This is a genomic window from Psychromonas aquimarina ATCC BAA-1526 (genome assembly GCF_000428725.1).
GTDB classification, from domain to species: domain Bacteria; phylum Pseudomonadota; class Gammaproteobacteria; order Enterobacterales; family Psychromonadaceae; genus Psychromonas; species Psychromonas aquimarina.
This window is the reverse complement of record NZ_AUAM01000022.1, coordinates 1-57,671: the sequence shown is the minus strand read 5'-3', so window position 1 is coordinate 57,671 and position 57,671 is coordinate 1. Positions and strand designations below refer to the sequence as shown.

Sequence of the window (57,671 nt, the reverse complement as noted above, 5' to 3'; positions counted from 1 at the left end):
CCGCCGTTTTTAACTGCTTCTGAACTGTCTTCGTTGATGAAGTGCAGAGGAACAGTTGTGTGAAGTTTTTGAGATGCATCAACACGTAAAAGGTCTAAATGCTGGATACGCTCTTTGAATGCGTGACGCTGGATATCTTTAAGCAGTACCTGCTCTGCAACACCATCGATTTCAAGATCTAAAATTGAAGAGTAAAATGCTTCTACACTTTCAACTTTAAGTAGTTCTTTATGTTCAAAAGTAACTGATACAGGCTCTTTAGCTGCACCGTAAACGATTGCTGGTACTAGATCTGCGTGACGAAGGCGGCGGCTCGCACCTTTCCCTAGGTCTGTACGAGATGTTGCGATTAATTTAATAGACATGGTGTAACTCCAATAACGAGGATACTTTTAAAAGTTCCTCAAATTTAAAATAGATTTTATCTTGCGACCAGATAAAACCGCCTTATCAGTCTCATGTGAATGAGGCAGATAAAAAAGGCGCGCTATAGTAACGTAGGGAAAGAATTTTGTACAACATTAAAATAGATTTAGGCAATAAAAAAACGCTTAACTGTGAAAACAATTAAGCGTTTTTATTGAAAAGCAGATTAAACTAAATTAAGCGCTTTTAATTAGTAGTGAAACATTGCCGAGATTGACTCTTCGTTGCTTACGCGGCGAATCGCTTCTGCAAGCATGCCGCTTAGTGTTAACTGTTTAACTTTACCAGTATTAATAAGCGCTTCAGAAAGCGGAATTGAATCGGTAACAATGAATTCATCAATGACAGAGTTTTTGATGTTTTCAACCGCTGAACCAGAGAATACAGCGTGTGTTGCATAAGCATAAACAGATAATGCGCCGCGCTCTTTAAGAGCCGCCGCCGCCTGGCATAATGTGCCGCCGGTATCAATCATGTCATCAACGATAATACAGTTACGGCCTTCTACTTCACCAATCAGGTGCATAACTTGTGCTACGTTTGCTTTCGGACGACGTTTGTCGATGATTGCAAGATCGGCGTCATCTAATAATTTAGCGTGTGCACGAGCACGTACAACACCGCCGATATCAGGAGAAACGATCATTGGATTTTCAAGTTTTCTTTCTAACATATCTTCAAGAAGCACTGAGCTGCCGAATACGTTATCGACAGGAACGTCGAAGAAACCCTGAATTTGTTCTGCATGCAGGTCAACCGTTAATACACGGTCTACGCCGACGTTCGATAAGAAATCAGCAACAACTTTTGCTGTAATAGGAACACGGCTGGATCGTACACGACGATCTTGACGAGCATAACCAAAGTAAGGAATAACCGCAGTAATACGGCCTGCTGATGCACGACGAAGCGCATCAATCATTACGATTAATTCCATTAAGTTATCATTTGTTGGTGCACAAGTGGATTGCACGATGAAAATATCATCGCCACGTACATTTTCGTTAATTTGTACGTGAATCTCTCCATCACTAAAGCGTCCAACTTCTGCGCTTCCTAGTTTAATGAAAAGTCGATCAGCAATTTTTTGGGCTAAATCGGGTGTCGCGTTACCAGCAAATAGTTTCATATTTGGCACTGTGAGGACCTCTGTCATCCTGATGGGTTACGTTAAAAAGCAACATGCTAATTAACATTTGTTACTGATTATTAAAGATAATCAGTAAATAAGTTTTATTTCAGTGTGGATAATAACTGCCTAAGGGGCGAATTATTCAAGCCCTGCGCGGTGAAAGCATTTAGCCATGCAGGAGTTTTCTCCAACAAAACTTGGGCGTCTGGTAAACTGTCAAATGTGCTGAAAACACACGCTCCAGTCCCGGTCAGCCGAGTCGGGGCGTATTCTATCAACCAGTCTATTATTTTGGCAACCTCCGGGTAGTTATTTTTCACACAGGGCTGGCAGTCATTTGACCATTTTTGATTCATTAATGCTGTATGATCCCGCTTAGCTGTACTGCGGATTAACTGCGCGTCGCCAAAGACCGCCGGTGTGGAAATAAAACAGTCTGGAACGGCAACTAGGTAGCTGTTTTCAATGGGATTTACTGTGCTAAGTTGTTCGCCGACCCCCTCTGCAAGGGCCGCTTTTCCGTGTACAAAAATCGGCACGTCTGCGCCCAGCTCAAGACCGATATCAGCCAGCTTCTGTTCGCTCAGGTTGATGTTCCAGTGATAATTTAATGCGACTAAGGTCGTGGCTGCATCTGAAGAGCCGCCGCCTAAGCCCCCCCCCATAGGTAAATTTTTCTGCAAATGAATATCTGCGCCGTTATCTGCAGAGCTGTGTGCTTTTAAAAGCACGGCAGCTTTGTAAATCAGATTGTCTTTTATATCTAAACCTGCAATTTCCGGAGTGATATTGATTTTTCCGGACTGATTAGGGGTGATGGTTAGATAATCACATTTGTCGATAAACTGAAATAGAGTCTGTAGTTCATGATATCCATCTTGCCTCTGGCCGTTTATATATAAAAACAGGTTGAGTTTAGCCGGTGCCGGCCAGCGGATTGTATCGGTATGTATCATGTTTTATCTCTTTATTAAGCTGTTTCGAAAACGAGATAGTAGCGATTAATTGTTTTTAAATACAGTGCAGCCGCGATTATTTAAAGCACAGGAATAAAGCCAGCTCGTTTGTGATAACCCCTTTCTGGTTGAAGAGGGCCGCGCCGAGCCGGCTTTCAGCTTTTATTCATCAATTAAATTATGCTCGATCTGGCTCTGATGTTCCTGCGGTTTAAATTGATTAAACCGAGGTAAGAACTTATCCCAGTCGATAATATGACTGTTTATTTCAGGACCATCGATGCAGGCATGCTTACGGATCAGTTTGCCGTTTTCCATGACCGGCACCATACACGCACCGCACATTCCCGTTGCGTCCACCATAATGGAGTTAAGGCTGGCAACACATGCAACATTATAACCCAGCGTTAAATCACTCACTGCCCGCATCATCATCGGCGGACCAATAGTGACCACCTCTGCAACAGCTTCTGCTGCACTGTCTCGATTACTGCTGAGCATCTCTTCGAGCGGCATGGTGACAAAACCTTTAATGCCGAAAGTACCATCGTTACTGGCATAAATAACTTCAAGCAGATCCGGATAGCGGCTGCGTAAGGCTTCAATGCGCCCGCCTTGTTCTGTCCAGAAACAAAAGTCGAGACCTCTGAATCCCGAGATTAAGGTGACCTTGTTGCCTGTTTCAAGATGCGCGCGCATAATCGGGTATACAGCAGGTAAACCGACACCGCCGGCGGTGAATATAATACGCTGTTTTTCAGGGTGTTTGACTACATGGCTTGCCCGGCCAAGCGGACCTGCAACCGCAGTAAAGCAGTCTCCCTCCTGCATCTGGTTGATGATCTTTGAGGTACTGCCCAGCCCCTGAATAACCAGCACAATGGTGCCGTCTTCCCGGTTCCAGTCAGCAAGGGTTAACGGCACTAGTTCACCTTTATCATCGGCTAATACGCGGACAAACTGTCCGGCTTTGGCTGATTGTGCAATCAGGGGCGCTTTAATGGTGAATTCTACAATCTCATCGGTTAACTGCAGGCGTTTAACGATTTCCGCGGCTGTCTGCCCCAAGTCCGTATAACGGCTCGCCTGTTTGACAAGATTTTTGACTTCTTCGGCATTAAAATTCAAGCCCTGCATGATCTCCTGTGCCGCCGCCTGACCGTCACCCGCGGCTTTAATCGCAGTAGAGCCGCCGCGGGCAGCATCGCCGCCGCTGTAAATACCGCTTAACGAGGTTTCCTGTGATCCTTTGTTGAGCTGCACAGTGCCCCATTTAGATGTTTTTAAACCGGGCTCTGCATCTTTGACAATTGGATTTGAATTGTTGCCGAGCGCCATGACGGCTAAATCAACCTGCATCAGCTCAGTTTCACCCGTTGCCTGCGGACGCCGGCGCCCTGATGCATCCGGCTCACCCAGTGCCATCACTTCAAGTCTGCAGCCGGCAAGCTGGTGGTTTTTGTCTCCGTTAAACTCGCAGGGAGAGCGCAGCTCTTTAAGTTTGATCCCTTCCTCAAGGGCGTGGTGCAGTTCTTCAACTCGAGCTGGCATCTCCTGCCGGGTACGTCGATAAACAATCGTCACATTAGCGCCCAGGCGACATGCGGTACGTGCGGCATCCATTGCGGTATTACCGCCGCCGATAATCATTACCTCTTTGCCTTTAACGTAAGGCAGCGGAGTTTCATATTCCGCTTCATTAGCATGCATCAGGTTAACCCGGGTTAAAAACTCATTGGCCGACATGATATTAAGCAGATGTTCACCGGGTATGTTCATAAACCGGGGTAAACCAGCGCCTGTTCCCACAAATACCCGTGCAAAGCCGGCGCGCTTTAAGTCGGCAAGGGTGGCTGTTTTACCCGCAATGTAGTTGGTCACAAAGCGCCCGCCAAGCGCTTTGATTTTGTCAACCACATCATCGATCAACTGATTCGGTAAACGGAACTCGGGAATACCGTAACGCAGTACGCCGCCGAGTGCGTGAAATGCTTCAAATATAGTGACCGGGTAACCCGCTTTCGCTAACAGATAAGCGTTAATCAGTCCTGACGGGCCGGAACCTACAACAGCAACCGGTGGTTTAGCCGCTGCTGCCCAGGGGCTGCAGACCACAATATCGTCAACCTCTTTGTTGTCTAACTCTCGTTCCCGCTGCGGTAAAAACCATTCGAGCTGCCCGATTTCAATGGGACGTTCATTAAGGGTGCACACCCCCTGACACTGCAGTTCTTGAGGACAAACGCGGCCGGTTACATTCGGCAGCGGGTTTGCATCGCGGATAAGTTCAAAGGCGTCTTTAAACTTACCTTCGCCCATCAGATTCAAAACTTGCGGTATATGAATTTTTACCGGGCAGCCGCCGTCATTATCAGAGCTTTCCTCACCTTGTTTGTTACACTGTGGAATACCGACTTCACAAGGGCTGTCTTTACATTGTTTATCACGCAGTACTTCTAACCAGACAAACAGATCCACTTCCCGTAAACTGTAACCCAGCCCCATATAACCAAGATACCCCTGGTTAACCAGATCAAAGTCTGTGCACCGCTCGGAAGCCGGGCGGACATAAGGGGGAATATTGTTTTTCCCCGGCCAGCCGTCTGATAAGCCTTTAAACATAGGATAACGGCTGGATAGATGTTGATCTAACCCGTGGATAAAAGCACGTTTTTGTTTAAGCGGGATTCGCCATAAATAACGCTGCAGAGCGGTACTGAGTTCATTACCCGCCAGTAACAATTCCCACAGTTTTTCTGTAAAGGCCTCGGTCAGCCGGCCCTGTTTGAGCATCTGCCGGATCGCCTGCTGGCTTTCTTCAATGATCATCTGCTGAAAGCGCTGCGGATCCTGCTCTATCCGCTGCATTAATAAGTCGCGTTGCGACTGAGATAATGTGGCAGTCATAATTATACCTCCGCGGCGGCTGGCGAATTAAGGTGGATAATTTCAGCATCACACTCAGCTGCGATACGCGCCGCCCGGCTGATCAGTTCATCGGTTATGACGGTATTTTCCAGTGCGCCGGGGATAACGCGGCTGACAACTTTTGCTGCACCGTTATCAACAATGGTGACTTTTTCAAATAATTCCCCTAACTGCTGGTAACAAGTTTTGCAGTCAGTACATTCACTTTGCTCCTCATCGCTGATAACCACTAAGGGTTTATCAGCGCCTGAAGTATTGACCGCTGATTGTACGGCTTCCACCTGAGTCACTGGAATCGACTGCTCAGCTGAGAGAGGACCTGTGGTCATAGCAAGCTCTGCTAAGCCGTTGGCGATACTGTCGATCGTCTGTTCTTTAGCCTCGACAGCCTGCTGACAGCGCTGCTGCCACTGCTGGATCTGCTGCTGGTAATCCTGCTCAACTTTTACAAGGTGCTGACCGCTGATCTGCTGCAGCATTCGCCAGTTGCGTAAACGCTCTTCGGTCAGGACAATAATTGAATCAGAAACACTTAACTGGATTAAGCGCCGCTGTTTATCTGTTGCCCAGACAAACGGTACTTTACCCCTGCGCTGTGATGCGCTTAGCGCGATGTAATCAGCTACTTCTAACAGCGATGCGCTGCTGTTGACCACTTTGAAATGTTTCTTAAAGCGCCCTTCATGCAGAGCAAAATCAGCAGGGGTAAAGGGTACTTGTTTTAACTGGGTCATACCGTCAGCATCAGTATAAGTAATGATCTGCTCAGCCCAGTCCTGCTGGACTTCAGGGTTTCCTTCTAATGAGAAGCGCTGTGCTAATGTTTCACCTTTACGCGGATCATGAACAAAAACAGGATTCATGCGGCTTTCAACGGCCAGTCGTGAATGGCGCGTACTGGCATCATCGGCGATACCGTGTTCACCCATACATGGGGTATAGACATCAAACAGAGCCGGGGCATCCTGATAGTTCAAGTATTCTATCAAGCTTGACATAAAGTGGCCCTGCAGTGCTGTTGAGGTTTGTACAACCATTACTTTCGGGTGGAAGCTGGCAATAATGCCTAACTCTTTGCGCGCCTCTTCTTTACCGTTGTGCGTGGCGCCGAAACGACTAAGATCTGAGTCTTGCGCCGTGAAGCTTGAGGTAGATGCCTGACCGCCGGTATTAGAATAGCTGCCGGTATTAAGAACCAGGATTTTTACCGGTGTCGATGTTGTCAGCAGGCGGGACAGTGCTCCGAAACCAATATCGTATGTTGCACCGTCACCACCGACGCTGAATACTGTCGGCAGTAACGCCAGTTCCTGCTCGGAAAGCTGAGGCCACTCAAGGTAGCGCAGCTGCTGGTCATGGATCTGCGGGTCATAGAGATCATCAATATCCAGTTTTGCACTGCGGACGGCTTTAATCTGCGCAAGCTGATTAGCGGCTTCACCTTCAAATAAACCTTTCGCAACAGCCGGTGTATCCTGAAATAAACTGTTAATCCAGGGATCATTATAGGGATTAGACGGGAAGGTTGATGCGTAGACACTGCTGCAGCCTGTGGCGTTGGCAATAAGGGCATCAGAAGGGCCGTTGCCCGTCGGGCCGTGTTCGAAGTGGAATAGACGTTTGTCTAATATCGCGATTGTCTGCCGGATACGCTCAGATCTGTGTGTATCGTTTTCATCGCTCATCATTGTAGTAAGCTTGACCTTTAACTGCTCAATCAGATTTTCTAACTGCTCGCTATGCGCATGATAGCGCTGCTGCTGCAGAGCGCGGTTTATCGATGTGACTAAACGCAGCGCGGTTACTTCACCGCAGCCTCGACAAGCGCCATGACCGGAACTCATTGCGTAGTAATTATTACGATCCAGTAACAGACGCTTCGCTTCTGCGCTGGACTGTGCCGCCTGTTCAATGAATCGAACCGGGGTACTCGGCATTGCAGCTAATGTATCAAAGAACTGATGCATCCGGGTATTAAGCTCGCTGCTTTGACGTACTTTTTCAAGTGCGTTAGGACCACAAACCTCGACACATTCCATACAGCCGCTGCATTTGTCCGGATCGACAGCAACGCTGAACAGCCCGCCTGAACCCGGCAGTGCATTTTCCATGGCGTCAAAAAAAGGCTTAGTACGGCTTAGCGGCATATTTTCAAGCATTGCACAGACACTGCTTAAATGCTGCTTCAGTGCCTGGTTATTGAATGACATGTTATCAATAACTCTTGCCATAAGTTCATGTAAAAGTGCTGTTTCTCCTTTAGCTGTACTGCGGTATTGCTGACGAACCGCATCACAAAGAAGGGGAACCTGCGCCTTGATATGTTCAAGCTGTGCCGGCGGCAGACCAAGTTTGTCGACTGCAATGTTTAATATATCGTGCAGTTCATGCACTGCATTAGGAATTGCACCGTCTGGACAGGCAATTGTACACTCCATGCAGCCGGTACATTTATCCGGATTGAATACGGGGACATTTAAACGGAACAAGCCTTTATTTTTAGTTACCGCACTGGCGGGCGGTAGAAACATGCCTGAGCCTGGAATGACTGGGGCTTCGCTGATGCTGCCGTCGGCGTAGTTTTTACCGGCAATATTATCAAAGTAAGCCTGGTCGAATAAGCCGCAGCTGGCGCTGCTGGTTTTATTGTGCTGTTTCTGTACTGTTTCGCCGCTTGTGTCATTATCAGTGAAGTCGGCGTAACATACAGCTTGTGTTGCCTGCACGCCGTCATGAATTACCGCCATATTACCGGCAACGATTTTTTCACCTTTTGCTCCAAATTTCTTATTAATCTGCCGTTCAATACGTTCCAGCATCTGCTGCGGATCGGCACCATTAGTCACCTGTTTCGCATGACCACACAGGGCGCCGATAAAGGCAATGCCCATCATTCTAATTTCTAAGTCAGGCGCCGGTGCATGCTTACGGGCAACTTCAAAAGCATCAACAACATAGAAATTAATCTTTTTCTCACGTATATAGCTGCGGGCGCTTTGCGGCAGTTCCTGCCATACCTGCTCGGGTGTATGGTGGCTCTGCAGAATAAAGGTGCCGTTTTCTGTGAGCCCTGCGAGCGGGTTGGTATGCATGAACACCTTGTGATCCGGTGACAAAACAACCTCAATCTGCTGCAGTTCGGCGTTGGTGATTTTGATAGGCTCAGGTGACAGTGTTATGAAAAAATTAGTCGGCGCGCCGCTTTTTTCTGAACCGTATTTAGGCATCGATTTAGAATGTAAACCCAGTGCACCAGCGAGAATGTCGGTGAGCAGTTTACCCGTTGCAATGGTGCCGTAACCACCGACGGAGTGGAAACGAATGCGCATTGCGCTTTGCGGCAGCAGGTTCGGGTTTTCACCGGTTTCTAACGCCATCAGCTCAGTATCCGGGTAGGCTTGACGCAGGCGCTGCTGGGTATCGTCTAACTCTCCCGATGCTTGATATTCAAAGAACTGACTGCCTAAATAAAAGAAAGGTTTACTGTTTTGTGCAGACATATTTTCAAATGCTGCAATCAGATGACAAGGCTGCAGATCATGGCCGCCTAATCCAAAGATACCGGTATTGATCTGAGGCGGATTAGTGAGCGGCATAATGCCTTTGTGACGAAGGCAGGCAGCATTTTCTGCCGCCTTAAATAAAGCACGCGAGACTCGTTCCGTAAGGCGCGTTTCATCACAGCGTTCAAGAATGGTAAGCGATTTTTTACCTGCTAGTTTTTCAATTAACTGCGCTTCAGGAAACGGGTGCAGCTGTTTAATTGAAATCACCCCCACTTTATGACCCCGGGTGCGCAGATAAGCGGCAACCGCTTCTGCATCATCAGTAACAGAGCCTAAACCAAGCAGCACGTACTGCGCATCACTGCACATAAATTCCATAACAGGCTGGTATTGTCGGCCTGTTAATTTCGTATACTCGTTCATAGCCTGTTCGATAAACTGCGGCACATCACTCATAAAATGGGTACTATGATCGACAATACCTGCTTGATAATCGGGTTGATTCTGCACGCCGCCGGTTAAGCCTGGATTGTGTGTATCAACTAAAGCGGGCACGCGTTGACGGCTGTCTTTTTGATAGGCGTTCAGCCAGGTACGACGCCATTTGTTCTGCAGCTGTGCAGGAACGAACTCACTGGTTTCACTAAGGTGGTCGCCGTTACTGTCTTGTTCTAACGGTTCACAATTCTGTTCAATATAGTCTTTTAATTCCCTGCACTTATCCGGCCAGAACTGATCCTGATATTTGTTTATAAACTGCTTGAGCTGCCATACTCGCCCTTTCGCTCCATAAAGCATTCGCTGTGCTTCTGTTGGTGCGGCAATACGACCGCTGGGGTCACCGAGATACTGCTTGAGCATTTCCGGCTCAGGCAGCTTAACTTGACTTTGAATGTGGCTGGTTGCAAAACCGTCCATTGTATTAGCTACAGGAATAAGGGAGAGGGCACTGACTCGATAAGAAATAGCCGCTAAATCAGCCGCCTCCTGTGCGTTGCTGGCAAATAACGTGGTATAACCAGCAGAGAGCAGGGCGTAGACATCATCATGGCCGGCCATAACGTTTAGTGAATGACGAGAAACAGATCGAGCTGCAACATGAAGTACAAATCCAGCGGTCTTTTTGCCGACCGTAACATAATGAGATTCTAAAGCGTAGAGGATACCTTGACTGGAGGAAGCATTGGAAATGTATTTCCCGCCGGTTAATGCTGCCCCTAATGCACCGCTTTGTGCGGAGTGCTCACCTTCAGGTTCAAAGAAAAAGGGGTGTACGCCCCAGACATTGCATCCGCCGTGTGCACGGAATTCTTCATATAGTTCAGAAATTTCTGTCGAAGGTGTAATAGGATAACCAATCACGCCGCCGCAGACATGATTCATAACATGCGCAACTGCGCCGTTACCATGAATAACTGCTGCTAACCCCGGGTATTGCGGAAAATCTTGTTGTTTATCAGATTTGGACAATAAAGACATGAGCTATTTCTCCTTGTATGTATTAGGCAAGCTAACCGGTCGATGACTCTGACCAACAACATACAAATCGCCATGAATTTCCGGCAGTTCAGGAAGTTTAGGCGCGTATCTCAGCTTGAAACCTTAAAACCATAACTATTTGAAAAACAAAATGAGTGTCATTGAAATACTACACTAGTCGGCGGAAGATAATGCGCAGATGTTCACAAAATAGACGCTTGGTCTGGTTCTCGATGAGTTATTCTTTTAGACAAATAATATAGGCATACGTTCATGGCTGGTTCGGGGGGAAATTTCTGGATGTGGTGAATTTTTAACGGACTTAAGCGTGGCAGATAGTCAGGATAGAAAACGGCTGTTTACGGCTGCACTAATATAGTGATGTATGCCGGCAGCCCGGCATGTTTTTTTGAATTATAGGCTCTCACTGACAACCCATTTACTGATGGCAAACTTTAAACGTAAATCCGGGCGTTTAAGCTGCAGTTTGTGCGGCAGGTTAATGTGTTCTGTGGTTTTATAGTCCGCATAATCAATTGACCAGCTGATATTGTTTTTGTCCTGCCCGTTTAAGCTTAATAACTGGTTATTTTCATTGAGCTGGTAAAGTGCATTTGTCGGGTTGCCTTTGATCCACTGCTGCAGGACATCAATAGGTATAACAAAACCAGATAACTGCTCAATCAGGGTTTCTGTATCGTCCCCATAATAGGTTTTACCGTCAAATATAATTTTTGTTTCGCTTTGATCTTTTTTTACATCTAAAACGCTTAATCCGACAAAGTTAGTTAAAGTGATTTGAAACTCCTGGTCAGACTGCTGCCAGAACAGGTTCAGGCTGACACGCTCCTGCGCTGTGATAAAAGCCAGCTTGCCGGTTAACTGCCAGTTATTTAAATTCTGCAGCTGCTGCTGGTGCTGAGACCAGGAGTCATTTTTCGGGGCGTCACCAGCTGGAATTTGTGCACAACCAGCTAATAAGAATATAAAGCAGAAAAAGAAAAAACGTATTTTCATGGACTATAAACCAAATAAGAGAAAAGAGAATAGTAACCAGTAACAGAAAAAAATACAGTAAAATTTAGGGGCTGGGAATAACAGGCCGTAAAGAGATTACACAAAACACTCAGAAAAAATTTACCCCTCCTTCTTCAAAGTCCTCTGTCTGTTCGCATATTTCTCCGGCAGATAATAATGCTTCATAGATCTGTACTTGATTTCTACCGTGATGTTTTGCGTAATATAACGCCGTATCAGCTTTAATAATAACTTCGCGCGGATCATTTTGTTCTGCGATCTCTTTAGCGCCGATACTGACCGTCAGTTTTTCAATTTTTGCATAGCGGTGAGATTCTATTACCTGCCTTATACGTTCAAAGGCTAACAGTGCATCCTGCTGGTCAGCTGCTTTGACTATTAAAACAAACTCCTCACCGCCGAAACGAAACACTTTGTCGATATCCCGGACACTCTGCTCCAGAAGGCGGGATACGAGTATTAATATTTCATCTCCGTAAATATGGCCGTAGTTGTCGTTGATATCTTTAAAATGGTCAATATCAAGTACGCACAACCAGTCTTTCTGCTCACCGTGATAGTGCCTGAAATCCAGTCTGTCGTGCAGATGGGGTTTTGTACTGCCCTTGCAGGGGGTTCTGTTTTTAATTAATAAACGTGTGATTTCAGATTCCAGGGTTTCACGATTTAACAAACCGGTTAACTTATCGCGATTAGTGACGGCAATAAGTTCCAGATAATTGCAGTAGATTTGTAATACACCATGAACCAGACGTCTTTGATCCTCTTTTCGGTGTTTACTGGTCTGGATTAATACTGCAAAAATTTCGTTATGAGCGTTAAAAGCCGGGTAGATGATCTGGCCCTGCAGATGATTGTGTTCCTGGTTCAAGGAAACTATTTCCCCTTTATCAACAACATCAAAAATTGCCTGCTGAAAATGTTCGGAAAAGCGTTGTTTTTTGGTAACCTCGGTGGTGACGATATTATCCTGAGATGCGAAAGCTGACAGCCCCAGTCTGATAGCCGGCTGTAATGAAATAACCTGATAAAGACGAAAACTGCTGTTTTCATCAAATTCCAATAATGTTTTTAATAAGTTATGTTCAATAACTCTAGGGTCTCGATAGCGTGTGATTTCAGCTAATGAGTTGATGAACTTTATGGAATTAATCTGATTCAAAGTAGCTCCTGAACTGCTGACGATCATTACAATATAGGCTGCTTTTAAAAAAAATCGACATAAGTATTTGTTTTGTGATCTATTGAACAAATTTAAATCAATATTCTGTTGGTTAATTCGGATATTTTTCCTGTATTTTGATAAACAGGGGTAAGTTTTCTAATAAAAGGTCAACCAGCAGCGGATCGAAATGCAGGCCGCGCTGCTGTTTAAATAATTCTAGTATTTTATCCAGCGGCCAGGCTTCTTTGTAAACTCGTGCGCTTCCTAATGCATCAAATACATCGGCAACTGCTGTAATGCGTCCGTAGATATGAATATTTTCGCCTGTGAGCTGCTGCGGATAACCGGAACCGTCCCATTTTTCATGGTGCTGATAGGCAATAACTGCGGCTGTTTTTAATACCGGACGGCTGGAGTGATTAAGTAAGTTAAATCCGATTTCTGCATGTGTTTTCATTATTTCGAATTCGTTTTTATCAAGCTTTCCTGGTTTCTTAAGCACTGCATCTGGAATCCCGACCTTACCAATGTCGTGCATCGGCGAAGCAAGTTTGATCAGCTCTGCTTCATCTTTATTAATACCGCTAAGAAGGGCTAATAATTCGGAATATTCTGCAACACGGCGGACGTGATCTCCAGTCTCTTTCGAGCGTGTTTCGCCAATCTCACCCATAGCGTAAACAATCTCTTTCTGCGTTTCTATAATTTCCTGATTGAGCGCTACAATTTCAGTGATATCAGCGCCGTATACTACGATACCATCAAGTTGAATTGAGCCTCGGATCACTAATGAATAAACACTGCCGTTATTCAGCGTCAGTTTGCTGCGCTGAATCAGCTCTTGATTTATGATCTGCCGGATGTCTGTTTTAATTAAGTCTTGAAATTTTTCTACTTCAGGGAAAAGTTTTTTAGCTGGTTTATTAGAAAATGCCAGCCGGCTGTCTGATTTAAAAATAAACACCGGCTGCGGATTATATCTCGGCAGAAAATTAACAAAGAGATGTTCTTTTGCCTCTTGAGTTTCTCGGTGAAGAAGGTGAGTAAGAGGGCATTTTGATAATAACCCAGTCTGGATTAACATTAACCCTGCTGGAATCAGCAGATACCACAGAAAATGGGAGCCGGCGGCGACCAGCAGGGTGCCCAGCAGCACCCTGATATTACTGTCTTTTTTACTAATATTGATTAACATTCGTCGAATAACCTCGAACTGTTATAAATAAGAGATGCTAAAAATATTATCTCTAAAGACGAATGCTGCAACTTAAATGCTGAGTTATCTCAACTTTTTAGTCGATATGCTAGGTGAAACTATATTTCCCGTTTACTGCACAAGTAGCTCCCGGGCATTGGCTAAAGTACGCTCAGTGATGCTGTCTCCGCCTAATAAACGGGCCAGCTCATTTAAACGATCTTTACTATTCAGTTTTAACAAATTTGTAGTCAGCTGTGTTTGCTGTTTTTCCGTTGCTTTTTGATTTACTGCACAAGCAGCTCCTGAGCATTGGCTAAAGTACGCTCAGTGATGCTGTCTCCGCCTAATAAACGTGCCGGCTCATTTAAACGATCTTTATTATTCAGTTTTAACAAATTTGTAGTCAGCTGTGTTTGTTGTTCTTCCGTTTCCTTTTTGATTTACTGCACAAGCAGTTCCTGAGCATTGGCTAAAGTACGCTCTGTGATGCTGTCTCCGCCTAATAAACGTGCCAGCTCATTTAAACGGTCTTTGCTGTTGAGTTTCAACATAGTGGTATTTGTTGTTTTGCCGTCACTGTGTTTATTAACAAACATCTGCTGATGGCCGTTTCCGGCAACCTGAGGTAAATGGGTTACACAGAATATCTGTGTATTTTCTCCAAGGCTTCGCAGCAGCTTGCCGACCACTGAAGCTGTCGCACCACTGATACCGACATCTACTTCATCAAAAATCAGTGTCGGTGTAGATACCCGCTGGCTGATAATAACCTGAATTGCCAGACCGATCCGTGATAACTCGCCGCCGGATGCGACTTTACCCAAATCCTGTAATGACTGACCCGCGTTGGTCGCAACCTGGAACTCAATACTGTCAATACCAAGCGGGCTTAGAGAACTGTTCTGTGTTAATGCCACATGAAACTGACCTTCCTGCATATTTAGCTTTTGAATACTTGCACTTACTTTTTTACTGATCTCTTTACTGTAACGTAAACGGCTTTGGCTGAGTTTTTGTGCATGCTTAAAGTAATCCTCTTCGGCCTGCTGCAGATCCAGGCTGAGCTGCTCTATCTGAGCTTCACTGTTGTTTAACTGTTTATACTCTTTGGCCAGCTTCTGATGATGTTGATAAAGCACTTCCGGCTGTACCTGATGCTTGCGTGCAAGTGCTAGTGCTTCGCTCATGCGCGTTTCCAGCTGCTGAAAGTATTCCGGATCCAGTTCTAAATTATCACTGAAATGGCGCAGCTCGTAACTTGCTTCTTCTATTTGAATAACGGCTTCCTGCAGGCTGGTTACAATGCTCTGTAAATTGTCATCGTTTTCCATCTGTGGCTCAAGCAGAGTAACACTGCGTCGCAGTAAGCTCAGCGAATCAGTTTCCTCGCCTTCAGTTAACTGATTCAAGCTTACCTGGCAGGCTTCCAGTAGAGAGCCGCTGTTGGCTAAGCGTTTGTGCTCCTGCTCTATAGCCTGAAATTCGTCCTCACTTAATGCAAATTCATCAAGCTCAACAATCTGGTATTCAAGCAGCTGTTTACGGGCCTGTTTCTCCTGCTGGTTTAACTGCTGCTGTTTTAATTGTTTATTTAAGAAGTGCCAGCCCTGGTAAGTATCTTTTACTTTCTGCAGCAGCGCATGGTGACTTGCATACTCATCAATAATAGACAGCTGAATATCATTTTTTAAAAGACTCTGGTGGGCGTGCTGACCATGAATATTAACTAATAACTGTCCGAGACTTTTTAACTGTGAAAGCGGCACCGGGGTACCGTTAATGTAAGCACGCGAGCGTCCCTCTTTAGTGATAATGCGGCGTAATAAACACTCGTTATTAGCACTTAAACTGTCTTCAAGGTCATTATTTTTAAGCCAGCTCTGCGCATGCGGGGTATCATTAAGCGTAAATCTGGCGCTGACTTCAGCTTTATCGGTGCCGGTTCTGACCATATTGGCATCAGCCCGAGAGCCTAAACACAGGCCCAGCGCATCGATGGCTATTGATTTACCAGCACCGGTTTCTCCGGTAATGGTTGTCATACCGTTATGAAATTCCAGCTCCAAAAATTGAACAATGGCAAAATGTTGCACGGTTAACTGATTAAGCATAGTTGTCATACCTCAAATACTGCAGATAGCTGCTGTTTAAAACTACTGTTTGTAGGTACAGTGTATTACTGTTTTTTTAAACAGTAAAGTGAGGTGTGTTAAATTTTCTGAAATTTCTATTTAAGAGTTAAAAAAGTTTATTACCCCAGCCGAGTTTATTCTGCAGTACATGGAAATAGTTATAATTTTCAGGGTGGACTAGTTTTAACTGGTGCTGGGTTTTTCTGATTAATATTTCATCGCCGGGCAGAACGGATAAATTAACATGACTGTCACAGCTGATCTGCATCTCAGTGGTATTACTTTCAGCAACTTTTAAACGTACGCAGCTGTTTGCATCAATAACTATCGGGCGGCTGTTTAAAGTATGTGGAAACATAGGCAGCAGGCTGATCGCATCAAGGTTCGGGGTTAAAATCGGTCCGCCGCCGGATAGAGAGTAGGCCGTTGATCCCGTTGGAGTGGAGATAATTAAACCGTCTGCGCGCTGGTTAAGCATAAAGTCATCATTGACATAAACTTCAAATTCAATCATATGGGCAATTTTATCCGGGTGTAATACCGCTTCATTTACCGCTGTGTTACTGCTTTTCATATGCCCGTGGCTGTGAACCTGCGCTTCCAGTAAAAAACGATTTTCTACCTGATATTTGCCCTGTAATACTTCATTCAGGGGCTGCTCAAAATCATCGGGATCTAGATCGGTTAAAAATCCCAAATTACCCCGGTTTACTCCGATAACCGCAATATCAAAGCGGGCGAGTACGCGTGCTGCTCCAAGCATATAACCATCACCGCCGATCACAACGGCTAAATCGCACAACTGGCCGATACCCACAAGGTCGGCACTTTTTACCTCTTTTACCGGCAGATCTGCGGCAATACGGTAATCAACAATCAGCTCTAAACCTTTCTTTTCTAAGAAACGATATAAAGCTAACAGTGTCTGCCTGGCTTCAGGATGTTGAGGTTTTCCGATTAAACCGATTGTTTTAAATTCAGTCAGATCAGTATCTTGGCCTTGCATAGGGCACCTATATGGAAATAAATTAAGTATTATGAGTATACCTGATTAATGACAGTTTACTCACCCCTTAATAATGTAAGGCGATACAGACAAGTATTAATTCGCGATAAAACCCTCTTTGATAAAGACAGCAAAGTTAATCGACAAAGAATTTAAGCATATTGTTATAACAGGCTTGAAACTATTATTGTGATCCCCATAATAGGGCATATATAACTTAATAATCGTAACAGTTAGGATTGAACAATGAGTACAGAACAAAAAGTAAGCCCTGAAGAGCAGGTTGAAACAGCCGTAGAAGCAGAACAAGTTGAAACTGCGGCAGAGCAGGTTGAAGCTGCTGCAGAACAAGTCGAAACTGCAGAAGAGCTAAATGTGCTTGAGCGCTTAACTAAAAAACTGACAGAAACAGAAGAACAGCTGAAAGAGCAGAAAGATCTGACGATCAGAGCACAGGCTTTTGCTCAAAATGAAATTCGTAAAGCAGGTATCGATGCCGAAAACAGAAGAAAGTCAGTACTTAAAGGTTTTTCAAACGCATTAGTACCGGTTGTGGACCATTTAGAAATGGCCATCAGTCATGCGGATAAAGAAAACGAAACTTTAAAACCAATGGTTGAAGGCGTGGAAATGACTTTAGCTGAACTGGTTAAAGCGATTGGGCAAATTGGTGTGGTTCAAATTGCGCCGCAGATTGGTGATGATTTAAATCCAGAAAAGCACCAGGCAATGGGCATGCAGGTGGTTGAAGGTGTTGAGCCTAATAAGATTGTTGCTGTGATGCAGAAAGGTTATGAACTAAGCGGTGGACAAGTTATTCGTCCTGCAATGGTCATGGTATCTAAAGCAGCTGAATAACAGTTATTCAGCTGCTTTATAAAAGGTACTGCGGTACCTTTTTTTGTGGGTTTTGATAATTTTGAAAAAAAATTAAATTTTTTTATTAATAAACCTTGAAACTGAAAAATGACCCCTCATATATAAAAACATCAAAGCGGCAATGTAATTTAATAATAAACATCTGTGTGCTTATAAAACAAAACATAATTAAGATTGGAGAAGAGTAAGATGGGTAAAATAATTGGTATTGATTTAGGTACAACAAATTCATGTGTTTCTGTACTTGATGGTGATGTAGCTAAAATCATTGAAAATGCAGAAGGTGAGCGTACTACTCCTTCAATCATTGCTTACACAGACGGTGAAACGTTAGTAGGTCAGCCTGCTAAGCGTCAGTCTGTAACTAACCCACAGAATACACTTTTTGCGATCAAACGTTTAATCGGTCGTCGTCACGAAGATGAAGAAGTGCAGCGTGATATTAAAATCATGCCTTACAGCATTATTAAAGCCGATAACGGTGATGCATGGGTTGAAGCACAAGGCAACAAAATGGCACCGCCGCAGATCTCTGCTGAAGTTTTGAAAAAAATGAAAAAAACTGCAGAAGAGTATTTAGGTGAATCAGTTTCTGGTGCGGTAATCACTGTTCCTGCTTACTTTAATGATGCACAGCGTCAGGCAACAAAAGATGCTGGCCGTATTGCTGGTCTAGATGTTAAACGTATTATCAATGAGCCGACAGCTGCTGCATTCGCTTACGGCGTAAATAATGCAAAAGGCGACAGTGTTGTTGCAGTATACGACTTAGGCGGCGGTACTTTCGATATCTCTATCATTGAAATCGATGAAGTAGACGGCGAAAAAACATTTGAAGTATTAGCAACAAATGGTGATACACACTTAGGTGGTGAAGATTTCGATAACCGTTTAATCAACTTCCTAGTTGAAGAGTTCAAATCTGAACAGGGGTTTGACTTAACTAACGATCCGCTGGCAATGCAGCGTGTTAAAGAAGCTGCTGAAAAAGCTAAAATCGAACTGTCAAGTGCACAGCAGACTGATATCAACCTGCCTTACATCACAGCAGATGCAACAGGTCCTAAACATTTAAACATCAAAGTGACTCGTGCAAAACTTGAGTCTCTTGTTGAAGATATGGTTAAAGCAACACTTGATCCGCTGCGTATTGCATTAAAAGATGCAGATCTTTCAGTTGGTGAAATTAACGATGTTATCTTAGTAGGCGGTCAGACTCGTATGCCTCTAGTTCAGTCTATTGTTGCTGATTTCTTTGGTAAAGAAGCGCGTAAAGACGTTAACCCTGATGAAGCTGTTGCAATGGGTGCTGCGATTCAAGGTGCGGTACTTTCTGGTGATAAAACTGACGTACTTCTACTAGACGTTACGCCGTTATCATTAGGTATCGAAACAATGGGTGGTGTTTTAACAAAAGTTATCGATAAAAACACAACTATCCCGACTAAACAGTCACAAACTTTCTCTACTGCTGAAGATAACCAGAGCGCTGTAACGATTCATATCTTACAAGGTGAGCGTAAACGTGCAGCTGATAATAAATCTTTAGGTCAGTTCAATCTTGAAGGTATCCGTGCAGCGACTCGTGGTACGCCGCAGATTGAAGTAACCTTTGATATGGATGCGGATGGTATCTTACATGTATCTGCAAAAGATAAAGATACTAACCAGGAACAGAAAATCACCATTAAATCTAGCTCAGGTCTTTCTGATGAAGAGATTGAACAAATGGTTAATGATGCAGAAGCAAATGCTGAAGCAGATAAGAAGTTCGAAGAAGTTGTACAGGCGCGCAACCAGGCTGATGCAATGATTCACGGTACTCGTAAACAGATTGAAGAAGCTGGTGATGCATTAGCTTCTGATGAGAAAGAAAAAATCGAAGCTGCGCTTAAAGAGCTTGAAGAAGCAACTAAAGGCGAAGATAAAGAAGCAATCGAAGCAAAAACAACTGCACTTGCAGAAGCATCACAAAAACTGATGGAAATTGCACAGCAGAAAGCACAGGCAGAGCAAGCTGGTGGTGCTGATGCACAGCAGCCTCAGGAAGATGCAAAAAAAGATGACGATATTGTTGATGCTGAGTTCGAAGAAGTAAAAGACGATAAAAAATAATTCGTAAACTGTTAAAGTTTTAATGAATTACATTACGCGGGTTATGGAGTTTTTTCATAATCCGCGCCTTTGTTTTAGATAAACAGCAATTTTGAGAAGTAAAAATGTCGAAACGTGATTGTTATGAAGTGCTTGGTGTCAGCCGAAGCGCAACAGAGAAAGAAGTAAAAAAAGCATATAAACGCTTAGCTATGAAATATCATCCGGATCGTACTAAAGGTGATGATGCCCTTGAAGAAAAGTTCAAGGAAGTAAAAGAAGCTTACGAAATTCTAAACGATCCGCAGAAAAAAGCCGCTTATGATCAGTATGGTCATGAAGGTGTTAATCAAAGTCATGGCGGCGGTGGATTCGGCCATGGTGATTTTGGTGATCAGTTCGGTGATATCTTTGGTGATATTTTTGGCGGCGGCCGCCGCGGCGGTGGTGGTGCACAACGTCCGCAGCAGGGTTCAGACCTTCGCTACAATATGGAATTAACGCTGGAAGAAGCGGTAAAAGGTATTTCCAAAGAGATTGAGATTCCAACACTGGTTCATTGTGAGCAGTGTAACGGCTCTGGTGCTAAAAAAGGTACCCAGGCTAAATCATGTGGTACTTGTCACGGTCAGGGCCAGGTGCAGATGCGCCAGGGATTCTTTGCAGTTAACCAGACTTGTCCAACTTGTCGCGGTAAAGGAAAAATTATTACTGATCCATGTCATAAGTGTCATGGTGACGGCCGTTATGAACGCAGCAAAACATTATCTGTTAAAATTCCTGCCGGTGTTGATACGGGTGACCGTATTCGCCTAAGCGGTGAAGGTGAAGCTGGTGAACACGGCGCACCAGCAGGTGACCTTTACGTGCAGATGAATGTTCGTGAACATGAAGTATTTGTGCGTGACGGTAATAACCTATACTGTGAAGTGCCGATTAGTTTCACTGAAGCTGCTTTAGGCGGGGAAATTGAAGTACCGACCCTTGACGGGCGCGTAAAACTGAAAATTTCTGCTGAAACACAAACCGGCCGTATGTACCGCATGCGCAATAAAGGTGTTAAATCAGTACGCAGTCACAGCACTGGTGATCTGATGTGTAAAGTGATTGTCGAAACACCTGTTAAGCTGTCAAGTAAGCAGCGTGAGCTGTTAAAAGAGTTTGAATCACTGTGCAGTTCAAAAAAGAATAAACCTAAATCAGAAGGTTTTATTAACAGCCTGAAAACGTTTTTTGATGATTTAAGCAAATAAGTCGATAATAAAAATCAACTTATTCTGGAGCCGTCTTTACGTTATATAGTACCGTAAAGGCGGCTTTTTTATAGGAGGTCAAATGCTGGAATTAGTGATCGGCGGTGTGCGCAGCGGCAAAAGTGATTTTGCTGAAAACAGATTAAAGATGTGGCTTGAACAGGACAGTCAGCAGCAGGCTGTTTATATTGCCACCAGTGTGGCGATCGGCGAAGAAACAAAAAGCCGCATTGCCAGACATCAGCTGCATCGGGACAGTAAAATCAGCACCTGTGAACTGGATTATAAAGAGCAGGATCTGCAGGTTTATCTTGAGCAGTATAATAAACCAGGCCAGCTGATTTTAATTGAATGTTTATCAACCTGGGTCGGCTGGTATCTGTCCCAGGATAAGCCGTTAAAAGCCTGTATTGCAGATTATGAGTCAGTTAAGAATAAGTTTATCAGTGAACTTAGTCAGTTACAGGCAAAGGTTGTTATTGTCACAGGCGAGGTCGGCTGCGGTCTGATTGGTGAAAGCAAGCTGATGCGCTGCTATGCAGATAAGCTGGGTGAATTAAATCAGCAGGCGGCGGCCTTAGCGGATCGGGTTACCTTAGTAACCGCCGGAATAGCGCAGACAATAAAAACAGATACACAGTGAAAAATAAATTAAAATTATTTTGTTTTAGGCCTTTAAAAATAAATTCGCCTCCCCATATTAATATAAATCGTTAACAAGGGGTGTTTTATTAACTACATCCCCTCATTCAATAAGAGAACAAATATGTCTGAATTACAACTGAACACACAAGAACAACAAGCAAGTTACGGTATTGGCCTACAGATGGGCGAGCAGCTTGCTTCTAACCCTTTTGACGGACTGGAAATCTCAGCTGTTGCTGCTGGTATCGCAGACGCATTTGCCGGTGCTGAAAGTAAAGTTGCTCAAGCAGACTTACAAGCTGCATTCCAGGTTATTTCTGAGCGCATGCAGGCTGCAGCTGCAGAGCAGGCTAAAGTATTAGGCGCTGCCGGTGCAGCTTACCTGGCTGAAAATGCTAAAAAAGAAGGTGTTGTTGTTACTGAGTCTGGTCTTCAGTACGAAGTGATCACTGCTGGTGAAGGTGAAAAACCAACTGCAGAATCTACAGTAAGCGTTCATTACCACGGTTCTTTAACTGACGGTAAAGTATTTGACAGCTCTGTTGAACGCGGTGAGCCTGTTGAATTCCCAGTTGGCGGTGTTATCGCAGGCTGGACTGAAGCGCTGCAGCTTATGACTGTTGGTTCAAAATACAAGCTGACTATCCCTTCTGATCTTGCATACGGCGAGCGCGGCGCAGGTGCTGCAATCGGTCCTCATGCTACATTAGTATTTGAAGTTGAATTATTAGACGTTAAATAATTCCAGACTCCGTTATTTAACGGGAGCTGAAAATATTCAAGCCCCTAATCTGGTTACAGGTTAGGGGCTTTTTTATTATTTTAAATTAGGGCCTGTTTATCTTTGAAAATTGCCCCTGTTGAGCCTGAAAGTTTCTCAATCAAGGCGCGAAGAGTGAAGTTTAGTTGTTCTAAATGAGTGATGAGCAACACAGAGTGAGGAATTTTCAGCCTCAACCCGAAGGGCTGGGGCTATTTTTACACTCAACTTCGTTATCAGTCATTAATGTAGAGTGACTACACTGTATGACTTCTGCCTTGCTGAGCACAAAAATAGCCTCCAGCAGGAACAAAGAGCAAAGATAAACAGGCCCTAGTCAAAGAGCGTTTTAGCAAAGTAATTATTATTCAACTATAGTTTTGACTATCCTTCTTCATTAATACAGGAGCTTGATATGTCTGAACACCACACTTATAAAAAACTGGAAATAGTCGGCTCATCTAAAGTCAGTATTGAAGATGCTGTCTGCAACGCTATTGCTGAATGCAGTAAGAGTGTTAAAAATATGGACTGGTTTGAGGTTGTTGAAACTCGTGGTCATATTGTTGACGGTAAAGTCGCTCACTTTCAGGTGACTCTTAAGATAGGTTTTAGAATAGAAAATAGTTAACCATGGCCCGCATAACTGTGCCGCAGTGCTTAAAATTATGAATGATTATTCAGGGTGATGAATTCAAGTAAAAGCGGAAAAAAAGTATAACCGCTAATGCAGGTCAGCCAGAACCATGCACTTAGACTTAGGCGCTGCAGGGACTGTTCAATTTTATCTATGCCCGGTGCGCCGCCGTAACCCAGTGTTGAGTAGGTTACCTTGTTCTTCTGGTATAGGCGTACTCCTCCCAGTTCAATCTGCATGCTGAGCGCAAAACTTGCGAGCATTAACCCGGAAGAAAAGTGATGCCAGTGAATGCTTTGCTTGAATTTTTTAGGCAAGTTTTCTAGGGGTTTATCATATAAAGCGAAGGTAAAGCTGACAATCAGGTGTACTGGAAATAACAGGGTTGAATATATAACGGAAGGGATGCCGGCAATGGTTTGAAAACTCTCCTGTTTGCAGTTCCACTGCTGGGCACAAATTTGTATAGTGCGGTAAAGAACTGCACCGTATACTCCCGTTAACAGATACCAGAAGATTACCGCAAACCAGGATGCAGTTAACTGCAGCACCATGGACTCAATACTGGCTTTATTAATGCCCATTAAGGATAGAGGTTTTGTTTCACGCTGGGTTAATGATGCTAATTTGAATTTTGCCAGAGCAAGGTTCTTTGTTTTTAATGCATCACTTACCTGCAGATAGGTTAGCTTTTTATCATGCCAGGACAAGAGCAGGAATAATAATAAGATATCTAAAATGACAGGCTGGAATACAACGTTATATAACTGGCTGATAATTAAGATACATGGGAAGTAGATCAGGCTGATTGATAAGATGCTTGCCAGGCGTTTATAACCGTCACTGCGCTCTTCAATATTTACTTTTCTGGCTATCTGACGAAACATCAGCTCAACTGCTGACAGGGGATTCAGGTCTTTCGGCAGAGAGATAAAAAATGAACACAGTGCAGCGCTTATAAAACTAAAATAAGTGCTGTACTGTTCGATAAAAGCCAGAAAATTATCCATTTAACCCAGGCGGTTGAGAATAGCTTCGACCAGTATAGATGCATTTTTGCCTGCAATTGGAAGATATTCCTCAAATGAGAGCTCTGACTTTTTACCCGCTATATCAGATAATGAACGAATGATCACAAACGGGACTTTAAACTGATAACAAACCTGGGCAATAGCCGCAGCTTCCATTTCACAAGCAGCCATGGCAGGGAAGTTATTACGTGCAGTTTCAGCCTTAGTCGGATCCGCCATAAAAATATCACCGGTACAGATTAAACCCTGGATAATTTTCAGATCATCTAATGTTTCAGCTGCCTGCTGTGCGATATCGATAAGCTTTGGATCTGCTGGAAAGGCCGGCGGTAACTGCGCCATCTGCCCGATTTCATAACCAAATGCAGTTAAATCAACGTCATGAAAACGTACTTCGGTAGAGATAACAATATCACCAACGCTTAAGCTGGTATCATATCCGCCTGCAGAGCCGGTATTAATTACCGTGTCAGGCTGGAATTTTTCCAATAATAATGTGGTAGCAACTGCCGCTGCAACTTTGCCGATTCCAGACTTAGTTAAGATAACCTGTTTACCATTTAATTCACCCTGGTAAAACTCACAACCTGCAATAACAGTTGTATCAATGTTGTTCATATGTGACTTCAGGATTTCAACTTCTTCATCCATTGCACCAATAATGCCTATTTTCATCTTATCTACTCTTTGGAATTCTATTAAAGTCATAATGTTAGCATATTCTTAGTTAGATCTTCACTCTATGGTGTTTTTGTTGCTCCGAACTGTGTAAAATCTCGCACAATAAATAATAAATTAGTACAGAATCAGGAACCTAAAACAATGAATGCCTTACTTGAAGACTTAAAAGCGCGCGGCCTTGTTGCGCAAACAACAGCTGACCAAGAATTACATGAACATTTATCAAGCGGCTGCCAGACACTTTATTGTGGTTTTGATCCGACTGCCGACAGCCTGCATATCGGCAGCTTAGTACCGTTACTTACATTAAAACGCTTTCAGGAAGCCGGACATAAGCCGTTAGCTTTAGTCGGCGGCGCAACGGGTTTAATCGGTGATCCTAGTTTTAAAGCGAATGAGCGTAAATTAAACACCGATGATGTTGTCGGCGACTGGGTTGGTAAAATTAAGAAGCAGGTAAGTGCTTTTGTCGAATTTGGCGATCATGAAAATGCCGCTGAAGTTGTAAACAATCTTGACTGGATCGGGCAGATGGACAGCATCTCGTTTTTACGTGATGTAGGTAAGCACTTCAGTGTTAACGCTATGATTCAGAAAGAGTCAGTAAGACAGCGTATCGAACGTGAAGGCTCTGGTATCTCTTTCACAGAGTTCAGCTACATGCTGCTGCAGTCATATGACTTTGCCGCTTTAAACAAAGCAACGGGCTGTTCACTGCAGATCGGTGGTTCAGATCAGTGGGGTAATATCACCGGCGGTATCGAACTGACTCGGCGCATGAATAAAGAAAAAGTATTTGGTTTAACACTGCCGCTGGTAACTAAATCGGATGGTACTAAATTTGGTAAAACAGAGTCCGGTACAATCTGGCTTGATGCTGCCAAAACATCGCCTTATGCATTTTTCCAGTTCTGGATCACTACATTAGATGCTGATGTTTACAAGTTCCTGCGCTACTTTACTTTCCTTTCAATTGAACAGATTGAAGCGATTGAAGAGAAAGATAAAACAATTCAAGGCCGTCCTGAAGGCCAGGGTATCTTAGCGGTTGAAGTTACACGTTTAGTACATGGTGAAGAAGGTTTAGCTTCAGCGCAGCGTATTACTGAAGCGTTATTCTCTGGCGATTTAAGCTCGTTAAGCGAATCTGATTTAGCACAGCTTGCACAGGACGGACTTCCTACAACTGAAGTTGAACAGAGCGAAAAATCTTTAGTAGAGCTTCTAACCAGCTGTGAGCTTGCTAAATCAAATAAGATGGCGCGTGAATTTACTCATAATGGTGCTGTTACTGTTAACGGTGAAAAACAGACAGACAGTGAAGCGGTTTTATTAAAAGCAGACGCATTATTTGGAAAGTACACTGTGATTAAACGCGGTAAACGTCTGTTTAATTTATTTATCTGGAAATAAGGTTTGTGATAAGCATGCTTAAATTTAAAAATGTAAAAAGTCTGGGAGCTTCACTGCTGTGTGTCTTAAGCTTTCAGGCCGCTGCTGATAATAAAAGCAGCTGGGTAGATTTTAGCGATCCTACGGCTATATACTCTCGTGCCGGTGTGGGTGTCGGTACCGAAGGTGTTGATGTTTACGGTGCTGTCGGCGGCTATTTAGGCGGTCAGTTTAAACAGCAGCTTAGTGTTGAAGCAAAACATGATCTCGACTATTACAATGTGAATTATTTTGCATTTAATACCGCTAATGATACGGGATTTTCTTTTGATACCCGCTGGGCAGATGATTATGATCAGGCTTCCGTTGGTGTGATCAAAAAAATCCCGCTGGCAGAGCAGAATATTATAATTTATCCGTCAATGAATTTAGGTTTAATGTGGGGTGATAATATGAGCTCTACCACTTATATTGAAATTGATGCTGCTGTTCGTTACTCAGTTAATCGTGCTTTATGGTTTGGAGCAACACCAAGTTATAAATATGCGGTAAACGGTATCGATATTAACGATCTGGATATAACCGCTGATGTTGGTTATCAGGTTGCAAAGGATGTGGCATTGTCTGCTCATCTTAATAATGACGGCGAAGTGTGGGCTGATTTTACCTTTGCATTTTAATTGTATATAAACAGATTAGTTATAAAAGGTCACTGCATAGTGGCCTTTTTTATTATTAGGGGAACAGTGCATGCAGCTGACCGATTATGTAAACACTTTAGGTGCCGATCTTAAAAAACGTTATGGTGAGAAAGTTCATAAATTAACTCTGCATGGCGACTTCAGCTGTCCGAACCGTGACGGTACTCTGGGCAGAGGCGGCTGTACTTTTTGTAATGTCGCGGCTTTTGCCGATGAAAGTCAGGCTCAGCAGAGTATCAGCAGGCAGCTGCATTTACGTGCACAGGAGGTTTCCCATAAAGCGAGAAAGTATCTTGCTTATTTTCAGGCATATACCAGCACTTATGCTGAAATTAATCAGCTTGCCGGGCTCTATGAACAAGCCGTTGAAAATAATAATATTGTCGGTATCTGTGTAGGTACCCGGCCGGACTGCGTTTCCGATGAAGTTTTAAATTTATTAAGCAGCTATCTGTTTCGCGGCTTTGAAGTGTGGTTAGAGCTAGGGCTGCAGTCTGCCAATGATAAAACGCTTAAACGTATTAACCGCGGTCACGGTTTTGCTGAATATCACTCCGTCTGTGTTAAGGCACGGGCACGCGGCATCAAAGTGTGTACTCATCTTATATTAGGACTGCCCGGTGAAACTCAGATCGATTATCAGCAGACATTAGAACAGGTTATTAATAGCGGGGTTGACGGTCTGAAACTGCATCCGCTGCATGTTGTACGCGGTGCAACGATGGAAAAATCCTGGCAGGCAGGCAGGCTGTCCACATTGTCTTTAGAGCAGTACAGTCAGGCTGCTGTATCTTTAATTCGTGCCACTCCGCAAGAAGTTGTTTTCCATCGAATTTCCGCAACTGCAAAGATTGATGAACTGTTAGCACCGCTATGGTGTGAAAAACGCTGGCCGGTACAGAATAGAATGGGGAAACTGATGCAGGAGCTCGGCGGGCAGGGAACTGCTCTATAACTGCCGGAAAACTTAAAATGCTCCATTAATCAGCAGCATTGAGACAAGAATAAAAGACAGGCCAAGAGAATAAACTGTGAAGGTCAGCAAGTTACGTCACTCAAAAAACAGGTATTAATTATCTTTAAGTACCTGGTGGTCTAAGCTTAATATCTCAGGCTTTTTTTGAAAAGATATGAACATGCTGAAATTGTTATCAGTCCTTACTTTGCTGCTGGTTTGTTTAAGCCCGGTTCAGGCTGTATTAAATGAATCTGCCAAACCGCAGCAGATTAATGTTTATTTAGATGAAAATTTACCATTTTCGGGCTTTAATTCTCAAAAAAAAGCGCGCGGTCTGCTGGTGGATTACTGGCAGGAGTGGTCACTGCAGACAGGTATTGCCGTTAATTTTATTCCTTATATTAAACAAGATATTTATCAGCTGCTTAGCGAGAATAAACCGGCAGTGTACAGCGGTTTAAGAGGTGAATTTAAAACTTTAGCAACACTTAAAAAATCAGCTTTGATCGGTATTGACAGTCAGTTTTATTATTTTGCTCCGCGTGCCGGTGAAGTTAAGTCTTCATTAATTAATAAAAACACACCGGTTGTTGTCGGCGGATTATTAGCTGAAGCACAGCAGCTGCCGCTTTTTACTAAAACGCCCAATATTATTTATAAAGAGTACCTGGGGTTATTTGAAATTCTGCTGGATATTTATAATGAAGAGATTGATGCTCTAGTTTTATTCAGCGCTAATCAGAGTACGCCTAGTCTGGCGGATCAGCTCTTATCTGTTGCTTTCAAAAAAACACTGCTTAATGCGTCAAGCAATGAACTGCTTGTTTATACCTCGTTTGAACAGGGGACGCTGCTGGAATGGGTTCAGTGGGGAAATCAGCTGGATCCTATGCCTGAAAAAGTCGCTTTAGCGGTAAAAAATGTAAGTCGCCCTCTTTGGGGGGCTTCCATTGAAATGGCAACCAATCTGCTGGTTATCGTCTGTCTACTGGTTTTGCTATTTATATTTAACCGCTCAAAACGCAGAAAAGACCGTCAGTTTAAAGATATTTTAGATTCATCCCCTTATCCCCTGGCTATATTCTCCTTAGATGGAAACGCCATTTTTTATCTTAATGATGAAGTTAAGTCACTGTTTCCATTTAAGAATAAAAAAAATAAATACCTGTTTGTGGAAGCACAAAATCAGCTTTTATTATCTCGTTTTATAAACAAAGTGAGCCATCAGTCTGTTATTGAAGAGACTCAGATCCGCCTGTTAGTTGAAGATGATTATCATGATATTGAAATATCTGCGAAAAGAGTGCATTACCAGAACCATACGGTTTGGCTTTGTTATTTAAAAGATGTGACGGCTTTATTAAGAGCTGAGCGAAAATTAATAGAAGAGCGGGAATTATTACGTAAAGTGCTCGATTCAATACCGGAGCAGATTGCGTTTAAATCTTCTAAAGGCACTATTATCGGTTGTAATAAAAGCTGGGCAAAAGTCAACAATACTACAGTTGCGCACGCCCCCGGGCAGCGGGTTGTGGATCTGATGCCGGTAGATGTTGTTAAAAAACAGAAGCAGCAGGAAGCGGCCGTCTGGACCGGGGAAACATTTAATACTCAGGAGTGGGTTGAGCAGAAAAATAAACAGCTAAGTTTAGTTAACATCACCAAGGTGCCTTTGTACGATGATAAAGGCCGTATTTTTGCTATTTTAACCATAGACAGCGATATTACCGCGTTACATAATTTAACCAAGCAGCTGAAAGATGAAAACCTGCAGCGTAAAGAAACCGAGAAGGCGTTATTAAAACAGCATGTATTATTAAGCTCTGTATTTGCTGTCAGTGTGGATCCTATTACTCTGTTAGATTATCAGGGCCGGGTTATTGCCGCTAATAACGCATTTGCAGAGTTGATGGGCTCAAATTCACAGGATATTGCTGGTCAGCTGTACAGCGAGTTGTCGGCCTCCGGGCGCATTGACTGGATTGAGCGCCAGAATTATGAAGTACTTGAGTCTGGTGAAGCGGTTGTATTTGAAGAGCTGTTATTTGTGGGAGGGGCAGAGTCCTGCTATGAGATCCATAAAGCTGCATTTGCTGATGATAAGAGTGATACTAAAGGTATTGTGATTATGGCGCGGGATATTTCCGCTAAAAAACAGATTGAAGAAAAACTTGGACAGGAGCCCCCTGAAGAGAGCGCTAAAAAACTGCAGGATCAGCTGACTAATATTGCCAACCGCAGTGCTTTTGATATTGAATATTCCAAGCTTTGGCAGCAGGCCGGTGCAGAGCAGGAGTTATTATCAGTACTGATGTGTGATATCGATCTGTTTAAACCTTATAACGACAATTACGGGAAAGAGCAGGGTGATCAGACACTGCAGAAGGTTGCCGGTGCATTACAAAAAGCCGCTCAGGAGAATGACAGTTTTGTGGCGCGTTACGGCGGTGAAGAGTTTGCTGTGTTGATTAAAGGCGGCAATGCAACTAAGGCGCTTAAAGTTGCTGAATCCATGCGCCAGTCACTTGAAGAAGCCAATATTGAACATGGTTTTTCCGAAGTAAATAAGATAGTCACTATGAGTATGGGTTTATCAAGCATGTTCCCGAGTGAATTAAACTCGATGAAAATGCTGATGGCGGAAGCGGATAATGCGTTATATGACGCAAAAATGTCCGGCCGGGATCAGATAAGCGTTCACTAAGCCCCCTCCGGTTAATCAACATTCTGCTGTTTTCTAAAGCATACATAAATTTTAACTGCCTTGTTTTTGCAAGCGTAGAAATTAAGCCTCTCTGTCATCAGAGCTGCAGCTTAATAACGTATTGACCTTACTCTTGATTATCACATTTCTCCTGGTTTTCTCCGCTACAGCACAATAGGGCTTAATAATACCAAATCCGATAATTATCTACTCATTTATACTGGTTAAAATGAATGCTAGTTAAACATAAATAACATTTGTGTTTTGGTTATTGATTTTGCAATTAGAACAACTAGTTACTGCAATCAATGCCTTGCTTTCATCCATTTTTTCTACGTCTAAATAGATCATCTAATTAACGGAATTGGTATAACAGCTTTATTGACAATCTGTTTTTTATAAGTAACTATGTACTGCGCGGTACATTTGTTTTGTTAAGGGGATTCCTTTTGAAGACCGCCGCCTTCAGTCCGTTCTGACTGTACAAATAACAGAATAAATAAGCAGAGTAATTTATGAAAACTAACCTATCCGTGCATTTTAATAAAATCTGGAAGTTATTCGCCTGGTGCACATTAATTCTGGCTTTTGTTGTCGGTAATATTGCCTCCAAGGCTGACTATTTGACCTTAGTTAAAGCGCAGTATCCGGATTACAACTGGAGCCGTAGTGAAGCTTACCCTGATTTACCGGTTGTATTTACTGATGCTGCAGACAGCACTGATCAAGCACTGCTAATTGCTGTCGGTAAAGGATTCGGCGGTCCTTTTATACTTGCTGTGAAAGTGCACAAAGAGGCGCAGACCGCTCGAATAAAAGAAGTAACAGTTTTGTCGCATAAAGAAACACCCCCGTATCTGCAGAAACTGATCAAACAGAACTTTTTCCGTCAGTTTATAAATAAACAGGTCGGCAGTGATTATATTCTGAGGGATGATATTGACGCTGTTTCCGGTGCAACGATTTCATCAAAGGGTTTTACTAAAGCTATACGTGAGACTGTGCATCAAGGGGCACAAAATCATCTCGGCTATCAGAAGACCTGGCAGAGCGCAAAGTGGGCTCCCGGCATTAATGAGGCTTTAATGACGGTACTGTTCGGCATTGTTTTAGTTGTTGTCTACGCTCCGAAAAAAATTGCCAGACCTTTTAAGTTTCTGCTGCCCTTTGCTTCTCTGGCTTTTGTCGGATTTTATATGAACGCCTCTATCAGCCTGGGCACCTTAGCCGGGATTGTAATGGGGTATGTTCCCGAGTTCAGGCAGCACCCGATCTGGTGGATTCTGGTTGCCGGTGTGCTGAGTGCGATCCTGCTGCTGGGACGAAACCTGTACTGCGGTTATTTGTGTCCTTTCAGTGTTGTTCAGAATTTACTGCAGAAAATAAGCGGTATCAAACTTGCCCTGCATCCCGCCATGGTTAGAAATGCTCAAAGAGTTGTTTACGGCCTAAGCTGGTTTGCACTTATTCTTATTTTCTTATCGCGTCATCCTGCTTTAGGCTCTTACGAACCCTTCAGCATGATGTTTTCCCTGCAGGGCATGGGACTGCAGTGGTACATCTTACCCATTAGTCTGTTTGGCTCTTTTCTTATTCCGCAGTTCTGGTGTCGTTTATTCTGTCCTGTTGGTTTGTATCTGACTGAGGCCGTTCGTCTGCGCCAGGCTGCAGTGAACAGAGTAAGTAATATCTTTGTTAAAGAGCTAAGCTGTCCGAGCAGTGCTGCTGAAAGCTCCAGTAAAAGAGCTGCTGCAGTTACTATTGTGTTTGCTACGCAGACCGGCAACAGCAGAGATCTGGCTTATCAGCTAAAAGCTGCCTGTGACAGCGGCGGATTAGCTGCTCGAGTTAAATCTATGGCTGATTTTCAGCTTGCGCAGTTAAAGCCGCAAAGCCGCCTTATTATTGTTACCAGTACCTATGGTGAAGGCGAACCGCCGCAGGATGCTGTGTCTTTTCATCAACAGCTCTTTGCCGATGATGCTCCCAGATTAAATCATGTGCATTACGCCGTATTAGCCCTGGGTGACAGCAGCTACCGTTTTTTCTGCAGAACGGGAATCGAATTTGATCGACGCCTGAGTGATCTTGGCGCGCTGTGTTTTATAGAACGTGCTGACTGCGATCGGGATTACCAGGAACAGGCCGGTAAATGGATAAAAGCAGCTGTGCAGATTTTACAAAGCAGATCTGCAGGCGGCGCTTTTGATACTGTTAAAGCGCCTGTTTTAAATGCTCCGAAGCAGATCAACAGCTGTGACAAACCGGTATTCTCTGCCCGGCTGCTGAGCAGAAACAGGATCAGTGATAAAGGCTGCGCAAAAGGTTTTTATCATATAGTACTAGCTGCACCGGACTCCGGGATCCAATATCAACCCGGCGATCTGCTAAGTGTTACTTTTGAAAACTGTGCTGAACAGGTTGATGCTCTTCTGCACAACCTGTCTATTTCACCCTGCAGTGAAATAAAGGCCGGCATAACAATTCGTCAGGCCCTGATAACATCCTTTGAATTAACTTTGTGCCGCCCCGGGTTTATTGAAAAATATGCACTGCTCAGTCAGCATCAGGAACTGCTGGATTTACTTGCTGACCGAGAGCATGTTCGAAATTATGCCGCCCGGCATCAGATATTTGAAATCGTGCGCAGATATCCTGCCGCTGTTTCTGCGCAGGAGTTTCTGTTGTGTCTGCGCAGAGTGACGCCGCGAAAATATTCTATTGCTTCAAGCAGCTCAGCGATAGGTGATGAAGTGCATTTAACGGTTTCTCTGGTGAACTATCAGGCTGACGGTTTTGATTATTGCGGCGGTGCCTCTGGTTTTTTAAGCCGCCGGGCTTCTATCGGTACAGAGATCCAGGTATTTATCCAAGAAAATAAGCATTTCCACCTGCCGAAGTGCACTGATACAGCGGTAATTATGATCGGCGCCGGCTGCGGAATTGCTCCTTTTCGTGCATTTATGCAGGAACGTGATGTACAAAAACATCAGGGCAGGAACTGGTTGTTTTTAGGCAACCAGAATCAGGAACTTGATTATCTGTATAAAAATGAATGGCAGGGGTATCTTGAACGGGGAGTGTTAAATGCGCTGGATCTGGCTTTTTCCCGTGATCAGGAAAATAAAATATATGTTCAGCAGCGGATATTAGAGCAGGCCGACCAGTTCTATAACTGGCTGGAGCAGGGGGCACACATTTATATCTGCGGAGACAGGTCAAATATGGCCGTCGGGGTCGAAGATGCGATTGTGCGGGTAATCGAGCTGCAGGGCAGTATGTCCCGCGGCCGGGCATTATCCTATCTGGCCAGCATGAAACAGGAAAAACGTTTTTTAACAGATATTTATTAGGCTGTTTTTATTAATCTAGTATAAGGAGCAGATTTTGAATCAATCTTTGAATTCAGGCAGAAGAAAACCTAAAAGCGCCGGTGTTTTTGAAACTAAACTAAGTTTTGCTTTAGCACTGATTACTCTTTTATTAATATCTGCTTATTTTACTCAGTCGCTCTTAAGTATTGAGGAGCAGGGCATAATCACGGATGTCGTTGAAAGAATCGAAGCGCAGGCTGTACCTGATAAAAAAAGCAGACAAAGAGAATTTATCGATTATCAGGAGTGAAGTGGTTGTGTTTAATCTGCGTAGTAAAAACAGCTGCAGGTTTTAAAGCCGCAGCTGTTTTGTATTCTGGTTAAGGTCAGGCTGAATAACCGCCTTCGATGCCTTTGGTGGTGATAGAAACCGCATCGTGGGCATGCAGGCTTTCATAATGGTTAACACGCAGCCAGAAATCATCAAATTTACTCTGCTGATGAAGTGAATACTGCAGATGACGAGCCGCGTCTTCACAAAACATTAAGTTCTGTCCGTTTAAGCGTGCAAACTCCTGCTCATCTTCACGCTTTACCGCCGCCTGCACGGGGGTTTTAAGCGTCTCTTCAACTAAATCTATCAGCTCGATAACCGGGAATGAAGAGTTCGTTTTGTTGAGTTTAACTTTCACTTCCACAATACTGCGCTGGCTGTGCGGTGTTGCCACAATACCCTGAGTTGAGCCTAACCAGCGTAATACTTCATCTTTACTGATTTCTGCCTGCTGGTCGTATTTCTGCAGGAAAGCATCCTGAATAAGCTGACGTGCTAAGGCTGCTGAACAAGGACAGGTTGATGAATAAGGTACATTAACCTGCAGTTCAAGTTCAAGATTACCATCGGTCAGCAGGCCGTTGATAATAACCGGATAAGCTTTCCAGCCGCGTTTTTCACTGATTAATGATTTACGGCGCAGGTGATAATCAAAAGCAAACTTAACAAAAGCCTGCTGGCTGAGTTCATGGTGGCTTTTAATAAATCCTTCCAGCAGAGTTGTTAGTGTTTCAAGTGTTAACTCTGATTCAGTAGAAAGCTGATCCAGCTGCAGGTACAGGCGGGACATATGAATGCCTTTCGCTTGAGCATCTCCAAGATTAACAAATAATTCAGCACTGGCACTTACTTGTTGCGGCGCGCAGTCATCTGTTTGTACCATCAAAGGTAGCTCGATATTACTCATACCAACACGGTCGAGTGTACCCTCGGTTTGAGCTTGTGCACTATTTGCGATATCTGGCATTGCCATTTGGAAAAACTCCCTTAAACAGTAAGTGTTATCAATAGCCGGGCCAACTGGGAATTTGTATTTATAAGCGGCTGGGTGTACTGATAAAATAAAAATTTAGGCGGTGCATTATAGACCTGTTAAGGAGAATTAAAAACCACGAAATGAAAAGGATTAACAACAACTTCTTATAATATAGGCTTACGGCCTGCCTTAATTGCCTTAATACAGATGATTTTTTCAATTTAATTGGAAAAATGCGTAATAACTTTAATAAGTTGAAATGATTTTTGATTACAATGGAATAATTTTTTATTTTAAATGACTGAGATGAATGTGAGTATATTTAACCTTAAAACCTGGGTTCACTATTATGTAGCTTTACTGAAAAGGTCCGGGACAATTCGTTTCAGCCTGATCCTTGCCGTGGCAATTATTTGTGCTGATTCGGTACTTCAAATGTTACTCGCCTATTACTTTGATCGACCACTGGATATCGTCAGTGTTTCACGCTCATTTATTTTAGGTTTATTAATTACCCCCTGGGCGGTGTATTTTTTAACTGTGGTTGTCGGGGATTTAGAAGAGGCCAGAGAACACCTTGGAAATACGGTAGCTACCTTAAAAGTTCTTCTCAATAACGATCAGGAAAAAACCCGTGCCTTAGAATCTGAGATTATCGAAAGAGAGAAAACTCAGCTTAAGCTTGAAGAAAGCGCCATATTATTACGCTCCTTTATTAATACCTCACCGGATCTGGTTTTTCATCGTGATTTACAGGGGCGCTTTGTCAGCTGCAACAAAGCGATGGAAGTGCTGACCGGTAAAACCGAAAAAGAACTTATTGGTCTTACCCCCTTTGATATCTACAGCGAAGCTTATGCTAAGGAAGTGGTTACACGAGATAACAAAGTTAAGGAAACTCAGCAGGAGCTGATCCACGAGCACTGGTTACATTATCCTAACGGCAAGCAAGCCTATTTTGAAGTACGCGCCCTGCCGCTTTATAACAGCCATAAAGAGTGTGTCGGCATTATCGGTTTCGGCAGGGATATCACCGAACGTAAAAAACATCAGGAATATCTGGAAAAAGCCAGTCGTGATAAAACTACCTTTATTTCTACCATAAGCCATGAGTTAAGAACACCGTTAAACGGAATTGTTGGTTTAAGCCGTATGCTGCTGGACGAGAAACTGACCAGTGAGCAGATGAAACATCTGAAAACGATTCATATGAGTGCGATTACTTTAGGCAATATCTTTAATGATATTGTTGATTTAGACAAACTGGACCGGCGCCGTTTGAATCTGGTTAGTAATCATATTCATATGGTTGATTTTATCAGTGACTTAAAGAGTTTAGCTTTTATCCAGGCGGAACAGAAAGGTTTAACACTGCGCTTTGAACAGCAGGGAGAGCTGCCTGATTATATTGATGCCGATGATACACGGTTACGACAGGTTCTGTGGAACCTGATCACCAATGCCGTCAAATTTACTGAGCAGGGGGAAGTCTGCATCCGCTGTTACAGTGAGCGTGAAAATGATCATAGTGCAGAGCTCTGTTTTGAAGTGCAGGACTCTGGTATTGGTATTCCAGAAGATCAGTTTGATAAAATTTTTGCTATGTATTACCAGGTGAAAGGTAATAAACATGCCACGGGAACCGGTATAGGTCTGGCTGTTTCCTCGAAAATCGTTAAAGCGATGGACGGCAGGATAACCGTTAACAGTGAAGTCGGCACCGGCAGTACTTTTAAATTATGTTTTCCGGTGCAGTGTCCGGATAAAGGGCTTGAACAAAAAAGAGCACTGCCCGCACTGCCGGGACTGTCTATTTTATTAGTTGAAGATATTGAACTGAATATTTTAGTCGCCAAGGCATTATTAGAAAAACTAGGGCATCAGGTCGAGTGTGCTGAAAACGGCGAGCAGGCATTGCAGAAAGTTGCCGCTAAAAAGTATCAGTTAATTTTAATGGATATCCAGCTGCCCGATATGGACGGCTATCAGATCACCAGTAAGCTGCGTGAGATACACGGCGAAGATCTGCCGCCGATTGTCGCGCTGACGGCTAATGTATTTGCAGATAAAAAGCAGTTTATTAAGCAGGGAATGGATGACGCGTTAGGCAAACCTTTGAGTATTTTGCCTCTCAATGAGATGATCAAAAGGTTGTTTGTTTCTGTAGACGCACTAGAAAAAAATGAGCAGCTATGCGCAGAGCAGGTCCAGGTGACACAAAAAGTATTGTTTGATGAAGTGATGTTAACGGAGTTACTGGAGTTTCTGCCGGTATCTGTGATGCTGGAAAACGTCGCTTTGTTAGAAAAAATGATGCCCGATTATCTGCATATTTTAGATTCAAATATGACAGCAAAAGATAAAAAAGGCATTGTCAGCGAAGCACATAAAATTAAAGGAGCCGCCGGCTCAGTAGGTTTAAAGCGTATTCAGGAGCTAGCGCAGAAAGTGCAGTCTCCGGATTTACCAGCATGGTGGGACAATATTGATGACTGGGTAGAGTTACTTAAATCAGAATATCAGAATGACATAATTGAACTGAAGAAATGGATTGCCGCTGCTGGTAATTAATCATTAATGCATGAACTAAGCCGCCTGTTGTAAGGTATGTGAAGAATTGAGTGCTTTATTATCGGCGGGGATTTAGAATAAAACCTTTGTAAATATCAAATGGGCGTAATAAATGGAAGATAATTCACAACAGGAAAAATGGCTGCAGGGGGTTATGAAAGAGACCTTCTCTGAACAGAAAAAAGCACGACGCTGGGGAGTTCTGTTTAAAAGCTTAACTTTTATTTATCTGTTTATTCTATTGATATTATTTATGAGTGCCGGCCCGGATATGGGCAGTGATAAGCAGAATGACAGCCATACAGCTATGGTTCAGGTTAACGGTGTAATTGCGGCGGATCAGGACGCTAATGCCAACTCGATTGTTACCGGGCTGCGGGAAGCATTTAAAAATGAACATAGTCAGGCCGTTATGCTGGTTATCAACAGCCCCGGCGGCAGCCCTGTGCAGGCAGGTTATGTTTATGATGAAATTAAACGTCTGCGCGGTCTGCATCCTGATAAAAAACTGTATGCTGTTATTGCTGAGCTTGGCGCCTCCGGCGGTTATTATATGGCGGCCGCCGCTGATGATATTTATGCGGACAAAGCGAGCCTGGTCGGCTCTATCGGGGTGACTGCATCAAGTTTTGGTTTTGTGGATCTGATGAAAAAAATGGGGGTGGAGCGCCGTCATTTTACATCGGGTGAGCATAAGGCATTTTTAGATCCGTTTTCACCGGCTAAAGAGGAAGAGCAGCTCTTCTGGCAGGAAGTACTGGATGTAACGCATAAGCAGTTTATAAAAGTAGTGGAAGAGGGGCGCGGCGAGCGTCTTAATAAAGCTGGATCGACAGTGGAACTATACTCAGGTCTGATCTGGAACGGTGAACAGGCCCTTAAACTCGGTCTGATTGACGGTTTAGGCAGTCCCGGTTATGTTGCCCGGGAAATTGTGAAAGCTGAAAATATTGTTGATTATTCAGTGCGTCCGTCAACGCTGGAAACGATAACTAAAAAACTGGGTTTATCAATAGGCTCCGGCCTTGCCTCACAGCTGAAATCTGAAACGAGTGATTTTACCCTGCAGTAGCTTTGTATAAAACAGCTCCGAAGCAAGGGATAAAATATTTTATCCCTTGTGGACTGCTTATTTTAATGACTGCAGACGCAGGTCATCTTTTTTATAAAGTTCAATTTTTGCACTGTAACGCGCCTGATCTAATTTCTTATCTGCATAAACCAGTGCACTGCCCATCTCCTGGCTTGCCTCTCTAAAACGTCCCTGCAGTGCTAAATACTGTGCTCTGCTGGCGTACTCCTTAGAGCGGATGTTCATAATTTTGTAAAGATCAATGGCTAACAGGTGCGCCAGAACATGCTCCGGGTGTGAACGGATAAACAGTTCGAGTTTTTTCTCTGCTTCTTTGTACTGTTTGTTTTCCTGCAGTGCGATCACCAGGTTGAGCACGATAACCGGGTTATTTGGTGTTTTTTTATAAAGAGCTGATAATGGTGCAATAATTTTCTTCGGGTTTTTTAATGCAAGCGCAGTATCTGCTGCTAAGTCGTTATAAAACAGGTTGCCCGGCTGCTCTTTTAATAACTGCGCATTGATCTCCTGGGCTTTTTCATAATCTTTATTCTGAAAATAAGCCAATGCCAGACCGTATAATGCGGCTTCTTTTAACTGATATTTATGGTTTTTAATTTGACTCTGATAAAAACTGACTGCGGCTTTTGCTGAAATGTTATTGTAACGAACCGTAATTCGCGCTTTGCTCAGCTGATAATCGAGGCTGTTTTTATAATGCTTTTTCTCGAACTGACCTGCCCGCAGGCGTGATTCAGCTAAACGGGTTTCTGGTAAAGGGTGAGTTGACAGCATCTGCGGCGGCATATTGGCATATTTATATTTTTCCGCCAGTTTACTGAAAAAATCGGCCATGCCGTAAGGATTGTAACCGGCGCCGGCTAATGTCTGTATACCTATTCTATCGGCTTCATATTCATGCAGTCTGGTATAATTAATTTGTGACTGTGCTGTTACGGCCATGGTGGTGGTTAAGGCCGCCATGCCGGCCGTTGGAGAAACAACAGCAAGCAGCAGAGAGCCCGCAAGTGCAGCTAAAGAAGCGGGGTTACTGAATGACTGCTGTTCAATCATACGTGCCAGATGACGCTGGGTAATATGCGCGATTTCATGGGCGATAACACCAGCCAGTTCACTTTCGTTTTGAGCGTATAAAAACAGCCCGGTATGAATTTTTACATTGCCGCCTAAAAAGGCCGCCGCGTTAATCTCTTTATCGTCAATAAGAAAGAAGTTGAAGGGAAGTTTTACTGAATCAGCATGGCTGACCAGGTTTTGCCCTAAGTCTTCAATATAATAATTTAAAACCGGATCATGAATAATCGGCAGTCCCTGATTGGCCATTAAGCGGAATGCCCAGCCGTACTCTTTTTCTTTTTCAATTGTTAAAGCCCCCGCGCCGACGGTGCCGATATCAGGAAGTGAATTCGACGCATGTGTCGCGCTGCTGAGCAGTGAAAAGAGAAAACAGAGTGAAATAATCACGGATTTTTTAAGCACAATAACCACTCATGAGAAAAAGATAATAAAATCATAAACAAGCTTCAACTTATTGCAAGCGATGATTGTCTTATATAGCTGTAAAGGTAATAATCACTGTAGTGATGAATGTCTGGTATAGCTGTGAAGGTAATAATCCTGTACTGTTACCCTATTTAATCAGGTCCGATGGAAACTTTAGATTTACGAAGTAAACAATGCCCGATGTCGCTGGTAACCTTAAAACGTCATCTGCTGCATGAGCATCATTCAGACAAGTCACTGCATCTGTTATTCTCTAGTGAGCCTGCGATGCAGGATATTATTCGCTATCTTGATAAAAAATCTTATTTATATTCGATAAATAGATCGGATAGCCAAGTGTCTCTGATTATGCAGATCAAAGCACAAAAATCAAACTAAAGGTGTTATTAATTATATGTTTAGACAGCTAGCTGAGTGGTATAAAAACCGCTTTTCAGATCCGAATTTGAGCGTGCTTTTTTTATTACTGATCAGTGCTTTTTTAGTTTTTTATTTCTTCGGCAGTATCTTAGTGCCGTTATTTGTCGCGTTAGTACTTGCTTACTTACTTGACTGGCCGATTAACTATCTGATGCGTTTTAAGATTAACCGTACGGTTGCGACACTGATTGTGATGCTGGTATTTATATCTATAGCCATTTTTGCTTTTTTAGGCCTGTTGCCGACGGTATTTAAACAGGGAGCCGCTTTAATTCGTGATCTGCCGGCCATGTTTAATGAATCACAAGCATACCTGTTAACTCTGCCCAGCCAGTATCCGGATGCGATAGATCCGGTGACCGTCTCGCATATTGTTGATAATCTGCGAAATTATTTGTTAGACAGCGGCGGTTTTCTGCTGTCGCAGTCATTTGCTTCGCTGCTGAATATTGCCGCATTAATTGTTTATGCGATTTTAGTACCGTTAATGATGGTTTTTCTGCTTAAAGATAAAGAGGTGTTAATCGCAAGTGTTGTGCGTTTTCTTCCTAAAAATAGAAAGTTAGCGAATCAGGTCTGGTTGGAAATGAACGACCAGATAATGAATTATATTCGCGGTAAGGTAATTGAAATTTTTATTGTTGGTGTCGCGACCTATTTTGTTTTCTTTTTTCTAGATCTTAGATATTCAGCGCTGCTGGCAGTATTAGTCGGTTTGTCGGTATTAATTCCCTACATTGGAGCGGCAGCTGTTACCGTGCCCGTTGCCGTTGTGGCACTGTTTCAGTGGGGGCTTACACCTCAGTTTGCCTATCTGATGGTTGCCTACGGGGTGATACAGGTACTGGACGGTAATCTGATTGTTCCTATTTTGTTTTCCGAAGCGGTTAATCTGCACCCGGTTGTAATTATTATGTCGGTACTGATATTCGGCGGTTTATGGGGATTCTGGGGCGTCTTTTTTGCGATTCCTTTAGCTACTTTAGTGAAAGCGGTATTAAATGCCTGGCCAAGCCATCAGATGCAGACTGAAGATACTGAAAAGGTAGAATAAAAGGGCGCATGGCCCTTTTCAAAAACTAGAGGTTAACCCTGCAGATAATCAAGAACAACCTGATGATGGTCTTTGGTTTTAAACTTATCAAAGACTTTTTCAATATTACCCTGCTCGTCAATTAAAAAACTGATACGGTGGATACCGTCATATACTTTACCCATGAACTTCTTTTCTCCCCAGACGCCGAATGCATCGGCAACCGCATGGTCTTCATCGGATAATAACGGGAAGTTAAGCTCTTTTTTATCAACAAAACGTGCCAGCTTTTTCACCGGATCCGGGCTGATACCGTACACCAGGGTATTAAGCTCTGTAAGCTCCGCTTTTGCGTCACGTAAACTGCAGGCCTGAGTGGTACAACCAGGCGTTAAAGCTTTCGGGTAAAAATACACTAATACTTTTTTTCCGCTTAAATCGGCTAATGAAACACTGTTGTCCTGGTCGTCTTGTAGTGTAAATAGGGGGGCTTTATCCCCGGCTGCTAATCGGTTCATATTTCTCTCTTTTAGTAAGTAAGCAGCGGAATTACCCGTGCTTATTTATAGTTTAATGGGGCTTATAAAACCTTCTGGTTTTAAAGCAAGTAAATCACAGTTTAAGCTGTCGATAACCTGTTCTGCGGTGTGCCCTAATAAAGTGGCGCTTAAGCCGGAGCGGCCGACAGAGCCTAAAATAACCAGTTCAGCATCTATCTCATTAGCAATATCACTAATCACGTCTTCAGGTAACCCTTGTCTTAAGTGGGTTCGCGGCGCTAAAATTTGATGAGACTCGGCATATTCATTTAAGGTTTTCTGGTGGAATTTTTTTAATCCGTCTTCGTAATTAATCGGATCAAACTCGGGCAGTTCCAGCATGATATTCATCGGCGGACTGGGGAAAGCGTTAACGATATGAATATTAGCTTCAATCATTTCCGCAATGGCTTTAGCTTCGCTTAAAATCTGTATATTAAGTTTATGATGATCTTCGTCCTGAATACTTTTACAGTCGATAGCACAGAGAATGTTGCCGTTTTCAGGCCATTCGTGGTTTTTAACCAGTAAGACGGGGACAGGGCATTTGCGTAATAAATTCCAGTCGGTAGGAGTAAATAAAATCGCACTTAATTTGGAATGCTGGTGGGTCGATTTAATTACTAAGTCATGTTTATTTTGTAATACTTCAAGAATTGCCGCCTGGAAAGGGCGGTTATGCCAGCGGACCAGGCAGTCAATATTTAAGCCTTTTTCCTGATACGGTTGAGCGAGTGCCAGCAGCCATTCTTTGTTTTCTTTGACTACGATATTCTGCATTGCCTGACGCTCTTCAGCAGAGCTTAATGATGTCATTTCATAACTGAGATCATAGCAGCATAAAAACAGCGTTATTTTTGCCCCTTTCTCTTTCCGGGCAATTGTCGCTGCCCGGTCAAAAGCGGGCTGAGACTCTTGGGTTGGATCAATGAAAACTAAGATGTTTTGATACTTAAGCATAACAAACTCCCAATAAACTACTGAAGATATATATAATTTAGATCAGAAGAGTTAAAACTGACAGCCTTTTCATCACGGAAAAGGCTATTTGCCGGAGGGGATGTTAATAACAGTGCTGCATATCAATCTTTTTTGTTAGCACCTGCTAGTTCTGCTAGCTGTTCTTCATCTAAGATACTGATGTATTTGCCTTTTACTGCAATCATATTGCTTTTTTGGAAGCGTCCTAAAAGACGGCTGATAGTCTCAACGGTCAGACCTAAATAATTGCCGATATCACCGCGTGTCATTGATAAACGAAATTCGCGGGGAGAAAATCCGCGAGCTGAAAAACGAACTGACAGGTTATGGATAAAAGAAGCAAGACGTTCTTCGGCATTTTTCTTGGAAAGCAGTAAAATCATATTCTGATCACCGACAATTTCTGCGCTCATCAGGCGTAAAATCTGCTGTCTTAATTTCGGCATCGTTGTAGATAAACTATCGAGAGTATCGTATGGAATTTCACAGATCATTGCTGTTTCAAGTGCCTGTGCAAAACTCGGGTGTGTGCCTGAACTGATACCGTCAAAACCAACTAGGTCACCGGCAAGATGAAAAGCTGTGATCTGTTCATCACCCTGCTCTGTGATCGTATAAGACTTCAGGGTGCCGGAGCGAATTGCGTAAAGGCATTTCATTTCCTGGCCGGCTTTGAATATCTCCTGACCTTTTTGAATGGGTTTTTTACGATCAATAATATTATCTAAACGATCTAATTCAGTTTCATTAAGAGAGTAAGGGATACATAATTGACTGATACTACAGTCTTGGCAACGAATTGCACAACCGCCGTTTTGCACACGATTAGTAATGCTTTTTTCCATAGTTCTTATATTTCCAGTTTTGATTTAAATCAATATTAGCATTAATTGAAGTCGCTTTGAATACTTTCTAAAGATTTGTGGCGGCTGCAGACATTTTTACGTTAAAAATTGTGTGCTGTGCAGGTATGTTAAAACCTTGTTAACCCCTTACTGTATGCGGTTTTAAAGCGATAATCGCGTTAATGAGACGCATTATTGCCTGCAGTGACGAGGCGCCGGTTAAAAAAATAAAAGCCTGCACTGCTGTGTCTGTTTTTAGAACAATTGTTGAAAGGCTGGACATAAATTCTGCACAGGCGATTTTTTGCTCCTGGGGTTGTATACGTTTCCACTTTTCATGAGCAAAAGCAGTGCTGAGGGAGACTTAAAGGTGCTTATTTTTAAAAAGTTGATTAGCAGAAAAGACAACGGATATAGCGTTTTATTTTATGAACGATTATTCAGCCTAACTGTTTAAGCGCGATATAAAAGGTATGCATCGCAAAAACAGCTAATAATAAGTCGCTGCCGTAGCGGAACAAATCTATGCTGCTGGTTAATAAGTGTTTTATTTCACAAGCGATTATTCAGCCTAACTGTTTGAGTGCGATATAAAAGGTATGTACTGCAAATACGGCAAGTAATAGGCCGCTGCCGTAGCGGAACAAATCTATGCTGCTGGTTAATAAGTGTTTTATTTCACAAGCGATTATTCAGCCTAACTGTTTGAGTGCGATATAAAAGGTATGTACTGCAAATACGGCAAGTAATAGGCCGCTGCCGTACCGAAACAGGTGGTGGTTAAGAAAACCTTTTAACTGGTGGCTCAGTGTACCGACGGTGAGCATGGCTGGTAGTGTGCCCAGGCCGAATCCAAGCATAATAATAAAACCATGGCTGGTCGAGCCGCTGCTGGCCGCCCAGGATAAGGTTGAATACACTAAACCGCAGGGTAACCAGCCCCATAAAAAACCCAGCGGAAAAGCAAACAGCGGGTGTTTTAAGGGGATAAAGAGCTGGGCTGCCGGTTTTATAAACTTCCAGATAAACTGTCCGGCCTGTTCAAGCTTTATCAAACCAAACCAGATGCGTGCTACATATAATGCTAAGAAGAGCATCAGTACGGCAGCCAGCATACGCAGATAAACTAAGGCTTCTTTACCGCCAAAGAAAACAATAAGCGCGCCGCTGCTTGCCGCAAATAGTGCTCCGGCAAGAGAGTAACTGCTTACTCTTCCCAGGTTGTATAAAAACAAAGATAACAGCGAAGACTGTCTGCTCTGCTCTTTTTTGACGGAAAATGTTATTGCACTGGCAATCCCTGAGCACATGCCTAAACAATGTCCTGCACCTAATAAACCGATCAGCAGGGCCGCTGTAAAATCATTGATCAGCATTTTTTTCTACCGGTTTTTTTTCTGCCTGTGCTGTTTTGTTATCTGTATTTTCGCGCATCTCTTCATCGAACAAAATATTAATACCTTCGCGATCTAAATCATCATACTGGTTTGATTTTACAGACCAGAAGAATACCGCAACGGCGATGGCGACAAATACCATGGCAATGGGGATTAATACATAAATGATGCTCATTTTATTAACCTTTAAGAGTAATTATCAGCTGAACTTAATGAGTCTATTATTCAGTCAGCTTATTTTAACAGGCGCAGCGAATTAGTCACAACGATCAAAGAGCTGAAAGACATGCCTAACACGGCTATATAGGGAGGAACATGCCCCATAACGGCCAGCGGTACTATGATCAGATTATACCCGCTGGCCCAGCCGAGGTTTTCCTTAATGATACGGGTTGTCTTCTGCGCTGTCTGGCGCAGTATTTTAAGTTTGTTTAAGTCTTCACCTAATAAAATAACATCTGCACTGTTTTTGGCGATATCTGTACCGCCGGCTAATGCCACCGAAACATGCGCACCTGCTAATACCGGTGCGTCATTAATACCGTCACCGATCATCATGACATTATGCTCTGTCTGCAGCTTGTGCAGATGCTCAAGTTTACCCTGCGGGGTGACACCTTTAACTAAGTTGTCGATTTTTAATAAACAACATACTTCTTCACTTTTCGCTGAAATATCACCGGTGAGCATGGTGCTTTTAATGTTTTTCTGAGAGCAGTAATCAAGCATCTGCGGTGCACTGCTGCGGAGCTGATCACCTAATTCAAAGACCGCAACCAGCTGCTTATCCAGGGTTAGATAAATGAGCAGTTCCTTACTGTCGACTGGTTTTTCAACTTCACAAAACAGAGCATGACCAAGTCTTACCTGCTTTTTCTGGTAATCAGCCTGCAGGCCGTGACCGGGTTTATTAAGAACATTCGTTAAAACAACACTGTTCTGCTGCTGTTCTTTAAATGCTAAAGAAATCGGATGCTCGGATATCTGCTCTAACTGCGATGCTATATCAATACACTGCTGTACAGAATAGTCTGCGTAGACTCGGGTATTAAGCAGTAAAAAATTGCCTTTTGTTAAGGTGCCGGTTTTATCAAAAACCATATGGTCAACTTTGTTAACTGTCTCTAAAACATGGTGTTTTTTAATTAAGATGCCCTGTTTATTAAGCTGGGCGGTAGCGCAGGTTAATGCGGTTGGTGTTGCTAAAGATAAGGCACAGGGGCAGGTTGCGACTAACACCGAAAGGGTTATCCAGAACGCCTGATCCGGATCAATAAGACTCCAGCTGATATAGGTCAGTGACGCCACAATCAGCAGGCCGCCGACAAAGTAGCGGGATACAATATCAGCAACAATTTCAACTCTGGGCTTATTAAGCTGGGCGTTATCCTGCAGATGAATAATATCGGCGATTAAGGTATTACCAGCCGCTTTTTCAACGCGTATCAGCAGCGGGCTGGTCACATTAACCGTACCGGCAAAGACCGGGGCATTGATACCTTTACTGACAGGCAGGTGTTCGCCGGTGAGCATAGATTCTTCAATATTACTTAAACCGTCAATAATAACGCCGTCAACAGGCAGAGTTTCACCTGGTTTAACTAAAATAATCTGACCGGCATTGAGTGTTTTCGCCGGAATAAGACTTTGCTGCTGCGGTTTATTTACATCTTCAATCAAGGCCGCCATCGACGGTAACAGGCGTAATAAATTACTGCTGGTTTCTGAGGCTTTACGTCTTGCTCTAAGCTCTAATAAACGCCCCAGCAGCAGCAGAAAGGTGAACATGGAAACCGATTCGAAGTAGACTTCGCCGCGCCCGACCAGAGTTGCATAAGCTGATGCACTGTAAGCCCCTAATAAAGCAATTGAAATAGGGATATCCATACCTAAGGTTTTATTGCGAATATTACGCCAGGCATTGGCATAAAAAGGCTGTGCACTATATAACAGGACCGGGGTTGCTAGAATAAGGCTGACCCAGCGGAAGTAATGGATAAACTCCTCTTCCATCCCGGAGAAAAAATCCGAGTACAGGGCGATGGCAAACATCATAACCTGCATGGTTGCCAGACCGGCAAGGCCTAAACGGCGCAGATAGGATTTAGCCTGCCGGGTATAAAAGGCTTCCTGCTTATTAACTTGAAAAGGATAAGCTTTGTAACCGACTTTCTGGATCTCGGTAAGAATTCGGCTGAGTTTAAGCTGCTGTTTATCCCATTTTATAACCGCTCTATTAAGTGTGGTATTGACATTAATAAAGTTAAGCCCAGGTAAAAAACGCAGCTGCTTTTCGATTAACCAGGCACAGGCTGCGCAGGTGATCCCCTCAACGGTAAGGGTGATTTCGCTGCTGCTGTTGTCCTGACTGACAAAATCTTCCTGAATCTGCTCGATATCATAGTGCTGCAGCTGCTGCAGCTCTTCGGGCACCAGCGAAGTGACTTTTTCTGCATTTTCGCTGCGGTGGTCGTAATAGGAGGTTAAACCGCTGTCAACAATGGTCTGTGCGACGGCTTCGCAGCCGGGACAGCACATAGCTTGTGAAATTCCCTTGATGGTAACCCGGAAGTTACTGTCAACGGGATTCGGCTCGCCGCAGTGAAAGCAGTTAATGTTCTTTTCCATTACAGGCTGAAGTTTTCTGTCGGCAGTACAATGGATTTCTGTAAGCGCCAGCTTTTATCAAAGGGTTCAATGCGCAGCATCCACTTGCCGTTAAGGTCATTCTCTGATTCAAAACGGAAGCTGCCGGCAGCATCGGCTGTTAATAACTGCGAGACGTCTCTGGCGGCTAAGGTTGAGTGGTGTAATGAAAAGTTAATCGGTGTTTTACTGTCAATGCCGGTTAATTTAACAATAAGCTGTTTATCATGATGCTCAACATCTGCCCCGATATTGCGTTTTTTAGCATTGTTCAGCAGTGTTCGGTCTTCATTAATTGCTTTGCCTTCTGAATAATAATCATCAACAACCATATCCGGTTTATTATCTATTGCGGTAAATAAAAGGCTGGTAGCGCCGACAACGGCAGTCATCGGTAAAATGATTAAAAACCACGGCCAGAATTGTTTAAACCAGCTTTTATTTTTAGTTGTGTTCATGAAATGCCTATAAAGAGATAGATTGCAAATTTAAGGGAATTTAACATAGCATTTACAAATTGTGAAGGCTATAAAAAAAGCCTCAAAATGAGGCTTTTTATGTCAAATTAAAGTAACAGATACTCTGATACCCGTTATCATTCAAGATGCAAAAATCAGCAAGTCGAGAGGTGAACAGCTTCTAGGCGTGAAGGTAAAGATCTAACGGGTTAAATCGAGACTTCACAACAACGAAGATGTTTGCCTCTCGGCTTGCCCCGCAGGTCACTCGCTCGAAAACCAATACTGCGTTGCAGCATTCGACAAGGGCCTGCCATTGTCATCATACTGCGCCTTGTCTTGGTATCCGAGCGGGTGACTGATAAATGCATTTTGATTGTTAACGGGTATATCACCAGCGGCTATTTTTCCTGAGAAAGAGAATAAACAAAAGCGCTGATCAGGTGGATTTTATCTTCACCGAGTATCTCTGACCAGGCCGGCATAACGCCGCTTCGCCCGTTACGAATAGTGTCTTCAACGGCTTTACGTGAGCCGCCGTACAGCCAGATTTTATTAGTCAGATTCGGAGCACCAAGAGCATGATTACCGGTACCGTCTGCCCCGTGACAGGCTGCACACATAACAAAGCGTTCTTCACCGGCTTGTGCTTCAATTGCATTAACACGGCGGCCGCTTAGTTTAAGTACATAAGCCGCTGTTTCTTTAATACCTTGTTCACCTAAGATATCTTTCCAGGCAGCCATAATTCCCTGACGGCCGTGCATGATACTGTCTTTAATCGCCTGCGGTTCTCCGCCGTATAACCAGTCATTATCTGCAAGATTAGGGAAACCAGTACTGCCTCGTGCATCTGAGCCGTGACACTGGGCACAGTTCTGCAGGAATAAACGCTGACCGACTTTTACAGCTTCCGGATCTTCAGCAACTAAGGTCAGATCTTTATAAACACCGTTTTCATCGTAGGCAAGTTCTTTAAATACTGCACCGTATTTCTCTTCAGCAGCATTCATTTCCCGCTGGTACTGCGAATGAGAGGTCTCTGCTAATTTCGCAGACTCTTCTTTCGACATAACGCTCTGCTCGGAGCTTGTCCAGTCCAGCAGACCGTTCCAGTTTGCCGTATAGCTTGGAAATGCAAAGGTATAGAGCAGGCCGATCACAATGGTAAACCAGAATAAACCTGTCCACCATTTAGGCAGGGGATTATTTAATTCCTGAATGCCGTCAAAGGTATGCGGCATCGGCTGACCTTCTTCTACACCAGTAGTATTCTTCGAAGTAATTCGAAGGAGCACAGCACACCCGATGATAACGATTAGCGTGATGACAGTGATCCATATTGTCCAGAAAATGCTCATTATTTCTTAGCTCCTGTATGTTTGCTTGATTCGCTTTCAGACGTTGTCGAGTCTTGAGGCTCATCGAAAATCGAGTTGGCGATATCTTCGAAAGTCTTTTTTTGTTTTTTACTGTATGCCCATAAAATCAAGCCTACAAAAATAACAATCAAGAACAGGGTGTATAACCCGTTAAAAGTAGCGAAATCCATATAATCTCTTATATTTGCAGGCATAACCCGACACCGTCAGGTTATGCTTTCTCTAATATTATTATCTAAAAGCGTGTCCAAGTGACTGCAGGTAGGCAATTATCGCCTGCATCTCAGTCTTGCCTTGTACAGCTGCTTTAGCACCAGCAATATCTTCATCAGTGTAGGGAACACCAAAGTTGTCTCTGAAGATTGAAAGTTTTCGAGCAGTATCCTCACCGGTCAGCACATTATCAGCAAGCCACGGGTAAGCCGGCATATTTGACTGCGGCACTACATCGCGCGGATTAATCAGGTGCACTTCATGCCATGCATCTGAATAACGTTCACCGACTCGCGCTAAATCAGGACCGGTACGTTTTGAGCCCCACAGGAACGGATGTTCCCATACGCCTTCACCGGCAACACTGTAGTGACCGTAACGCTCAGTCTCAGCACGGAAAGGACGGATCATCTGGCTGTGACAGTTACTGCAGCCTTCGCGGATATAAATATCACGGCCTTCCATTTCCAGTGCTGTATACGGACGTAATGTATCAACCGGTTCATTGGTTTCTTTTTGAAACATTAGCGGTGTTATCTGTGCCAGGCCGCCGAAGCTGATTGCGATGACGATAAAAACAGCCAGCAGACCGACATTCTTTTCAATAAATTCGTGTTTCATTATCTAACTCCCTGACTACCCAAGCTCTTGAAGCTTGATAGTACCGTCTTTTGCAGTAACTGTTTTGTAGGTGTTGTAAGCCATGATCAGCATACCGGATAAGAAGACTAAACCACCGATAAAGCGGATAGTGTAGAACGGGTATGATTTTTCCAGTGACTCAACGAAGGTGTAAGTTAATGTACCGTCGTCATTTACAGCTCTCCACATCAGCCCCTGCATAACACCGGAAATCCACATTGCTACAATGTATAAAACCGTACCGATTGTTGCTAACCAGAAGTGCAGATTAATCAGTGCAACACTGTACATGCCTTTCTGGTTAAACAGACGCGGCACTAAGTGGTAAACAGCACCTATGGTTATCATCGCAACCCAGCCAAGCGCACCTGAGTGTACGTGTCCGATTGTCCAGTCAGTGTAATGAGATAATGCATTTACCGTTTTAATCGCCATCATCGGACCTTCAAAGGTAGACATACCGTAGAAAGACAGAGAAACAACTAAGAAACGTAAAATAGGATCCGTACGCAGCTTATGCCATGCACCGGAAAGGGTCATAATACCGTTGATCATGCCGCCCCATGACGGAGCAAACAGGATTAACGACATTACCATACCTAACGACTGAGCCCAGTCAGGTAATGCTGTGTAATGAAGGTGATGCGGGCCGGCCCAGATGTATACTGCGATTAGAGCCCAGAAGTGCACAATTGATAAACGGTAAGAGTAAACCGGACGGTTTGCCTGTTTTGGCACAAAGTAATACATCATACCCAGGAAACCGGCTGTTAACAGGAAACCAACCGCATTATGTCCATACCACCACTGCACCATTGCATCAACGGCACCGGCATAAATCGAGTAGGACTTCATGCTGCTCATAGACAGCGGTATAGCCAGATTGTTAACGATATGCAGTACTGCAACAGTCAGAATAAAGGCACCAAAAAACCAGTTAGCAACGTAGATATGGGATGTCTTACGCTTAACCAGAGTTCCGAAGAAGACAACTGCGTACATTACCCATACCAGGGTAATTAAAATGCCGATCGGCCATTCTAATTCTGCATACTCTTTTGCTGTTGTATAACCAAGCGGCAGTGAAACAACAGCAGATAAAATAACCAGCTGCCATCCCCAGAATACCCAGGAAGCCAGCGGTCCGCCGAACAGTTTTGTCTGACAGGTACGCTGGACAACGTAAAAAGAGGTCGCCATTAATGCTGAAACACCAAATGCAAAAATAACGGCATTAGTATGTAACGGACGTAAACGGCTGTAAGTTAACCAGGGCGTATCAAAGTTTAATGCAGGCCAGATTAACTGGGCGGCAATCAGAACTCCGACAGCCATGCCGATGATACCCCAGAGAATGGTGGTAAGTGTAAACTGACGTACAACTTTCATGTTGTAGTCAGGCTGAATTGTAGTTGCGGTTGTCATTATTTTGATTCCATGCATTTATTTACAATGTGCGTCTGTTCTGACGTAAAATAAGTAATCATTTTTCAGAAATAAATTATGTTTTTTGCTTATTCTGCTCAAACATGGTTTATTTGCGCAGAAGTTTACGTGAAGAAAAATTAAATGAACAGAATTTGGTTGTTAAATTGTTAATAAAACGGCCGTTTATGTTAAAAACTGGGTGTTACCCACTATTTTTACAGGGATTTCAAATGTTATCAAAAAGTAGAGTTGTACAATTGCTGGTTATGATGTCCGTTTTTACGGCACTGGTTATCTGGCGGACACTTGATGCTGATCCGGTTGAGAAAGAGACCGCTGCTGAAAAAATGCCGGCTGCTGAAAACAGCGGGCAGAATACAGCAGAAGTGCTGCGCTGCGATTATTTTACTCCCTGTGAGTTTGTCTCTGAGCAGGGATCTTTCTGGCTGAGTGTTGATAACCCGCCGATCAAGGCCGAGGAGTGGATTAACTTTAACTTAAAAAGTTCTAATCCCGACTGGCAGGTAACGGATGCAAAAATTGTTGGTAAAGAGATGTTCATGGGGCGTATTCCGGTTACTTTTAATACTGTAGAAAAAGGATTGTTCAGCGCCAGAACCTTAGTTGGTTCCTGTATTACTGAGATGATCTGGCAGTTAGAGATTAATATTGAAATGAACGGTCTAAAACAGGTACTTTTGTTTGATTTTGCGGTTAACGGTATAGGTTAACTATACCCGTTATCATTCAAGATGCAAAAATCAGCAAGCCGTAAGGTGAACAGATTCTAGGCGTGAAGATGAAGATCTAACGGGTTAAATCGAGACTTCACAACAACGAAAATGTTTGCCTCACGGCTTGCTGATAAATGCATTTTGATTGGTAACGGGTATATACTTTGAGACTGAACTGCTTCCGTAATCCCTGAAGCAGTTCATTTAAGGTGTTGTTATTTAGTTAAAAAGCGTTTTTTTAAGGGATTGTCTAAAGATATTAAACCGGCACCCCAGACAACATTTATTAAGATCATTAAACCCCATAGTTTATGATCATAAAATCCGCCGTCCCAAAGCACCGGATAGGAAACAACGGCGACAATATTAAATACAAATAAAACTACAGCCATAGGTCTGGTTAACAAGCCTAAAAGCAGAAACAGCGGCAGGATCAACTCTGCTGCTGTACCTAAATAAGCCGCTAGCTCCCAGGGTAGAAACGGCACCTGATATTCCTCTTCAAAAAGGTACAGGGTGCTGTCCCATGTGGTTATTTTCAGATAACCTGATTTTAAAAACACACTCGCGACCCAGAGCCGGGTGAACAGCAGCAGCAGCGGGGTAAAATAACAATGCATTTTCTGTACACTGTGCTGATATAAGCTTAATAATTTATCCATAAATGTTCCTTAATTCAGTGTAAATCCGTTAACAAGATGTTTTTCCAGCAGCGCAGGTAAATGCTGATGTAATTCCTGTGGTTGTATCTGCCCCAGCGGTCTGCTGCGTTTAATCTGCTCAGTTAATGCATATTCGTGAGATGTAAGTGCTATAAGTTCAACTGAAAAGTCGGGTTGTTTTTTGAGAGCCATGTAACAGTCGTGAGCGAGATCTGTTTCCTGTACCTGTTTTTTCATGAGCATTTGATATAAATGCTGAATATCCTGCTCACTGTGAAACAGAGTCACCTGCTGAGGTATATGAAAAACAATATCTGTAAACTGTTCAGGCTGCACTTTGGCCAGCATAACTACATCAAGCAGTGCTGTTTGTATGTGCGCATTAGCTGTCTGTTCTAATAACCATTCGAAGCGTGCCGTTTCGGCTATATAGGGCATCTCTTTAAGCTGTTCTAAACTCCCTAGGAAGTTATAGAAACCGTCTCCATAGGCCATAATGTTATTTTCCTGCGGCGGCTGCTGTAAAATAAACTGCCTGGCGGCTGCATTAAAAAATTCTTCACCTACTAGGGCTAATGTATGCTGATAGGTAACCGTAAGTGCTTCGGTTACGCCCATTACAAAACTGTTGCGGTAAACCTGCAGTAAATCTTTACTGGAAAATGAGTCCCTTTCTTTTATTTGTCCGCTGATCAGATCATTTTTGTATAATAGAGCGTCGCTGAACTGATGCTGAAGTTCACTGAGTTTCATATTCATACTCCAGGTTAAAAACTTTCTCTCTGATCTTTTCGGCTTTGTTTTTTTCACTGATTAAGTCGGTCAGAGGCGGGATCTCCAGATCCCATTCAATCAAGGTGACTGCATCTGTTTTTGTTGTTTTTATATATTGTGCATAAATATCCCACACAGCCTGGCTGACATAGGTGCTGTGGCTGTCAATTAAAATAGAATCGTTATTAATTTCTTTGCGGGTAAATCCGGCTAAGTGAATTTCCTGCACAGCCTGGTCATTGATAACCTCAAGGTACTGGTCGAGCGAAAAATTATGATTCGCTGCGCTGACGTAGATGTTATTCAGATCCAGTAATAAACCGCAGCCTGTCCGGCTGACTATTTCATTTATAAATTCCGGTTCACCCATATCGATATTTTTATACTGTAAATAGGAGGAGGGGTTTTCAATTAAGATCTGACGCTGCAAAAAGTCCTGCACCTGATTAACATTGCTAACGAAATTCTGCAGTGCTTCTCTGGTATAGGGAATCGGCAGCAGATCATTAAAAAAGTTACCCTGCAGGGAGCTCCAGCTTAAGTGATCGGAAACTAATGCAGGCTGAAAAATGTCGATTAACTGCTTTAACTTGGTTAAATGATTTTTACAAACCGCTTCACTGCTGCCCAGCGATAAACCAATACCATGAAAGCTCAGCGGATAATGCTGAGCAGCCTGGTGCAGATAATAAGAGTTCCGGCTGTCCGGGTTGAAGTAGTTTTCACTGTGAATTTCTAAGAAACCGACATCAGGTAATAAATTCAGGATATCCTGGTAATGAGGCGCCCGCAGACCTATACCGGCCGCGCCTTTATTAATTTTTTTCACTTAAATTATTCCCTAATAAAAACGGATGGGGCATTTATGCCGTGTAATTGTTAATAAATTAGGCATTTAAGCCAAGCTGAGCAGTAACCGGCTTGGCTATAAAGCGAATATTTAAGCTTACTTTGGTGTTAAGCTGCCGCCTGCAATTTTGTCACATAACCCTTTAGGGACCGCAAGAAAAGCATCGCCCTGGTTATCAACCTTTGAAGTGCCTGCACATGAGCTGGTTTTAGTTGCGCAGTCATTTTGACCAGCAGCTGCAATGCCGTAACACTTTTCTTTACCTGCAGCCATGGCTGGTGAAGAAACCAGTGCGCCGCCTACTGCAATTAAAGTTGATACTGTTGCCGCCAGTGCCATATTTGTTTTTTTCATAATAGTGGTCCTTTATATAGTAAAATGAGTTAAGCAGAAATTGCGTGCTTAGTTCTTGTAATCAATAATATAAACCGAGTATTTGGCAAAAAAATTTCATATTATTTAAACTTTTTTTAACTTAAATTTAACATTGATTAATAACCGAACATTATCAATGTGTTAGGATTGTGTTTTATTTGCTGTAAAGGATTAAAAGTAATGTGGGATTTTCTGGAGAAAGGAATAAATGAATATATTTACTCGAAAACGAAATAAAAGTTCCGAGTCTTCGGTCTTTAAAGATATGAACAGAAAACAGAAACGTTATGAAGCGCTTGTTAATGTCTATAGTCCGGATCTATATCGTTATGCATATTGGATCTGTCATGACCCGGATATTGCACAGGACTTAGTACAGGAAACGTGTCTTAGGGCATGGAAAAGCCTAGACAGTTTATTGGATGACAAATCAGCCAAAGGCTGGTTATTTACAATACTGCGCCGCGAAAATGCGCGCCGCTTTGAGCGAAAGCAGTTATCTATGGTAGATATTGAGGATTATGAGGTTGCAGATCAATACGATTCATCCGCTGAAATGGATAATGAGTTATTGAGACGAAAAATATTAGCTCTGCCAAGTGAGTATAAAGAGCCTTTATTACTGCAGCTTGTGGCTGGTTTTAGCGGAGAAGAGATTGCCGGTCAGCTTAATCTGAATAAAAATACGGTGTTAACTCGCCTGTTTAGAGCAAAAAATTTACTAAAGTCATCTTTAACAACGGTAACTAAAGAAAGCGGGGCAGCACATGGATGATATTTTATTTCGCCATACAGCAATTGCGACACCTAATGACAAAAGTGATGAGTTTTTGCAGCGGGCAGCGGAAAGCGAGCAGAATAAAGCACTGGTTAATGAGGCCGCCTCCTTTGATGCAGAGCTGCAGTCGTTATTAAAGGTCGATGTGCCGGACGGTTTAGCTGATAAAATTCTGTTAGAGCAGAGCTTTGAGGCTGAAAATAACCGAACATTAAGCAACCGCTGGCATATTGCGATTGCCGCATCCATTGCTTTTGTTATCGGACTCAGCCTGCCTTTATTAAATACCCTTAGTCATTCGCCGCTGGATATAGGCACGGCTGCAATGAAACATGTGCAGCAGGAATATTACTTCACAGCTAAAATCAACGAGCAGGCTAGCCTTGCTATGGTTAATGCTAAACTTGCCAGTTACGGCGGTAAAGCGCAGTCTGATTTAGGAAAAGTTTTATTTGTTAACTATTGTAATTTTGAAGGTACTCCTGCATTACATATGATAATGGAAGGTGAAAAAGGCCGTGTTACCGTATTTGTTGTGCCTGATGATGCTGGTTTTGTTGATGCTGAAAAATTTAATGATCAGCATTTAAAAGGTTTAAGTGAAAAAATGGGTAATGCAAATGTGGTTATTGTCGGAGAAAGAGATGAGCCGCTGGAAAAAGTGCAGTTAAAACTGCAGGAAAACATTTTGTGGGATATTTAGTCAGTTTTCTGTTTTTACGGATTTAACAGTCAGTAAATGCCCGGATATGTGATTGGTTGCTTGAATTCTCAGCAACCAATTTTTTTATGCGCCTTTTTTGTTGACAGAAAGATCTGCAAAAAATATACTGCGCCCGTCTTCAAAACACAGGCATTTAAATAAATGCTTGTTAGGAATGATAATCCGTAAAACGGATTATTCGTAAAGAATAAATATTTCTAAAGACAATTCCTCTTTAGCTCAGTTGGTAGAGCAACGGACTGTTAATCCGTGTGTCGCTGGTTCAAGCCCAGCAAGAGGAGCCACATTCAGTTAAGCC

48 protein-coding genes and 1 tRNA gene (1 of these 49 running past the window's edge) are annotated in these 57,671 nt (G+C 43.2%); 20 read left to right on the top strand and 29 right to left on the bottom strand.

Translation table 11 applies throughout. The features are described from left to right. From G337_RS0110025 to nadK, 10 genes are all read right to left on the bottom strand, one after another. A protein-coding gene (locus tag G337_RS0110025) for a 50S ribosomal protein L25/general stress protein Ctc (protein ID WP_028863768.1) crosses the window boundary here: on the bottom strand, positions 1-365 show its 5' portion. Its footprint begins 247 nt before the window's first position; 365 of the gene's 612 nt are visible here — the first part of the coding sequence; the start codon lies at positions 363-365; its stop codon lies beyond the left edge, outside the window. Between the two features lie 251 nt (positions 366-616). After that, on the bottom strand, positions 617-1,564 hold the full coding sequence (locus tag G337_RS0110020) for a ribose-phosphate pyrophosphokinase (protein WP_028863767.1): 948 nt from the start codon (positions 1,562-1,564) through the stop codon (positions 617-619). A gap of 95 nt (positions 1,565-1,659) precedes the next feature. Further along, the gene (gene ispE / locus G337_RS0110015; RefSeq protein WP_028863766.1) at positions 1,660-2,514 is read right to left on the bottom strand and encodes a 4-(cytidine 5'-diphospho)-2-C-methyl-D-erythritol kinase; all 855 of its coding nucleotides are present in this window, start codon (positions 2,512-2,514) and stop codon (positions 1,660-1,662) included. A 162-nt stretch (positions 2,515-2,676) separates the two neighbouring features. Beyond that, positions 2,677-5,421, bottom strand: a complete 2,745-nt coding sequence (locus G337_RS0110010; protein WP_028863765.1) for a sulfide/dihydroorotate dehydrogenase-like FAD/NAD-binding protein — start codon at positions 5,419-5,421, stop codon at positions 2,677-2,679. Between the two features lie 2 nt (positions 5,422-5,423). Further along, on the bottom strand, positions 5,424-10,427 hold the full coding sequence (locus G337_RS0110005; RefSeq protein ID WP_028863764.1) for a 2-oxoacid:acceptor oxidoreductase family protein: 5,004 nt from the start codon (positions 10,425-10,427) through the stop codon (positions 5,424-5,426). Positions 10,428-10,841: 414 nt separating this feature from the next. Then, positions 10,842-11,444: a lipoprotein insertase outer membrane protein LolB gene (gene lolB / locus G337_RS0110000; RefSeq protein ID WP_037027297.1), complete on the bottom strand. Its 603-nt coding sequence runs from the start codon at positions 11,442-11,444 to the stop codon at positions 10,842-10,844. Positions 11,445-11,553: 109 nt separating this feature from the next. Next, complete coding sequence (locus G337_RS25985; RefSeq protein ID WP_051303130.1) at positions 11,554-12,627, bottom strand: GGDEF domain-containing protein; 1,074 nt, start codon at positions 12,625-12,627, stop codon at positions 11,554-11,556. Between the two features lie 112 nt (positions 12,628-12,739). Continuing rightward, complete coding sequence (locus G337_RS0109990) at positions 12,740-13,825, bottom strand: HD domain-containing phosphohydrolase (protein ID WP_028863762.1); 1,086 nt, start codon at positions 13,823-13,825, stop codon at positions 12,740-12,742. Between the two features lie 443 nt (positions 13,826-14,268). Next, positions 14,269-15,939, bottom strand: a complete 1,671-nt coding sequence (recN, locus tag G337_RS0109975; protein ID WP_028863761.1) for a DNA repair protein RecN — start codon at positions 15,937-15,939, stop codon at positions 14,269-14,271. Positions 15,940-16,066: 127 nt separating this feature from the next. Continuing rightward, on the bottom strand, positions 16,067-16,966 hold the full coding sequence (gene nadK / locus G337_RS0109970; protein ID WP_028863760.1) for an NAD(+) kinase: 900 nt from the start codon (positions 16,964-16,966) through the stop codon (positions 16,067-16,069). A 246-nt stretch (positions 16,967-17,212) separates the two neighbouring features. Between nadK and grpE the strand changes: the two genes are divergently transcribed. The 6 genes from grpE to G337_RS0109940 all read left to right on the top strand — a co-directional run bounded on the left by grpE (position 17,213) and on the right by G337_RS0109940 (position 23,228). After that, on the top strand, positions 17,213-17,824 hold the full coding sequence (gene grpE, locus G337_RS0109965) for a nucleotide exchange factor GrpE (protein ID WP_028863759.1): 612 nt from the start codon (positions 17,213-17,215) through the stop codon (positions 17,822-17,824). A 210-nt stretch (positions 17,825-18,034) separates the two neighbouring features. Continuing rightward, a complete protein-coding gene (dnaK, locus tag G337_RS0109960; protein WP_028863758.1) occupies positions 18,035-19,960 on the top strand; it encodes a molecular chaperone DnaK in 1,926 nt (641 codons plus the stop codon). Between the two features lie 104 nt (positions 19,961-20,064). After that, entirely contained in the window at positions 20,065-21,192 is a 1,128-nt protein-coding gene (gene dnaJ / locus G337_RS0109955) for a molecular chaperone DnaJ (RefSeq protein WP_028863757.1), read from the top strand. Between the two features lie 82 nt (positions 21,193-21,274). Next, positions 21,275-21,835: a bifunctional adenosylcobinamide kinase/adenosylcobinamide-phosphate guanylyltransferase gene (locus tag G337_RS0109950; protein WP_028863756.1), complete on the top strand. Its 561-nt coding sequence runs from the start codon at positions 21,275-21,277 to the stop codon at positions 21,833-21,835. A 123-nt stretch (positions 21,836-21,958) separates the two neighbouring features. Beyond that, a complete protein-coding gene (gene bamJ / locus G337_RS0109945; RefSeq protein ID WP_028863755.1) occupies positions 21,959-22,579 on the top strand; it encodes a BamJ family beta-barrel-assembly machinery protein in 621 nt (206 codons plus the stop codon). A gap of 433 nt (positions 22,580-23,012) precedes the next feature. Beyond that, entirely contained in the window at positions 23,013-23,228 is a 216-nt protein-coding gene (locus G337_RS0109940; RefSeq protein WP_028863754.1) for a dodecin, read from the top strand. Positions 23,229-23,263: 35 nt separating this feature from the next. Here the strand turns inward: G337_RS0109940 and G337_RS0109935 are convergent, their stop codons facing one another. Both G337_RS0109935 and mtnN read right to left on the bottom strand, forming a co-directional pair. Beyond that, entirely contained in the window at positions 23,264-24,244 is a 981-nt protein-coding gene (locus G337_RS0109935; RefSeq protein ID WP_028863753.1) for a cobalamin biosynthesis protein, read from the bottom strand. After that, on the bottom strand, positions 24,245-24,940 hold the full coding sequence (gene mtnN / locus G337_RS0109930) for a 5'-methylthioadenosine/S-adenosylhomocysteine nucleosidase (protein WP_028863752.1): 696 nt from the start codon (positions 24,938-24,940) through the stop codon (positions 24,245-24,247). It abuts the gene before it with no gap. Between the two features lie 147 nt (positions 24,941-25,087). Between mtnN and tyrS the strand changes: the two genes are divergently transcribed. The 6 genes from tyrS (at position 25,088) to G337_RS0109900 (ending at position 34,325) form a co-directional block, all read left to right on the top strand. Then, positions 25,088-26,359: a tyrosine--tRNA ligase gene (gene tyrS, locus G337_RS0109925; RefSeq protein WP_028863751.1), complete on the top strand. Its 1,272-nt coding sequence runs from the start codon at positions 25,088-25,090 to the stop codon at positions 26,357-26,359. A 14-nt stretch (positions 26,360-26,373) separates the two neighbouring features. Continuing rightward, positions 26,374-27,018 (top strand): hypothetical protein, encoded by a 645-nt coding sequence (locus G337_RS0109920; RefSeq protein ID WP_028863750.1) that lies wholly within the window; start codon positions 26,374-26,376, stop codon positions 27,016-27,018. Between the two features lie 70 nt (positions 27,019-27,088). After that, positions 27,089-27,994 carry a tRNA modification radical SAM protein MnmL/YtqA gene (gene mnmL / locus G337_RS0109915; protein WP_028863749.1) on the top strand — a complete coding sequence of 302 codons (906 nt, stop codon included), beginning with the start codon at positions 27,089-27,091 and terminating at the stop codon, positions 27,992-27,994. A 181-nt stretch (positions 27,995-28,175) separates the two neighbouring features. Beyond that, a complete protein-coding gene (locus G337_RS0109910; RefSeq protein WP_028863748.1) occupies positions 28,176-30,701 on the top strand; it encodes a diguanylate cyclase domain-containing protein in 2,526 nt (841 codons plus the stop codon). A gap of 515 nt (positions 30,702-31,216) precedes the next feature. After that, a complete protein-coding gene (locus G337_RS27670) occupies positions 31,217-34,054 on the top strand; it encodes a flavodoxin domain-containing protein (protein ID WP_051303128.1) in 2,838 nt (945 codons plus the stop codon). Between the two features lie 34 nt (positions 34,055-34,088). Continuing rightward, on the top strand, positions 34,089-34,325 hold the full coding sequence (locus tag G337_RS0109900; protein ID WP_028863746.1) for a hypothetical protein: 237 nt from the start codon (positions 34,089-34,091) through the stop codon (positions 34,323-34,325). A gap of 76 nt (positions 34,326-34,401) precedes the next feature. Here G337_RS0109900 and folE2 read toward each other — a convergent pair whose 3' ends face one another. After that, positions 34,402-35,322 (bottom strand): GTP cyclohydrolase FolE2, encoded by a 921-nt coding sequence (gene folE2 / locus G337_RS0109895; protein WP_028863745.1) that lies wholly within the window; start codon positions 35,320-35,322, stop codon positions 34,402-34,404. A 315-nt stretch (positions 35,323-35,637) separates the two neighbouring features. Here folE2 and arcB point away from each other — a divergent pair, with 315 nt between their 5' ends. Then, the gene (gene arcB / locus G337_RS0109890; RefSeq protein ID WP_028863744.1) at positions 35,638-37,896 is read left to right on the top strand and encodes an aerobic respiration two-component sensor histidine kinase ArcB; all 2,259 of its coding nucleotides are present in this window, start codon (positions 35,638-35,640) and stop codon (positions 37,894-37,896) included. 112 nt (positions 37,897-38,008) lie between these two features. Continuing rightward, positions 38,009-38,968 (top strand): S49 family peptidase, encoded by a 960-nt coding sequence (locus G337_RS0109885; protein WP_028863743.1) that lies wholly within the window; start codon positions 38,009-38,011, stop codon positions 38,966-38,968. A gap of 57 nt (positions 38,969-39,025) precedes the next feature. On the opposite strand, the gene bepA is transcribed toward G337_RS0109885, so the two are convergent. Beyond that, entirely contained in the window at positions 39,026-40,468 is a 1,443-nt protein-coding gene (gene bepA, locus G337_RS0109880; protein WP_051303126.1) for a beta-barrel assembly-enhancing protease, read from the bottom strand. A gap of 168 nt (positions 40,469-40,636) precedes the next feature. Between bepA and G337_RS0109875 the strand changes: the two genes are divergently transcribed. After that, a complete protein-coding gene (locus G337_RS0109875) occupies positions 40,637-40,870 on the top strand; it encodes a sulfurtransferase TusA family protein (RefSeq protein WP_084605328.1) in 234 nt (77 codons plus the stop codon). Between the two features lie 16 nt (positions 40,871-40,886). After that, the gene (locus G337_RS0109870; RefSeq protein ID WP_028863740.1) at positions 40,887-41,966 is read left to right on the top strand and encodes an AI-2E family transporter; all 1,080 of its coding nucleotides are present in this window, start codon (positions 40,887-40,889) and stop codon (positions 41,964-41,966) included. 32 nt (positions 41,967-41,998) lie between these two features. On the opposite strand, the gene bcp is transcribed toward G337_RS0109870, so the two are convergent. The 11 genes from bcp to ccoN form a co-directional block, all read right to left on the bottom strand. Further along, positions 41,999-42,463, bottom strand: coding sequence for a thioredoxin-dependent thiol peroxidase (gene bcp, locus G337_RS0109865; RefSeq protein ID WP_028863739.1), 465 nt, complete (start codon positions 42,461-42,463; stop codon positions 41,999-42,001). Between the two features lie 45 nt (positions 42,464-42,508). Further along, entirely contained in the window at positions 42,509-43,444 is a 936-nt protein-coding gene (gene uspE, locus G337_RS0109860; protein ID WP_028863738.1) for a universal stress protein UspE, read from the bottom strand. 122 nt (positions 43,445-43,566) lie between these two features. After that, the gene (locus tag G337_RS0109855; protein WP_028863737.1) at positions 43,567-44,310 is read right to left on the bottom strand and encodes an FNR family transcription factor; all 744 of its coding nucleotides are present in this window, start codon (positions 44,308-44,310) and stop codon (positions 43,567-43,569) included. A gap of 692 nt (positions 44,311-45,002) precedes the next feature. Next, on the bottom strand, positions 45,003-45,686 hold the full coding sequence (locus G337_RS0109840; protein ID WP_028863736.1) for a sulfite exporter TauE/SafE family protein: 684 nt from the start codon (positions 45,684-45,686) through the stop codon (positions 45,003-45,005). Then, positions 45,673-45,882: a cbb3-type cytochrome oxidase assembly protein CcoS gene (ccoS, locus tag G337_RS0109835; protein WP_028863735.1), complete on the bottom strand. Its 210-nt coding sequence runs from the start codon at positions 45,880-45,882 to the stop codon at positions 45,673-45,675. Before ccoS ends, G337_RS0109840 begins: the two co-directional genes overlap by 14 nt. A gap of 59 nt (positions 45,883-45,941) precedes the next feature. Further along, on the bottom strand, positions 45,942-48,335 hold the full coding sequence (locus G337_RS0109830; RefSeq protein ID WP_028863734.1) for a heavy metal translocating P-type ATPase: 2,394 nt from the start codon (positions 48,333-48,335) through the stop codon (positions 45,942-45,944). Then, positions 48,335-48,811: a FixH family protein gene (locus tag G337_RS0109825; RefSeq protein ID WP_028863733.1), complete on the bottom strand. Its 477-nt coding sequence runs from the start codon at positions 48,809-48,811 to the stop codon at positions 48,335-48,337. Before G337_RS0109825 ends, G337_RS0109830 begins: the two co-directional genes overlap by 1 nt. A 401-nt stretch (positions 48,812-49,212) precedes the next feature. Then, positions 49,213-50,172: a cytochrome-c oxidase, cbb3-type subunit III gene (gene ccoP / locus G337_RS0109820; RefSeq protein WP_028863732.1), complete on the bottom strand. Its 960-nt coding sequence runs from the start codon at positions 50,170-50,172 to the stop codon at positions 49,213-49,215. Beyond that, the gene (locus G337_RS0109815) at positions 50,172-50,387 is read right to left on the bottom strand and encodes a cbb3-type cytochrome oxidase subunit 3 (RefSeq protein WP_425414429.1); all 216 of its coding nucleotides are present in this window, start codon (positions 50,385-50,387) and stop codon (positions 50,172-50,174) included. The genes ccoP and G337_RS0109815 overlap by 1 nt, the downstream gene beginning before the upstream one ends. A 37-nt stretch (positions 50,388-50,424) precedes the next feature. Beyond that, positions 50,425-51,027: a cytochrome-c oxidase, cbb3-type subunit II gene (gene ccoO / locus G337_RS0109810; RefSeq protein WP_028863730.1), complete on the bottom strand. Its 603-nt coding sequence runs from the start codon at positions 51,025-51,027 to the stop codon at positions 50,425-50,427. A 15-nt stretch (positions 51,028-51,042) separates the two neighbouring features. Continuing rightward, positions 51,043-52,473 carry a cytochrome-c oxidase, cbb3-type subunit I gene (ccoN, locus tag G337_RS0109805; protein WP_028863729.1) on the bottom strand — a complete coding sequence of 477 codons (1,431 nt, stop codon included), beginning with the start codon at positions 52,471-52,473 and terminating at the stop codon, positions 51,043-51,045. Between the two features lie 233 nt (positions 52,474-52,706). Between ccoN and G337_RS0109800 the strand changes: the two genes are divergently transcribed. After that, complete coding sequence (locus G337_RS0109800) at positions 52,707-53,207, top strand: hypothetical protein (protein WP_245597651.1); 501 nt, start codon at positions 52,707-52,709, stop codon at positions 53,205-53,207. A 218-nt stretch (positions 53,208-53,425) separates the two neighbouring features. Here G337_RS0109800 and G337_RS0109795 read toward each other — a convergent pair whose 3' ends face one another. The 4 genes from G337_RS0109795 to G337_RS0109780 form a co-directional block, all read right to left on the bottom strand. Then, the gene (locus tag G337_RS0109795) at positions 53,426-53,872 is read right to left on the bottom strand and encodes a DoxX family protein (RefSeq protein WP_028863727.1); all 447 of its coding nucleotides are present in this window, start codon (positions 53,870-53,872) and stop codon (positions 53,426-53,428) included. Between the two features lie 9 nt (positions 53,873-53,881). After that, entirely contained in the window at positions 53,882-54,625 is a 744-nt protein-coding gene (locus G337_RS0109790) for an HvfC/BufC N-terminal domain-containing protein (protein WP_028863726.1), read from the bottom strand. Further along, positions 54,612-55,475, bottom strand: coding sequence for an MNIO family bufferin maturase (gene bufB / locus G337_RS0109785; RefSeq protein ID WP_028863725.1), 864 nt, complete (start codon positions 55,473-55,475; stop codon positions 54,612-54,614). The genes G337_RS0109790 and bufB overlap by 14 nt, the downstream gene beginning before the upstream one ends. Positions 55,476-55,592: 117 nt before the next feature. Further along, positions 55,593-55,850 carry a BufA1 family periplasmic bufferin-type metallophore gene (locus G337_RS0109780; RefSeq protein WP_028863724.1) on the bottom strand — a complete coding sequence of 86 codons (258 nt, stop codon included), beginning with the start codon at positions 55,848-55,850 and terminating at the stop codon, positions 55,593-55,595. Positions 55,851-56,079: 229 nt separating this feature from the next. Between G337_RS0109780 and G337_RS0109775 the strand changes: the two genes are divergently transcribed. From G337_RS0109775 to G337_RS0109765, 3 genes are all read left to right on the top strand, one after another. Continuing rightward, on the top strand, positions 56,080-56,646 hold the full coding sequence (locus G337_RS0109775; RefSeq protein ID WP_028863723.1) for a sigma-70 family RNA polymerase sigma factor: 567 nt from the start codon (positions 56,080-56,082) through the stop codon (positions 56,644-56,646). Next, positions 56,639-57,352 (top strand): DUF3379 family protein, encoded by a 714-nt coding sequence (locus tag G337_RS0109770; protein WP_028863722.1) that lies wholly within the window; start codon positions 56,639-56,641, stop codon positions 57,350-57,352. The genes G337_RS0109775 and G337_RS0109770 overlap by 8 nt, the downstream gene beginning before the upstream one ends. Before the next feature lie 229 nt (positions 57,353-57,581). After that, positions 57,582-57,657 (top strand) — tRNA-Asn (locus G337_RS0109765). The last annotated feature ends 14 nt before the right edge of the window (positions 57,658-57,671 follow it).

Bases quoted from the DNA above. Each gene is read 5' to 3' on its own strand.
- ccoN (WP_028863729.1), bottom strand. From the start codon at position 52,473: ATGACAACCGCAACTACAATTCAGCCTGACTACAACATGAAAGTTGTA.
- ispE (WP_028863766.1), bottom strand. From the start codon at position 2,514: ATGATACATACCGATACAATCCGCTGGCCGGCACCGGCTAAACTCAAC.
- tyrS (WP_028863751.1), top strand. From the start codon at position 25,088: ATGAATGCCTTACTTGAAGACTTAAAAGCGCGCGGCCTTGTTGCGCAA.
- uspE (WP_028863738.1), bottom strand. From the start codon at position 43,444: ATGCTTAAGTATCAAAACATCTTAGTTTTCATTGATCCAACCCAAGAG.
- ccoO (WP_028863730.1), bottom strand. From the start codon at position 51,027: ATGAAACACGAATTTATTGAAAAGAATGTCGGTCTGCTGGCTGTTTTT.
- folE2 (WP_028863745.1), bottom strand. From the start codon at position 35,322: ATGGCAATGCCAGATATCGCAAATAGTGCACAAGCTCAAACCGAGGGT.
- G337_RS0109875 (WP_084605328.1), top strand. From the start codon at position 40,637: ATGGAAACTTTAGATTTACGAAGTAAACAATGCCCGATGTCGCTGGTA.
- G337_RS0109910 (WP_028863748.1), top strand. From the start codon at position 28,176: ATGCTGAAATTGTTATCAGTCCTTACTTTGCTGCTGGTTTGTTTAAGC.
- G337_RS0109935 (WP_028863753.1), bottom strand. From the start codon at position 24,244: ATGGATAATTTTCTGGCTTTTATCGAACAGTACAGCACTTATTTTAGT.
- G337_RS0109780 (WP_028863724.1), bottom strand. From the start codon at position 55,850: ATGAAAAAAACAAATATGGCACTGGCGGCAACAGTATCAACTTTAATT.
- G337_RS0110005 (WP_028863764.1), bottom strand. From the start codon at position 10,427: ATGTCTTTATTGTCCAAATCTGATAAACAACAAGATTTTCCGCAATAC.
- ccoP (WP_028863732.1), bottom strand. From the start codon at position 50,172: ATGAGCATTTTCTGGACAATATGGATCACTGTCATCACGCTAATCGTT.
- G337_RS0109830 (WP_028863734.1), bottom strand. From the start codon at position 48,335: ATGGAAAAGAACATTAACTGCTTTCACTGCGGCGAGCCGAATCCCGTT.
- dnaK (WP_028863758.1), top strand. From the start codon at position 18,035: ATGGGTAAAATAATTGGTATTGATTTAGGTACAACAAATTCATGTGTT.
- recN (WP_028863761.1), bottom strand. From the start codon at position 15,939: ATGCTTAATCAGTTAACCGTGCAACATTTTGCCATTGTTCAATTTTTG.
- G337_RS0109825 (WP_028863733.1), bottom strand. From the start codon at position 48,811: ATGAACACAACTAAAAATAAAAGCTGGTTTAAACAATTCTGGCCGTGG.
- G337_RS0109855 (WP_028863737.1), bottom strand. From the start codon at position 44,310: ATGGAAAAAAGCATTACTAATCGTGTGCAAAACGGCGGTTGTGCAATT.
- G337_RS27670 (WP_051303128.1), top strand. From the start codon at position 31,217: ATGAAAACTAACCTATCCGTGCATTTTAATAAAATCTGGAAGTTATTC.
- grpE (WP_028863759.1), top strand. From the start codon at position 17,213: ATGAGTACAGAACAAAAAGTAAGCCCTGAAGAGCAGGTTGAAACAGCC.
- lolB (WP_037027297.1), bottom strand. From the start codon at position 11,444: ATGAAAATACGTTTTTTCTTTTTCTGCTTTATATTCTTATTAGCTGGT.
- bcp (WP_028863739.1), bottom strand. From the start codon at position 42,463: ATGAACCGATTAGCAGCCGGGGATAAAGCCCCCCTATTTACACTACAA.
- G337_RS0109940 (WP_028863754.1), top strand. From the start codon at position 23,013: ATGTCTGAACACCACACTTATAAAAAACTGGAAATAGTCGGCTCATCT.
- G337_RS0109885 (WP_028863743.1), top strand. From the start codon at position 38,009: ATGGAAGATAATTCACAACAGGAAAAATGGCTGCAGGGGGTTATGAAA.
- G337_RS0109840 (WP_028863736.1), bottom strand. From the start codon at position 45,686: ATGCTGATCAATGATTTTACAGCGGCCCTGCTGATCGGTTTATTAGGT.
- G337_RS0109800 (WP_245597651.1), top strand. From the start codon at position 52,707: ATGTTATCAAAAAGTAGAGTTGTACAATTGCTGGTTATGATGTCCGTT.
- G337_RS0109920 (WP_028863750.1), top strand. From the start codon at position 26,374: ATGCTTAAATTTAAAAATGTAAAAAGTCTGGGAGCTTCACTGCTGTGT.
- nadK (WP_028863760.1), bottom strand. From the start codon at position 16,966: ATGCAAGGCCAAGATACTGATCTGACTGAATTTAAAACAATCGGTTTA.
- G337_RS0109795 (WP_028863727.1), bottom strand. From the start codon at position 53,872: ATGGATAAATTATTAAGCTTATATCAGCACAGTGTACAGAAAATGCAT.
- G337_RS0109775 (WP_028863723.1), top strand. From the start codon at position 56,080: ATGAATATATTTACTCGAAAACGAAATAAAAGTTCCGAGTCTTCGGTC.
- G337_RS0109790 (WP_028863726.1), bottom strand. From the start codon at position 54,625: ATGAAACTCAGTGAACTTCAGCATCAGTTCAGCGACGCTCTATTATAC.
- bamJ (WP_028863755.1), top strand. From the start codon at position 21,959: ATGTCTGAATTACAACTGAACACACAAGAACAACAAGCAAGTTACGGT.
- G337_RS0109770 (WP_028863722.1), top strand. From the start codon at position 56,639: ATGGATGATATTTTATTTCGCCATACAGCAATTGCGACACCTAATGAC.
- G337_RS0109870 (WP_028863740.1), top strand. From the start codon at position 40,887: ATGTTTAGACAGCTAGCTGAGTGGTATAAAAACCGCTTTTCAGATCCG.
- dnaJ (WP_028863757.1), top strand. From the start codon at position 20,065: ATGTCGAAACGTGATTGTTATGAAGTGCTTGGTGTCAGCCGAAGCGCA.
- mnmL (WP_028863749.1), top strand. From the start codon at position 27,089: ATGCAGCTGACCGATTATGTAAACACTTTAGGTGCCGATCTTAAAAAA.
- G337_RS0109990 (WP_028863762.1), bottom strand. From the start codon at position 13,825: ATGTTAATCAATATTAGTAAAAAAGACAGTAATATCAGGGTGCTGCTG.
- G337_RS0109950 (WP_028863756.1), top strand. From the start codon at position 21,275: ATGCTGGAATTAGTGATCGGCGGTGTGCGCAGCGGCAAAAGTGATTTT.
- G337_RS0110010 (WP_028863765.1), bottom strand. From the start codon at position 5,421: ATGACTGCCACATTATCTCAGTCGCAACGCGACTTATTAATGCAGCGG.
- ccoS (WP_028863735.1), bottom strand. From the start codon at position 45,882: ATGAGCATCATTTATGTATTAATCCCCATTGCCATGGTATTTGTCGCC.
- mtnN (WP_028863752.1), bottom strand. From the start codon at position 24,940: ATGAAAATAGGCATTATTGGTGCAATGGATGAAGAAGTTGAAATCCTG.
- G337_RS0109815 (WP_425414429.1), bottom strand. From the start codon at position 50,387: ATGCCTGCAAATATAAGAGATTATATGGATTTCGCTACTTTTAACGGG.